This is a genomic window from Umezawaea sp. (genome assembly GCF_057122925.1).
Genome location: NZ_DBNGPQ010000165.1, coordinates 1 through 52,057 on the forward strand (window position 1 = coordinate 1; position 52,057 = coordinate 52,057).

Below are 52,057 nucleotides of genomic sequence, written 5' to 3' on the forward strand. Positions count from 1 at the left end.
CCGGCGGCCGTCTCGTGGTCGTGCCGTACGCGGTCAGCCGGGACGTGGAGGCGTTCCACGCGCTCGTGCGCGACGAGGGCGTGACGGTCCTGAGCCAGACCCCGTCGGCGTTCCGCCAGTTCGAGACCGCGGACGAGCGCGCAGGCGGCGACCTCGCGCTGCGGGCCGTCGTGTTCGGCGGCGAGGCCCTGCACCGGCCGTCGGTCCGCAGGTGGGCGGCCCGGCACGGGTACGCCGCGCCGCTGCTGGTGAACATGTACGGCATCACCGAGACCACCGTCCACGTCACCTACCTCGAACTCGACGCCTCCCACGTCGACGGCGACGTCAGCCCCATCGGCGTCCCCCTGCCGGACCTCGGCGTGCACGTGCTGGACCGCCACGGGATGCCCTGCCCCGTCGGCGTCACGGGCGAGCTGCACGTGGCGGGCGCGGGACTGGCGCGCGGCTACACCGGGCTCCCGGCGCTGACGGCCCAGCGGTTCGTGCCCGACCACCTGTCCGGCGTGCCCGGCGCCCGCCTGTACCGCAGCGGCGACCTGGCCCGGTGGAACGCCAGGGGCGGCCTGGAGTACCAGGGCCGCGCCGACACGCAGGTCAAGATCCGCGGCTACCGGATCGAGACCGGCGAGGTCGAGAACGTCCTGGCCACGCACCGGAGCGTCCTCGAAGCCGCCGTCACCCCGCACACCGACGCCGAGGGGCGGACCGACCTGGTCGCCTACCTCGTGCCAGGGACCGCGGCGGCCCCGCCGCCCGTGGACGAGGTGCGGGCGTGGCTCGGCGAGCGGCTGCCGGGCTACATGATCCCGCGGCACTTCGTGACGCTCGACGCGCTCCCCCTGACCCCGCAGGGCAAGGTGGACCGCCGCGCGCTGCCCGAGCCCGCCGCGAGCCGCCCGGTGCTGGAGCAGCGGTACGCCTCGCCCGTGGGAGACCTGGAGAACCTGTTCGCCGACATCTGGCGCCGGGTGCTGGGCGTGGACCGGGTGGGTCGGCACGACAACTTCTTCGACCTGGGCGGCGACTCGATCCGCAGCATCCAGATCCTCGGCCGGGTGCGCGACGCCGGGTTCACCGTGGGGCTCCAGGAGTTCCTCGACGCCCCCACGCTCGCCGACCTCGCCGCGACCGCCGCACCGTCCACTCCGGACGACACGCGCGCCACCCTCCCGTTCTCGCTCGTCGGCGACGCCGACCGCGCACTGCTGCCGGACGGGCTGGAGGACGCCTACCCGATGGCGGAGCTCCAGGTCGGCATGGTCTACGAGATGGAGCGCGACCGCGCCCGCAACGCCTACCACAACGTGGAGACGCTGCGGCTGGCCGGACGCTTCGACGAGACGTGCTTCCGCGCGGCGGTCGACCAGGTCGTGGCCCGGCACCCGGTGCTGCGCACGTCCTTCGACCTGGTCGGGTTCAGCGAGCCGATGCAGCTCGTGCACGCGACCGTCGAGGTGCCGTTCACGGTCGTCGACCTGCGCCGGGCGGACGACCGCCGCGCGGCGCTCGTCGAGCACGTCCGGCACGAGCAGGGCAACCGGTTCGACCTGTCGGAGGCCCCGCTGCTGCGGATGGCCGTGCACGTGCTGTCCGACACCGCCTTCCAGTGGACGATCACCGAGCACCACGCCGTCCTGGACGGGTGGAGCGTGGTCTCCACCCTCGCCGAGATCACCGACCGGTACCGCGAGCTGCTGGCGGGACGGCGGCCCGCCGTCGAGCCCCTGCGCTCCCTCTACCGCGACTTCGTCGCCGCCGAACGGGCGGCGCTGGCCTCGCCGGAGAGCCGGGACTTCTGGCGCGACCGCCTCGCCGAGGCACCCGACGGCCGGATCCGCCGGTGGGACGCCGCGCTCGCGGGCGAGCGGGTGGACGGGGAGCGGCACGTCCGCGACGAGGCCGCGGGCCACGGGTCGCTGACCACCCCGCTGTCCGCCGACCTGCTCCGCGGGCTGGAGGAGTTCGCCGTCCGGGCCTCGGTCCCGGTCAAGACGGTCGTGCTCGCCGCGCACCTCAAGGTGCTCGGCACCTACACCGGCTCGACCGACGTGCTGCTCGGCCTGACGTCCAACGGGCGGCTGGAGGAGACCGACGGCTCCGAGGCGCGGGGCCTGTTCCTCAACACCGTGCCGCTGCGGGTGCGGCTGCCCGAGGGCGGCTGGCAGGACCTCGCGCGGGCGGTCTTCCGCGCCGAGCGCGACCTGCTGCCGCACCGCCGCTACCCGCTGGCCGCGCTCCAGCGCGAACTCGGCGGCGACCGGCCGCTGTTCGAGTCGAACTTCACCTACAACAACTTCCACCGGATCGCCCGGCTCGCCACGGACGGCACGATCGACCAGGCGGGCGCCGACCCGGTGCTCCCCGGCGTGGCGCGCACGAACTTCCCGCTGGACGTGACCTTCAGCCACGAACCGGGCGCCGACGGCCTGCTCCTGGAGATCGACTACTCCCTGCGCGACCTCACCGCCGACCAGGTCGTGCGGCTGCGCGACAGCCACCTCCGCGCCCTGCGCGCCCTCGTCCTCGACGGCGGCGCGCACCACCGCGCGTCGTCCCTGCTCGGTGCCGAGGACGAGCGCCTGCTCGCCTCGTGGGAGGGCGCGGACGCCCCGGTGTCCGGGCTGCCCGTGCACGAGCTGTTCCGGCGGCGGGCGGCGTCGTGGCCCGACGCCGTCGCGGTCGAGTCGGGTGACGACCGGTTGACCTTCGCGGAGCTGGACGCGCGCAGCGACGACCTGGCCCGGCGGCTGGTCGCGGCCGGTGCGCGGCGCGGGGACCTGGTGGGTCTGCACCTGCGGCCCGGCGTCGTCGCGCTCGTCGCGGTGTGGGCGGTGTGGAAGGCCGGTGGCGCGTTCCTGCCGCTGGACCCGGAGCTGCCCGCCGCGCGGCTCGACGTGATGGTGGCCGACGCGGTGCCGTCGGTCGTGGTGTCGAGCGGGGCGACGCCGGAGTCCTGGCGGACCGTGTCCCCGGACCAGGACGGCGAGGTCCCGGACGTGGACCTGCCGGTGGTGGGTGCCCGCGACCTGGCGTACGTCATGTTCACGTCGGGATCGACCGGTCGGCCCAAGGGTGTCATGGTCGACCACGGCAACCTGGCGAACTTCGCGGAAGCCCTGCTCCTGCCCCGGATCCGCGGTGGCGGGATCACGGCCGGGCAGCGGGCCCGCGTGCTCACCGGCACGTCGGCGTTCATCTCCGACTTCTTCCTGGAGCAGGTGCTGCCGCTGCTGGACGGCCACCGGCTGCTGGTGCTGTCCGGTGCCGAGGGGCGCGACCCCCGGCACCTGGTCGAGCTGGCGCAGGACCCGGAGCGGGCGGTGGACGTCATCGACGCCACCACCTCGCAGGTGCACCTGATGGTGGAGGCGGGCCTGCTGGACGCCCCGCACCCGCCGAAGCTGATCGCCATCGGCGGCGAGGCGTGCCCGCCCGACCTGTGGGACGCGCTGCGCTCCCGTCCGGGTGTGGTGGTGCACAACACCTACGGCCCCGCCGAGAGCGCGGTCGACGCGACCTGCGCGCACCTGGACGAGCACTCCTCACCGGTGATCGGGCGCCCCTACGGCAACGTGCGGGTGCGCCTGGTCGACGAGGCACTGGATTCGGTGCCGCCGGGTGCGGTCGGCGAGATCGTCGTCGGCGGTCCCGGTGTGGGCCGCGGGTACGTGCGGCGACCCGGTGCGACGGCCGCGGTGTTCGTGCCCGACCCGTGGGGCGAGCCGGGAAGTCGGCTCTACCGCACGGGAGACCTCGGCCGGTACACCCCGGACGGGCAGATCGAGTTCCTCGGCCGCGGCGACCACCAGGTCAAGATCCTGGGGCAGCGCGTGGAGCTGGAGGAGGTCGAGGCGGTGCTGCGCGGCCACCCCGCGATCGAGGCGGCGGCGGTCGGCGTCCACCGCTTCGGCGCGGACGGACGGGTGGGCCTGGTCGCCCACCTGGTCGCGGCCGGCGGTGCCCCGGTGGACCACGACGACGTGCGCGGATACCTCGCGGACCGCCTCCCGGCCGCGGCCGTGCCCTCGGTGCTGGTGCCGATCGACGTGCTGCCGCTGACGGTCGGCGGCAAGCTCGACCGCGCGGCCCTGGTCGTGCCGGACGACGTGGAGACGGGCCTTCCCCACCGCGACCTGGTGGCTCCGCGGACCGAGACCGAGCGGCGGATCGCCGAGGTCTGGCTGGGGCTGCTGGGCGTCTCCCGAGTCGGCGTGCACGACGACTTCTTCGCACTGGGCGGGCACTCCCTGCTCGCCATCCGCCTCGCCATGCGGATCAGCGCCGACCTGGGCGCCGACCTGCCGCTGCACGAGGTGTTCGAGCGGCCGACCGTCGCCGGTCAGGCCGAGCTGATCGACGGGCGCGCGGCGGCCGGGGCGGTGGCCGGGATCCCCCGCGCCGAGGGCACCGAACTGCCCGCGTCGCACGCCCAGGAGCGCCAGTGGTTCCTCTGGCAGCTCGCGCCCGACGCCTCGACGTACCACGTCCCCTGGGGCTACGAGGTGCTCGGCGACCTCGACCTCGTCGTGCTGGACGCCGCCGTGGCCGCGCTGGTCGAGCGGCACGAGTCCCTCCGCACGACGCTGCACACCGACGCCGGGGGCCGGGTGCTGCAACGGATCGGCGCCGCGCGGTGGGGTGGCCTGGCTGTGCTGGACGCGGACGACGCCGCTCTGCCCGCGCTCGTCGAGCAGGCCGTGCGCGGGCCGTTCGACCTCGGTGCCGGACCGGTGCTGCGCGCGACCGCGTGGCGCCTCGCCCCGGACCGGCACGTCGTGCTGTTCGTGGCGCACCACATCGCCATCGACGAGTGGTCCTCCGACGTCTTCGAGCAGGAGCTGTGGGCGCTGTACCGGGCGGGCGGTGACCCGGCCCGTGCCGGGCTGGCCCCCCTGGACGTCCGGTACGCCGACTACGCGGTGTGGCACCGCGACCTGGTGGAGCGGCGGTCGGCCGACGACCTCGCCTACTGGCGGCGAACGCTCGGCGGCGCGCCGCCGCCCTGGCCGCACACCCTCGGGCGGAAGTCCGCCGCCGCCGGTGCCTCGCACCGCGTCCCGGCCGACGCGCTGGCCGGGCTGGACCGGGTCCGCGCGGAGGTCGGGGCGACCGACTTCATGGTCTACCTGGCCGTGTACTTCCTGCTGCTGGCCCGGCGTTCGGGCGAGCGCGACCTCACCGTGGGCGTGCCGGTCTCCGGGCGGACGCACGCCGACCTCGCGCCGGTGGTGGGCTTCTTCGTGAACACGCTGGCGCTGCGCGTGGTCGTCCACCCCGACGACGACTTCCCGACGCACCTGGAACGGGTGCGGGAGGTGGTGCTGGAGGCGTTCGCCCACCAGGAGGCACCGTTCGAGCAGGTCGTCCGGGCGGTGGCGCCGGACCGCGCCGAGAGCGCGAACCCGTTGTTCCACACCATGTTCTCCTTCACCACGGGCACCGGCACCACCGACCGGACGACCGACGACGGCCTGGTCCTGCGCGACCTGCCGATCGAGGGCAGCGGCAACCGGTTCGAGCTGGCACTGGGCGCCACCCGCACGGCGGACGGCCTCGACCTGACGCTCCAGCTCGACACCGCGCTGTTCGAGGCGCGGGAGGCCGGGCACCTGGTGTCCTCGTTCGCCGCGCTGCTGCGCGAGGTGGGCGGGTCGCCGCGGCGCGCGGTGTCGGAGTTCCTGCGCGCGGGCGACGAGGAGCGGCTCCGCCTGGCCGAGTGGACCGGGACCGCCGAACCAGCGGCCCGCACCACGCCCGTGCACGAGCTGTTCCGCGAGCGGGTGGGCCTGTGGCCGGACGCGGTCGCGGTCGAGTCGGGCGACGATCGGCTGACCTTCGCCGAACTGGACGCGCGCAGCGAGGTGCTGGCCCGGCGGCTGGTCGCCGCGGGTGTGCGTCGCGGTGATGTCGTCGGGTTGCACCTGCGGCCCGGTGTGGACGCGGTCGTGGCGGTGTGGGCGGCGTGGAAGGCCGGTGGCGCGTTCCTGCCGCTGGACCCGGAGCTGCCCGCCGTGCGGCTCGACGGGATGGCGCGGGACGCGGCCCCGGCCGTGGTCGTGTCGCTGGACCCGGCGGCCGTGCCCGGTGCGTGGCCGACGCTGCGCCCGACCGGTGCCGACGCACCGGACGTGGCCCTGCCGGTGGTGGGCGCTCGCGACCTGGCGTACGTGATGTTCACCTCCGGCTCGACCGGTCGTCCCAAGGGCGTGATGGTGGACCACGGCAACCTCGCCACCTACGCGGAAGTCCTGCTGCTGCCCCGGATGCGGCGCGCCGGGATCGCGGTGGGGCAGCGGGCCCGTGTGCTGACGGGCACGTCGGCGTTCATCTCCGACTTCTTCCTCACGCAGATCCTGCCGCTGCTGGACGGCCACCTGCTGCTGGTGGTCTCCGGTGCCGAGGGCCGCGACCCCAGGCACCTGGTCGAGCTGGCGCAGGACCCCGAGCGTTCGGTCGACGTCATCGACGTCGCCACCTCGCAGGTCCAGGTCATGGTGGAGGCGGGACTGCTGGACGCCCCGCACCCGCCGAAGATGATCACGTTCGGCGGCGAGGCGTGCCCGCCGGACCTGTGGCGGGCGTTCCGCGCGCACCCGGACGTCGTGGGGCACAACCAGTACGGACCCGCCGAGACGACGGTGGACGTGGCGTACGCGGACGCCGACGAGCACCCCTCGCCGGTGATCGGGCGGCCGTACGGCAACGCGCGGCTGTACCTCGTGGACGAGCACCTGCACCAGGTGCCGCCGGGCGCGGTCGGGGAGATCGTGATCGGCGGTCCCGGTGTGGGTCGCGGCTACGTGCGGCGGCCGGGCGCGACGGCGGCGGTGTTCGTGCCCGACCCGTGGGGTGAGCCGGGGAGCAGGCTCTACCGGACCGGTGACCTCGGCCGGTACACGGTCGGCGGGCAGGTCGAGTTCCTGGGGCGCAACGACCACCAGGTCAAGATCCAGGGCCAGCGCGTGGAGCCCGAGGAGGTCGAGGCGGTGCTCCGCGCCCACCCCGCGATCGACGCGGCGGCGGTCTCGGCCCACCGCGTCGGTGCCGACGGGCGGCTGCGGCTGGTCGCGCACCTGGTCGTGGCGGGGGCGGTGCTCGACCGGGAGGAGATCCGCGAGCACCTGCTCGGCGCGCTCCCGGCCGCGGCGGTCCCGACGGTGCTGGTGCGGGTCGACGCTCTGCCGATGACCGTGGGCGGCAAGCTCGACCGCAGGGCGCTGACCGTGCCGGACGACGTCGACACCCGACTGCCGCACCGGGACGTCGTGGCCCCGCGCACCGGGACCGAGCGGCGGATCGCCGCCGCGTGGCGGGCGGTGCTGGGCGTGGCGGACGTCGGCGTGCACGACGACTTCTTCGCGCTGGGCGGGCACTCCCTGCTCGCCATCCGCCTCACGATGGCGCTCAGCCGCGACTTCGCGGCACGGATCCCGCTGTCCCACCTGTACACGGCGCCCACCATCGCGGAACAGGCCGAGCGGATCGACGACCTGGCGCTGCGCGGCGACGCCGCCGAGACCCGCGCGGTCGTCCCGCTCGGCGGTGTCCGGGGTGCTCGCCCGCTCGTCCTCGTCCACCCCGTCGGCGGCACGCTGTTCAGCTACCTCGACCTGCTCGGCGAGGTGGCGACCGACTTCGAGGCGTTCGGGTTGCAGGGCCGCATCGGCGGCGAGGACTCCGGCGCGACCGACCTCGCCGGGCTGGCCGAGCGGTACGCCGACGAACTGGTGCCGGTGCTCGGGGACCGCGAACCGGTGGTCGCGGGCTGGTCGGCGGGCGGCGTCATCGCCCACGCCCTCGCCCGCGCGCTGGCCGACCGGGGGATCGCCGTCCACCGCCTGGTCCTCGTCGACTCCGACCCGCGGCGCACCGCCGACGTGGAGGCGGAACGACTGGACATCGCCACCCTCGACGCGCTCCGCGCCGACGTGCTGGAGCGCGGACCCGCGCCGCTGCTGGGCTTCGACGGCGCCGACCGGCTGTTCGTCACGCTCGGCGTGGACCCCTCGGCCGTCGCGGCGCTCGACGGGCCCACCGTCGCCGCGCTCATGGCCTTCTGGCGCGACGTGTTCACCGGGCTCGTGGACCACCGCCCCGCGGCGTTCGACGGCCCGACCGACCTCGTGCTGGCGTCCGGGGACGGCGCCGACCTCGTCGCCGCCGCGTGGCGCGACCTGACCGGGACGCTCTCGGTCACGCACGTCGACGGCGACCACTTCCAGCTCATGCGCCGCCCCTGGGTGAAGGCCGTCGCCGACACCCTGCGTGGCTCCACCGCACAGACAGGAGATTGACGTGCTGGTCCTCGGTATCAGCGGGCTCGACCGGACCGCTGCGCTCAAGAAGCGGTTGACACCCGGACTCGACTGGCGGGAGCAGCGCCTGGTGCAGGGCCTCGACTCGGCCGCCGCGCTGGTCGACGAGAACGGCGTCATCGCGGCGTCGGCGCAGGAACGCCACGACGGCGTCAAGGGCACCGGCGCGTTCCCCGTGGACGCCGTCGCCGCGTGCCTGCGCATGGCGGGCAAGACGCTGGACGACGTCGACCTCGTCGCGCACGGCTTCCGCTACGAGCCCTCGCCCGCCTTCGAGCTGGACGACAACCTCCGGCGCTGGTACCGGGAGGCCTACAGCGAGGAGGTCCAGCTCGACGTGCTGCGGGCGCACTACCCGGACCAGGACTGGGAGCGCAAGCTGGTCCGCGTCCCGCACCACCTCGCGCACGCCGCGAGCAGCTACCACCTGAGCGGGTTCCGCGACGCGGTGGTGCTCGTGGCCGACGGCATGGGCGAGGCCGAGTCGACCTCCCTGTTCAGCGGACGCGGCAGCACGCTGGAAACCCTGCGCACGTACCCGATCGCCAGCTCGCTCGGCATCCTCTACAGCGTCGTCACCCAGTACCTCGGGTTCCTGCCCGGCATGGACGAGTACAAGGTGATGGGGCTCGCGCCCTACGGCGACACCGGTGCCTTCCCGGACGTCGAACTGGTCGACCTGCGACCGGGCGGCGGCCTGGCGGTGCCGCTGCTGGCCCACGACCGCACGCCCGCGGAGCGCGAGACGCACAGCGGCGCGATCCGGCGCCTCGAAGAGCTGTTCGGGCCCGCGCGCCACCCCGACGCGCCGGTCACCCAGCGGCACATGGACATCGCCTCCGTGCTCCAGCGGGCGATCGAGGAAGCCCTGCTGTTCGTGCTGCGCGAGGGGATCGAGGGCGGCCCGCCCTCGACGAACCTCTGCCTGGCGGGCGGCGTCGCGCTCAACTGCACCGCCAACGGCCTGATCTCCCGCAGCGGCCTGTTCGAGAACGTCTTCATCCAGCCCGCCGCGGGCGACGACGGGACCGCGCTCGGCGCGGCCCTGCACGTGCTGCGCGAGCACGTCCCCGCCGACCCCCTGCCGATGGGGATGCCCTACTGGGGCGACGAGTTCGGCGACGCCGACGTCGAGGCGGCGCTGGGGACGCTCGGTCCCGGCCACCAGGTGCGCCACCTGCCCGGCGAGTCGCTGCTGAAGGAGGTGTCCGTCCTCATCGGATCGGGTTCCGTGGTCTCGTGGTTCCAGGGGCGCATGGAGTTCGGCCCGCGAGCGCTGGGCAACCGCAGCATCCTCGCCGACCCGACCGCGCCGAACATGCGCGAGCACCTCAACGCGGTGGTCAAGCAGCGCGAGGAGTTCCGGCCCTTCGCCCCCGCCGTGGTCGCGGAGCGGGCGGGCGAGTTCTTCGAGATCGAGGAGGGCCAGGAGAGCCGCTTCCGGCACATGCTGTTCGTCACGCAGGTGCGCGAGCCGTTCCGCGAGCTGCTGACCTCGATCACCCACGTCGACGGCTCCGCCAGGGTCCAGGTCGTCGAGCAGGAGTCCGCGCCGCGCTTCCACGCCCTGATCCGGCGCTTCGGCGACGACCACGGCACCCCGGTCCTGCTGAACACCTCGTTCAACCTGCGCGGGCAGCCGATCGTGCGCACACCCGCCGAAGCCGTCGAGACCTACGCCCGCTCCACCCTCGACGCCCTGGCGATCGGGGACTGGCTGGTCGTCCGCGAACCGGTGGCGGGGGGCTCGGATGACTGAGCGGCCCGACGGCCTGCGCGAGGCCGTCGCCGGGATCTGGTGCGCGATGCTCGGCGTCGACCACGTCAGCCCGGAGGACGACTTCTTCGAGGCGGGCGGCGACTCGGGGCTGGCGGTGGAGACCGCCATCAGCCTGCGCGCCCTCACCGGCACCGACCTCGACCTGGACCTGGTGTACCAGCACCCGGAGTTCGGCGGGCTGCTGTCGTTCCTGACCGACCCCCGACCCGAGGGGCAGGAGCGCCCGCTCACCCCGGCCGAGGAACGGCTGTGGTTCGCGGAGCGGCTGCACCCCGGCTCGCCGACCTACCACATCGCCGCGCTGTACCGGATTCCCGGACGCGTCGACGTGCCGCGCCTGCGGACCGCGCTCGACGCCCTCGTGGCCCGGCACGACTCCCTGCGCCGCGGCTTCGAGGCTCCCGGCCGGGCGGTCACCTCGCCCACCGCGACCGTCTCGTGCCGCTGGCTGGACGCCTGCGGCCTGCCGGAGGCGACCGTGCGGGACCTGATCGACGAGCACGCCCGCCAGCCGTTCGACCTGGCGAACCCGCCGCTGCTGCGCGCGCTGGCCGTCGACCGCGGCGACGAGGACGACCTGCTGCTGCTCACCGTGCACCACCTGGTGTGCGACGGGGCCTCGCTCGCGATCCTGGAGGACGACCTCGGGAAGCTCTACTCCGGGGTCGAACCCGACCCCCGGCCCGACGCGCTCCCCGAGACGGCCTCCCGGCTGTTCGACGAGGACGAGGCCCGCGCCTACTGGCGGCGCACCCTCGCGGGTGCCCCGCGCGGCATCGCGCTGCCGCACGACCTGCCGCGGACGGCCTCACCGGGCAGCGCGGGCGCCGTGCACGCGCTGGTCGCCCCGGACGACCTGCTGGCGGGCATGGCCGACCTGGCCGCCCAGGAGCGGCTCAGCCCGTTCATGACCTGGATCGTCGCCTACGTGGCGGGCCTGGTCCCGCTGACCGGCGAACGCGATGTCGTGATCGGCATCGCCGCCTCCTCGCGCACCCCGGAGCAGCGCGGCGAGATCGGGATGTTCGTCGACCCGGTGCCGCTGCGGCTGGCCCTCCCGGACGGCACCACCACCAGGGACCTCGCCCGCGCGGTCCGGCGCGCGACCGCCGAGGCGCTCGCCCACCGGGGCGTGCCGTTCCAGACGATCGTCGAGGACCTCGGTCCCGGCGGCGACCCGGCCCGCGCGCCGCTCGTGCAGGCCGGGCTCACCTACCTCGACGCCGCGGACAGCGCGCTGCGGCTGGACGACCTGGTGGCGCACCGCGAACTGCTGCCGACGGGCACGGCCAAGTACGAGCTGCTGTGGTCGGTGACCCGCCACGCGGACCGCACGACCACCGAGTTCGAGCACCTCACCGGGCTGTTCTCCGCGGAGCGGGCCGCGGACGTCCACACCGGACTCCTCGACGCCGCCCGCGCGGCGTTCTCCCGCCCGGACGCGCCCCTGCGCCTGCCGGGCCGCCCACCCGCCACCGCGGCCCGCACCGACCCGGAACGCGCCCCGACCCGCGCTCGGCGGCCCATCCCGGAGCTGGTCCGCCTGCGCGCCGCGCAACGGCCGGACGCACCGGCGCTGCGGCACCGCGGCGTCGAACTCACCTACCGGCAGCTCGACGAGCGGGCGGTCGCCATCGCCACCGGCCTGCGGGCCGCGGGCCTGCGCCGGGGTGGCGTGGTCGCGGTCCCGCTGCCGCGCGGGATCGACTCGGTGTGCGCCTACCTGGGCATCTTCTACGCGGGCTGCGCCTACCTGCCGCTCGACCCCGAGCAGCCGCCGGACCGCGTCCGCACGGCGCTGCTCGGCGTGGCCGACGCGGTGCTCGTCGCCGGACCGCACCCGTCGCTCCCGCCGGAGGTGCCGGTCCTCGAACTGGCCGACCTGCTGGCCGGCCGCGACGCCGACCCGGCCGTCCCGGTGCGGGTCGTCGGCGAGGACCCCGCGTACCTGATCTCCACCTCCGGCTCCACCGGGCGCCCCAAGACCGTCGTCGTCCCGCACCGGGGGATCAGCCGACTGGTGCCCGACGCCGACGGCATCGTCTACCACGCCGACGACCGGGTCGCGCACCTGTGCAACCCGGCGTTCGACGCCTCCATCCTGGAGCTGTGGGGCGCGCTGGGCTCCGGCGCCGTCCTGGTGGTCGGCGACAAGCAGGACGCCCTGTCACCCGCCCGGCTGCGCGCCTTCCTCGCCGAGGAGCGCATCAGCGTGCTCGGCCTGCCCACCGCGCTGCTCCACACCGTGATCGACTTCGAGCCCGACGCGATGAGCGGGGTCCGGCTGCTGATCTTCGGCGGGGAGAAGGCCGACGAGCAGCGCCTCGCGCGGCTGCTGGCGAACCAGCCGCCCGCGCGGGTCGTGAACGTCTACGGCCCCACCGAGAACACCACGGTCAGCACCCTCCAGCGGGTCACGCCCGCCGACCTCGACCCCGGTCCGCTGTCGATCGGCCGGGCCGTCTCCGGCTCGACCGCCCACGCGCTCGGGCTCCACGGCGAACCGGTCGCACCCGGCGTCGAGGGCGAGCTGTACGTCGGGGGAGAGGGCCTGGCCCTGGGCTACCACGGCAACCCGGCGCTCACGGCGGCCTCGTTCGTGCCCGACCCGTTCGGCCCGGCGGGCGGTCGCCTCTACCGCACCGGCGACCGGGTGCGCCCGCGGGGCGACGGCACCTTCCACTTCGTCGGCCGCACGGACGACCAGGTCAAGGTCCGCGGCTTCCGGGTCGAACTGGGCGAGATCGAACTGGCGCTGCGCTCGCTCCCGGACGTCACCGACGCGGTCGTGTTCGCCCGCGCCACGGCCGACAGCACCGAACTGCTGGCCTGCGTCACGGGCGGCGCGGCACTGGCCGACGCCGCCGGGATCGCCGACGGCCTGCGCGCGCGGCTGCCGGAGTACATGGTGCCTGCGATCGTCGTGACCGATCGCCTGCCCCTCAACGCGAACGGCAAGGTGGACCGCGCCGCCCTGCTCGCGTCCCTGCCGGACGACCTCCCGGCGTCCGGCGGCGACACCGGGGAGCCCCCGGCCGACGACCCGCTCGCGGAGGCCGTCACGGCGCTCTGGTGCGAATCGCTCGGCACGGCCACCGCCCGTCCCGACGACAGCTTCGTCGCGCTGGGCGGCCACTCCATCAAGGCGCTCAAGCTGCTCGCCCGCGTGGACGAGTCCTTCGGAGTGGTGGTGGACCTCGCCGACTTCCTGGCCGAACCCACCCTGCGCCGCCTCGTCGACTCGGTCTCGCGGGAGACCGAGAACGCACCCACCAGCTGAACCCCCGTCCGAACACCAGCGAGGAGAACCACCATGACCGAGTCGTCGACCACCACCGCCCCGGAGTACGACGTCGTCGTCAACGACGAGGAGCAGTACTCGATCTGGGCCGTGGGCCGGGCCGTTCCGGCCGGGTGGCGCACCGTCGGCGTGACCGGCAGCCGCGAGGCGTGCCTGGAGCACATCGAAGAGGTCTGGACCGACATGCGACCCAGGAGCCTCCGCGTGGCCATGGGCGAGCGCTGACCGACCATCCGGGCAGGCCCGCCGCCTGCCCACCGCGCCTGCGGCACCAAGGGGAATTCTCATGTGGACGCTATTGCGCACCAACCGGCGCTTCCGCAGGCTCTTCGTCTGCGGGGTGGTGACGAGCTTCGGCGAGACCGCCGTCTACCTCTCGCTCGCCATCTGGGTCAAGGACCTGACCGGGTCGAACGCCGCCGCGGGCGCGGTGTTCCTGGCCATCACGGTGCCGGGGCTCTTCGCGCCGCTGCTCGGCCACCTCGTCGACCGGGTCAGCCGCAAGCGGCTGATGGTCGGCATGTACAGCGGCATGGCGGTGCTGTTCCTCGCCCTGCTGGCGGTGCGGGGCGTCGAGCAGGTGTGGATCATCTACGTGGTCACCTTCTGCTACGGGGTGCTGTCCGCCAGCCCGGCGTCCCCGGCGCTGCTGAAGGACGTCCTGCCCTCCGCCGACGCGGCGGCGGCGCGGTCGCTGATCATCGCCGTCAGCCAGGGCGTGCGCATCGTGTCCCCGGCGCTCGGCGCGGCGGCCTACGTCGCGTTCGGCGGGCGCTCGCTGGCCGTGCTCGGCACCGGCACGTTCGTGGTCGCGGTGCTGCTGCTGGTCTCCATCAAGGTCGTGGAGTCCGAGCCCGAGCCCGCGGGGGAGCGGTTCCTCACCTCCGTCCTCGCCGGGTTCCGGTTCATCCGCGGCGTGCCGCTCCTGCTGCGCCTCTCGCTCACGACGCTGGGGTTCATGGCCGTCGTCGGCCTGCTGGAGACCGCCATCTTCGCGGCGAACCAGGGACTCGGCCAGCAGGCCGCGTTCCTGGGTGTGATCACCTCGTTCCAGGGCGGCGGGTCCGTCCTCGGTGGACTCATCGCGGGCACCGCGGTGAAGCGCTGGGGTGAGGTCAGGAGCACCAGCGCGGGGTACGTGCTGATCGCCGCGGGCCTGGGGCTGTGCCTCGTGCCGGGCGTCCCCTTCTTCCTGGTCGGCGTCGTCCTGTTCGGGCTCGGCCTGCCGTTCGTGATGGTCGCGCTGGGCACCGCCCTGCACCTCTACACGCCCTCGCGGATGCAGGGGCGGGCCAACGCGGCGGTCGGCAGCGTCACCGACGCCGTCCAGTCGGCGTCGATCGCCGCGGGCGCCGCGCTCATCGGGGTCCTGGGCCACCAGGTCATGTACGTCGTCATGACCGTCGCCGCCGTGCTGTGCGCGGTCTCGCTGTTCGTGGCCCGCGTCCCCGTGCCCGAGATCGCCACGTCGATCGCCGACGCCGACGACACCGGCAAACCCGACGTCGACGCCGAGATCTCCAAGTAGCCGAGAGGAGGAACCCCGTGCACCCCATCGCGTCCCGCGGTGCCGACCGGCGGGCGGGCGGCTGGATCGTCGGCCCGCCGCGCCCGCACGCGCCCGCCGTCCGGCTGTTCTGCCTGCCGTACGTGGGCGGAGCGGCCTCGGTCTACCACCTGTGGCGCGGTGCCCTCGGCGACGACGTCGAGGTCTGCCCCGTCGAGCTGCCCGGCCACCAGACCCGCCTGCGGGAGCAGGCCTTCGGCAGGCTGGACGACGTGGTCGACGCGCTCGCGTCGGCGATCAGCGACGAGCTGGACGTGCCGCACGCGCTCTTCGGCCACAGCCTGGGATCGCTCGTCGCGTTCGAGCTGGCGCGGGAACTCCGCCGCCGCGGCGCGGGCGAGCCGCTGGCGCTGTTCGTGTCCGGCGGGCCCGCGCCCCGGCTGCCGCGGGTGCACCCGCCGGTGCACGACGGGTCCGACGCCGACGTGGTCGCCCGGCTCCGGCTGCTCGGCGGGCTGCCGGACGAGGTCCTCGCCGAACCGGAGCTGCTGCGGCGCTTCCTGCCGACGATCCGGGCGGACTTCGCGGTGTTCGAGACCTACGCGTACACGCCCGAGCGTCCGCTGACGTGCCCGGTGGTGGCGTTCACCGGCAGCGAGGACACCGACGTTCCCCCCGCTCGGGTGGACCCCTGGGCGGAGGAGTCCACCGGCCGGTTCACCCACCACGTCCTGCCCGGCGGCCACTTCTTCGTCCACACGGCGCGCACCGCGCTGCTCGACCTGGTGCGCGGCGAGCTGGCCGCCCCCTCGCACCCCCGTGACCAGGACAGCCGCGGAGCTGTCGACCAGTGAGCGCTCGTCGCCGTTGAGGAGTCAGACCCATGCCGGAATACTCGATCACCCTCTCCCCGGAGGTCCCTCCGGGCATGGCGGAGGAGTTCGCGAAGCGCGTCTACTACGCCGCGTCCGAGATCCACGGGTTCACCCTCGTCCACGGGCGGGGCGGCGAGGTGCGGGAGATCGAGATCTCCACGGCGGGCGAGGTCGACCCGTCCGAGATCGGCCGCAAGCTGAACCTGGTGGTGCGGCGCGACGTGCTGCCCCAGGGCGCGGTGGAGGACAGCCCCGCGGTGTGGCAGTCGATGGCGATGCCGCGCGCCTCGCGGATCGGGTTCGCGGACCTGGAGGACAACGGGCTCGTGACCCGCATGGGCGACGGGGCCTACGCGGCGACCGGGGTGCTCGCCCGCCTGCTCTACCAGCTGGACCACCGCGTGCGCACGATGGCCGTGGAGGGGTTCGGGGCGGTCGACAACTGCTACCCGGCCCTCATCCCCACCTCCGTGCTGCACCGGGCGGGCTACTTCGACTCGTTCCCGCAGTTCCTGATGACCGCGGGCCGCTTCCGGTCCGACGCCGACGTGTACCAGGGGTTCGCGACCGAGTTCGAGGCGGCGGAGGACAGGACGGCGTTCCTGGACGGCCGGACCGAGCACATCGGGTACTGCCTGTCGCCCACGGTCTGCTACCACTCCTACCACCAGCTGGCCGGGCGGCAGGTGCCGGACGCGGGTGCGGTCCTGACCGCCACCGGCAAGATCTTCCGGTTCGAGTCGCGCTACCACCGCACGCTGGAACGGCTGTGGGACTTCACCATGCGGGAGATCGTGTTCTTCGGCAGCCGCAAGGCGGTGACCGACCTGCGGCAGAACGTCGTGACGGCCGTCTGCGCGCTGGTCGACGACCTCCGGCTCGCGGGTCACGTGGAGGTCGCGAACGACCCGTTCTTCACCAACGGCGCCGACGCCAAGCGGGCCATGGTCCAGCGGGCGCTGAGGATGAAGTACGAGCTCCAGATGCCCGTGGTCGACGGCCGCACCATCTCCGTCGGCTCGTTCAACCTGCACGGCACGAAGTTCGGCGAGGCCTTCGACATCACGACGCCCGGCGGCGCCCCCGCGTACTCCGGGTGCGTCGGCATCGGGTTGGAGCGGATCGCCTACGCCTTCCTGTGCCGCCACGGGATCGACCCGTCCGACTGGCCCGAGATCTGAAGCACCCGACCCACTCCTGGAGGACGACGACATGGCGCACCCAGCGCCCCGCAGATCACCCACGTCCACGCGGACGGCGGGCCTCGCGGGCAACAGCCTCACCGAACTGTTCGTCATGGCCCGCGCCAGCGGAGCGGTCGACCTGGCGGTCGGCACCCCCGGCTACCCCGCGACCTCCGAGAGCCTCGTCGAGGACGCCGCCGAGGCCATGCGCGCCGGGCGGAACCAGTACGAGCACCCCGCGGGGGTCGCCGAGCTGCGGCAGCGGATCGCCGACATGCTCGGCGACGGCGCGGACCCCGACCGCGAGATCACCGTCACCGCGGGCGCCACCGAGGCGCTCTACATCGCACTCCTGTCCACCCTGGACCCCGGTGACGAGGTCGTCCTGTTCTCGCCGGGCTACGAGCAGCTCGCCGCGTCGGCCGCGCTGGTCGGGGCCCGCCTCCGGTACGTGCGGCTGCACGGGCCCGAGTGGCGCTACGACCCGGCCGAGCTGGCCGCCGCGTTCTCCTCCCGCACCAGGGCCGTGCTGCTCAACACCCCGGCCAACCCCACCGGCCGCGTGCTGAGCCGCGAGGAGATGGAGGAGATCGCCGCGCTCTGCGAACGCTGGGACGCCACGGTGATCTGCGACGAGGTGTACCGCTCGTTCACCTTCGACGGCAGGCGGCACGTCTCGGCCACCGAGATCCCCGCGTTCACCGGCCGCAACGTCGTCATCGGCTCGCTGTCCAAGAGCCACGCGATCAGCGGCTGGCGGCTGGGGTTCCTGCGCAGCGACGCCAAGCGCAGCGAGACGTTCCGCCGCGTGCACGAGCTGACCACCAACGGCACGGCGGCACCGCTCCAGGCCGCCGCCGCGAGCGCCGCCCGGTCGGTCGACCTGGACGAGGTGTGCCGCGAGATGAGCCTGCGCCGCGACCTGGCGCAGGAGGTCTTCTCCGGCATGGGCATGAAGTTCACGCCCGTGGAGGGCGGCATCTTCCTGTTCGCCGACATCAGCCCGCTGACCGGCGGGCGCGTGGACTGCCGGGCGTTCGCCCACGACCTGCTGGACCGGGCAGGGGTGCTGCTCGCGCCCGGAGCGCCGTTCTTCGGAGACCCGGCGCAGGGGCGCGACCACGTGCGGATCGCGTTCAACCGGCGGGCCGAGACGCTGCGCGAGGCCGAACGCCGCATCACGGCGTGACGGCGGGACGACGGACGTGGTAGCGGAGAGGAGCACGCGAGTGGCACAGGAGCACGGTGTGGACGACCTGGGTCCGCTCCCGGCGTTCATGGAGCCGGGAAGCGGGGTCGTCCCGTTCGTCACGCCCGTGGGCGACGGGATGTGGCTGGTCCGCGACCACGCCCTCGGCAGGGCGGTGCTCGCGGACCAGCGGTTCAGCCGGGCCGAGGCGACGAAGCCGCACTCGCCGAGGTTCAACGACGCGCAGCCCGCGCCGGACGCCGTGATGAGCATGGACGGCGCGGACCACGCCCGGCTGCGCCGCGTCGTGAGCGGCGCGTTCACCACCCGCCGGGTCGCCGCCATGGCGCCCGCGGTCGAGCGCCTCGCCGACGAGCGCCTCGACGCGCTCGCCGCGGCCGGGCCGGGCGCCGACCTGATCGGGCTGCTCGCCACCCCGCTGCCGCTGTCCGTCCTCTGCTCGATGCTCGGCATCCCGGCCGAGGACGGCGACGTCTTCCGCGACTGGGTCGAGGTGCTGTTCGACATCTCCGCCAGCTCGCCGAGGGAGAAGTCCCGCCGCCGCCTCGAACTCGTCGACTACATGGCGGAGCTGGTGGCGCGCAAGCGCGACAGCGACGACGAGGACCTGCTCACCGACCTGATCGCGGCGCAGGACCAGGGCAGGCTGTCGCCGGGGGAGATGCTGACGCTGGGCCTGTCCCTGCTGATGGCGGGCTACGAGACCACCGTCGGCCAGATCGGCCTGTCGGTGCTCGCGCTGCTGTCGGACCCCGTCGTGCTCGACGACCTCCGCGCCCACCCCGAGAACCTGGACGGGCTGGTCGACGAGCTGCTGCGGCTCACCCCGTCCACCCCGCTCAGCTTCCCCCGCGTGGCGCTGGAACCGGTGCGGCTCGGGACCGTCGTCGTCCGCACCGGCGAGGCCGTTGTCGTCTCGCTGCTGCACGGGAACCGGGACGCCGCGGCGTGGGAGCGGCCGGAGGGCCTGTGCCCCAGCGGTCACGGCGCCGCGCACCTGACGTTCGGGCACGGCGTGCACCGCTGCCTCGGCGCGCCGCTGGCGAGGCTCCAGCTCCGGATCGTCCTGGAACGCCTGCTGCGCCGCTTCCCCGGACTGCGCGTCGCCACGGGGTCCGACGCCGTGGTCTGGAAGGAGGGGATGTCGATCCGCGGCCTCGCCCGCCTGCGGGTGGAGTGGTAGCGGGCCGGGGTTCCCGCACCGCACCTACGGAAGTCGAGTGAGGAGTCACGTGTCCGCCGAGAACACCCACCGCGTCCCGGAGCCCGAGCTGGAGGCCGTCGCCGTCATCGGCGTCGCGTGCCGCTTTCCCAGGGCGGACGGCCCCGCCGCCTTCTGGCGGCTGCTGGAGGACGGCGCGAGCGCCGTCGTCGACGCCCCGCCGGGCCGGTGGGAGGGCGTTCCCGGCCCCCGGCGAGGCGGTTTCCTCGACGCCGTCGGCGACTTCGACGCGGCGTTCTTCCGCGTCTCCCCGCGCGAGGCCGCGGCCATGGACCCCCAGCAGCGCCTCGTGCTCGAACTGGTCTGGGAGGCGCTGGAGGACGCGGGCGTGGTCCCGGAGTCGCTGCGCGGCAGCCGCACGGCGGTCCTCGTCGGCGCGCTGCGCGACGACTACGCGGCCCTGGTCCACCAGCACGGCGACCGGGCGGTCACCCAGCACACGATGACCGGCGTGAACCGCGGGATCATCGCCAACCGCGTCTCCTACCACCTGGGGCTGCACGGGCCGAGCCTCGCGGTCGACACCGCGCAGTCCTCCTCGCTGGCCGCGGTCCACCTGGCGTGCGCCAGCCTGCGCGGCGGCGAGTCGACCCTCGCCATCGCCGCGGGCGTGAACCTGAACCTGCTGCCCGGCAACGTGCTGGCCGAGCTGCGCTTCGGCGGGCTGTCACCGGACGGCACCACGTACGCGTTCGACTCCCGCGCCAACGGCTTCGTCCCCGGCGAGGGCGGCGGGGTCGTCGTCCTCAAACCGCTGAGCCTGGCGCTGGCCGACGGCGACCGCGTCCACGGCGTCATCCTCGGCACCGCGCTCAACAACGACGGCGCCACCGACGGCCTCACCGTGCCGAGCGCGTCCGCCCAGGAGGCGATGCTGCGGGAGGCCTACGGGAAGTCGGGCATCGCCGCCGACGAGGTGCAGTACGTCGAGCTGCACGGGACAGGGACCCCTGTCGGCGACCCGATCGAGGCCGCCGCGCTCGGCGCCGCGCTGGGCACCGGCCGCCCCGCCGACGCGCGGCTGCGGATCGGCTCGGTCAAGACCAACATCGGGCACCTGGAGAGCGCGGCGGGCATCGCCGGGCTGATCAAGGTGCTGCTGAGCATCCGCCACCGCAGGATCCCGTCCAGCCTCAACTTCGAGGCCCCCGCGCCGCGCATCTCCCTGGTGTGGCTGGGCCTGGAGGTGCAGCGGCGGCTGACCCCGTGGCCGCGCGAGGACCGCCCGCTGGTGGCGGGCGTCAGCTCGTTCGGCATGGGCGGCACCAACTGCCACGTCGTGGTGACCGAGCCGCCGCCGGTGGGGACGGCCGCGGTCGCGCCGGTCGAGGGCCACGACCGCGCGGCGCTGTCGTGGGTGGTGTCCGGGCACACCGACGCGGCGCTGCGCGCGCAGGCGTCGCGGCTGCGGGACTTCGCCGCCCGGCACCCCGAGCACGCGCCCACCGCCGTCGCCCGCGCCCTGGTCACCCGCCGGGCCGTGTTCGGCCACCGCGCGGTCGTCACCGCCGCGGACCGCGAGGGCCTGCTGAGCGGACTCGACGCCGTGGCCGCCGGGCTGCCGTCGGCCTCGGTCGTGACGGGCGCGGTCGCTCCGGGGAAGCTCGGCTTCCTGTTCACCGGGCAGGGGTCGCAGCGCGCCGCCATGGGCAGCGGGCTCTACGACGCCTTCCCCCGCTACGCCCGCGCGTTCGACGAGGTCGCCGCGGAACTGGACCCGCTGCTGCCCCGGCCGCTCGCGGACGTGATCGCCGAGGGCGGGGCCGACCTGGACCGCACCGGCTTCACCCAGCCCGCGCTGTTCGCCGTGGAGGTGGCGCTGTTCCGGCTGCTCGAATCGTGGGGGCTGCGCCCCGACTTCGTCGCCGGGCACTCGATCGGCGAGATCGGTGCCGCCCACGTCGCCGGGGTGCTCGCGCTGCCCGACGCGGCCCGCCTGGTGGCGGCCCGCTCCCGGCTCATGCAGGCCCTGCCGGAGGGCGGGGCCATGGTGGCGGTGCGGGCCACCGAGGCGCAGGCGCACGACCTGCTGCGCTCCGAGGAGGGGCGGCTGGCCGTCGCCGCCGTCAACGGTCCCGACTCCGTGGTGCTCTCCGGGGACGTGGAGGCCGCCCTCCGCGTGGCGGCGGCGTTCACCGCGCTCGGGCACCGGACCAGGCGGCTCGACGTGAGCCACGCCTTCCACTCGCCGCACGTGGACGCGGTGCTCGACGAGTTCCGCGCGGCGGTCGCCCCGCTCACCCTCGCGGCACCGGCGATCCCGGTCGTGTCCACGGTGACCGGTGAGGTCGCCACCGCCGACCGCCTCACCTCACCCGACCACTGGGTCGAGCAGGTCCGGCGGCCGGTGCGCTTCCTGGACGCGGTCCGCACCCTGGCGGCCGAGGGCGTCACGACCCTGCTGGAGCTGGGCCCGGACGGCGTCCTCTCGGCGCACGCGGCGGCGTGCCTGCCCGATCCCGGCGCGGTCGTGGCCACCCCGGTCCTGCGCGCGGACCGCCCCGACGTCGACACGGCCCTCACGGCGGTGGCGCACGCCCACGTGCGGGGCCACGGCGTCGACTGGGCCTCGGTGCTCGCCGACGACCCGGCCGCCGCGGACGTCGAGCTGCCCACCTACGCCTTCCAGCGCGCGCACCACTGGTTCGACGACCGCGAGCGGATCACCCCGGCCCTGCCGGGCCCCGCGGGCGAGCCGAGGCCCGTCGAACCGGCCGCGGACGTCGAGGAGCTGGTGAGCAGGCACGTCGCCGCCGTGCTCGGCAGCGCACCGGGCGAGCGGGTGCCGGCGCACACCGCGTTCACCGACCTGGGTTTCACCTCGCTGATGGCCACCGAGCTGCGCACCGCCCTCGCGCACGCCACCGGTCTGGCGCTGCCGAGCGGGCTCCTGTACTCCCACCCGACGCCCGCGGCGCTGACCGCGTTCCTCCGGTCCGAGGAGGACGGTGCGGTCGCGGCGAACACCTCGACCGCGGCGCGGGTCGGCGCCGACGAGCCGATCGCGATCGTGGGCATGGCGTGCCGCTTCCCCGGCGGGGTCTCGTCGCCGGAGGACCTGTGGCGCCTGGTCGCCGACGGCGTGGACGCGGTCGGCGAGTTCCCGGCCAACCGCGGCTGGGACACCGACCTGTACGACCCCGAGCCCGGCCTGCCGGGGCGCAGCACCGTGCGGCACGGCGGTTTCCTGCACGACGCGGGCGAGTTCGACGCGGAGTTCTTCGGGATCTCGCCGCGCGAGGCCGAGGCGATGGACCCGCAGCAGCGGCTGCTCCTGGAGACCGCGTGGGAGGCCGTCGAACGGGCGGGCGTCGACCCGAAGTCGTTGCGGGGCAGCGCCACCGGCGTCTTCGTCGGCGCCACGGCCCTGGAGTACGGGCCGAGGATGGCCGAGGCTCCCGAGTCGACCCACGGGCACGTGCTGACCGGGACGACCACCAGCGTCGCGTCCGGGCGCATCGCCTACCAGCTCGGGCTGACCGGGCCCGCGCTGACGGTCGACACGGCGTGCTCGTCGTCGCTGGTGGCGCTGCACCTGGCCGTGCGCTCGCTGCGCTCGGGCGAGAGCGACCTCGCGCTCGCGGGCGGTGCCACGGTGATGGCCACGCCCGGCATGTTCGTGGAGTTCTCGCGGCAGCGCGGACTGGCGGTCGACGGGCGGTGCAAGTCGTTCGGCGCGGGCGCGGACGGCACGGGCTGGTCCGAGGGCGTGGGCCTGGTCCTGGTCGAGCGGCTGTCGGACGCCACGCGGCTGGGCCACCCCGTGCTGGCCGTGGTGCGGGGCAGCGCGGTGAACCAGGACGGCGCGTCCAACGGCCTCACCGCGCCGCACGGCCCGTCGCAGGAGGCGGTGATCCGGTCCGCGCTGGCCGACGCGGGACTGGCCGCCTCGGACGTGGACGCCGTGGAGGCGCACGGCACCGGGACCGTGCTCGGGGACCCGATCGAGGCCGAGGCGCTGGCGGCGGTCTACGGCGGGAGCCGGTCCGACGGGCGCAGGCTGTTCGTCGGGTCGCTCAAGTCCAACATCGGCCACGCCCAGGCGGCGGCGGGCATCGGCGGCGTGATCAAGATGGTCGGCGCCGTCCGGACGGGAGTGCTGCCGCGCTCCCTGCACGCCGACGTGCCGACACCGCACGTCGACTGGGACACCAACGGTCTCGTCCTGCTGTCGAAGCAGCAGGACTGGCCCGAGTCGGGACGGCCGCGCCGCGCGGGGATCTCCTCGTTCGGGATCAGCGGCACCAACGCGCACCTGATCCTCGAACAGGCCCCGGAGTCCGAGCCCGCCGAGGCCGCGGCCGACGGCGGTCCGGGGGTGGCGGCGCCGTGGGTGCTGAGCGCGCGCGGCGAGGCCGCGCTGCGGGCGCAGGCCTCCCGGCTGCGCGTCCACCTCGACGAGTCCGGAGTGGACACCGCGGGCGTCGGGATCGCCCTGGCCACCGCTCGTTCGGTCTTCGAGCACCGCGCGGTGGTCCTCGGCGGTGACCTCCGCGCGGGCCTGGACGCGCTCGCGGCGGGCACCGCGGCGCCGAACCTGCACCGCGGCTCGGCGGTCGACGCCGGGCGCACCGCGTTCCTGTTCACCGGGCAGGGCGCCCAGCGCGCGGGCATGGGTCGCGGTCTCCACGCCGCCCACCCCGTGTTCGCCGCGGCCTTCGACGAGGTCTGCGCCGCCTTCGACGGCCTGTTGGACGAGCCGCTGCGCGACGTCGTGTTCGCGGCGGACGACAGCGGCCCGCTGCACCTCACCTCCTACACCCAGCCCGCCCTGTTCGCCCTGGAGACGGCGCTCGTCCGGCTCCTCGCGCACCACGGCACCGTCCCCGGTCTGGTGGCCGGGCACTCGATCGGCGAGATCGGCGCGGCCCACGCGGCGGGCGTGCTCTCGCTGCCCGACGCCGCGCGGCTCGTCGCGGCACGGGGCCGGTTGATGATGTCGGCGCCCCCCGGCGGCGCGATGATCGCGATCGAGGCCGAGCCGGACGAGGTGCGGGAGTCGCTGTCTGACCTGGTCTCGCTCGCCGCCGTCAACGGTCCCCGCTCGGTGGTCGTGTCCGGCGACGCGGCCGAGGCCGAGCGCGTCGCCGCCCGGTGGCGCGCGGCGGGCCGCCGGGTGCGCCGCCTGACCGTGAGCCACGCCTTCCACTCCCCGCACATGGACGCGGTCCTGGACGACTTCCGGGCGGTCGCGGCGGACGTCGACCTCCACGCGCCCCGGATCCCGGTCGTCTCGACCGTCACGGGCGAGCGGGCCACGGCCGAGCAGTTGGCCTCGCCCGACCACTGGGTGCGGCAGGTCCGCGACACCGTCCTGTTCGCCGACGCGACCCGCGCGCTGGCCGCGCTGGGCGCCACGGTGTTCCTGGAGGTCGGCCCCGACGCCGTCCTGACCCCGCTGGCGGCGGCCGTCCTGCCGGACACCGCCACGGTCGTGCCGCTGCTGCGGGCGGGCCGCGACGAGGTCGCGACCCTCGGCGCGGGCCTCGCCGAGGCCTACGTCAACGGCGCCCCGCTGGACGCGGGCTCGTTCTTCCCCGGCGCGACCCCCGCTCCGCTGCCCACGTACGCCTTCCAGCGGCGGCACTTCTGGCAGGCCCCCGCGGCGCGGGCCGACGCCCGCTCCCTGGGGCTCGTGCCCGCCGACCACCCGCTGCTGGCGGGCGAGGTGGACCGGGCCGACCAGCGGGACACCCTGTTCACCGGCCGGGTCACGCCGTCGGCCCGGTCGTGGCTGGCCGACCACGTGATCACCGACCGCGTCCTCGTGCCCGCCACGGTGTTCCTCGAACTGGCCGTGGCCGCGGGCGAGCGGCTCGGCGTCCCGAGGGTGGACGAGCTGACGCTGGAGGTACCCCTGGAACCGCTGGGGGACACCGCGCTCCAGCTCCAGGTGGCCGCCCCGGACGCCGAGGGCCACCGCGCCTTCACCGTCCACGCCCGGCCGGAGGGGGCCCCGTGGACCCGCCACGCCGCCGGTGTCCTCGCCCCCGCCGCCGAACCGGGTGACGAGCCGACCGCGTGGCCGCCGGAGGACGCGACGGCCGTGCCCGTCGCCGACGCCTACGAGCGCCTCGCCGACCTCGGCTACCGCTACGGACCCGCCTTCCGGGGGCTGCACGCCGTCCGGCGGGCGGGCACGTCGACGTTCGCCGAGATCCGGCTGCCCGAGCCGCCGAGGGGTGGCGAACGGTACCGGGTGCACCCGGCGCTGCTGGACGCCGCGCTGCACGCGCTCGTCCTGGACGCCGCGGGTGCCGACGACGAGATCCTCCTGCCGTTCAGCTGGCGCGACGTCACCCTGCACCCCAGCGGTGCCACCGAGCTCCTGGTCCGCGCCACGCCGAACGACGACGGCACCACCGCCCTCGTGCTGACCGAACCCGACGGAACCCCCGTGGCGACGGTCGGGTCGCTGACCCTGCGCCCGGTGGCCAGGCGGCGGCTCGCGGCGCCCGCCACGGACGCGCTGTTCACCGTGGACTGGCCGGTCGTCCCGATCCCGGTCGCGGACCCGTCCCCGACAGTCGACGTCGTGCCGGGCGACACCCTCCCCGGTGTCCTGCGCACCGTCCAGGAGTGGCTGGCCACCGACCGCCCGGCCGACGCCCGGCTGCTCGTGGTCACGCGGAACGCCGTCGCGGTGCGCCCGACCGACGACGTGGACCTCGACACCGCCGGGGTCTGGGGCCTCGTGCGCACCGTCCAGTCCGAGCACCCCGGCCGGGTGCTGCTGGCCGACCTCGACGCGGACGCGGCGACCGACCTCCTGCCCTCCGTCGTGGCCACGGGCGAGCCGCTGGTGGCCGTGCGCGCGGGGGAGTTCCACGTCCCCCGGCTCGCCAGGCGCCGGTCGACCACCACGACGGCCCGCCGCCTCGACCAGGGGGGCACGGTGCTGGTCACCGGCGGCACCGGTGGTCTCGGAGCCCTCGTCGCCCGGCACCTGGTGACCGAGCACGGCGTGCGGCACCTGCTGCTCGTCAGCCGCCGCGGCCCGGACGCGCCGGACGCGGACGCCCTCGCCGCCGACCTGACCGCGCTGGGCGCCGAGGTCACGATCGCCGCCGCCGACGTCGCGGACCGCGACGCGCTGGCCGCGGTGCTCGCCGTCGTCGGGCCCCCGCTGACGGCCGTGGTGCACGCCGCGGGCGTCCTGGCGGACGCGACCGTGGAGAACCTGACCCCGGCCCGCCTGGCGGAGGTGCTGCGGCCCAAGGCCGACGCCGCGCGCGTGCTGCACGAGCTGACCGAGGGGACGGACCTCGCGGCGTTCGTGCTGTTCTCCTCCGTCTCCGGCATCATCGGCACCGCGGGCCAGGCCAACTACGCCGCCGCGAACGCGGTGCTGGACGCCCTCGCCCACCACCGCGCGTCCCGCGGCCTGGCGGGCACCTCGCTGGCGTGGGGCCTGTGGGACGAGGGCATGGGGAGCGGGCTGACCGACGCCGACCTGGCCCGGTGGCGGCGGACCGGCGTCCGGCCGCTGACGGCCGCCCGCGGCCTCGCGCTGTTCGACGCGGCCCTCGCGGCGGGCGACCCCCTGGTGGTGCCCGCGGCGCTGGAGCCGTCGAGCCCCCTCCTCCGGGCCCGTCCCCGACCGGCCGCCCGCCCCCGGCCCACCTCGGACTGGGCGGGCCGCGTCGCCGCGCTGCCCGAGGCGAAGCGGGCCGCCGCCGTCCTGGACCTGGTCCGCGCCGAGGCCGCCGCGGTGCTCGGCCACGAGGGACCCGTGGACGCGCGGCGCACGTTCAACGACCTCGGCTTCGACTCGCTGGCGGGCATGGACCTGCGCTCCCGGCTCGGCACGGCCACCGGCCTGCGGCTCACCGCCTCGGTGACCTTCGACCACCCCACGCCCGACCGGCTCGCCGCGCACCTGCTGGCCGAGGTGGCGGGCGCGAAGCCGACGGCGCGGCGCGCGGCGCGGGTCGGCGCCGACGAGCCGATCGCGATCGTGGGCATGGCGTGCCGCTTCCCCGGCGGGGTCTCGTCGCCGCGGGACCTGTGGCGCCTGGTCGCCGACGGCGTTGACGCCGTCGGCGGGTTCCCGACGAACCGGGGCTGGGCCGAGGACCTGTACGACCCGGACCCGGAGCGGACCGGCACCTCGACCACGCGCGACGGCGGCTTCCTGCACGACGCGGACCTGTTCGACCGCGAGTTCTTCGGCCTGTCCCCGCGCGAGGCGACCGCGACCGACCCGCAGCAGCGCCTGCTGCTGGAGACCGCCTGGGAGACCTTCGAGAGCGCGGGCATCGACCCGGAATCGGTGCGGGGCAGCAACACCGGCGTGTTCACCGGCGCCATGTACGACGACTACGCGTCCCGGCTCGCCGACACCCCCGAGGAGTTCGAGGGGTTCCTGCTGGCGGGCAACCTCTCCAGCGTCCTCTCCGGACGGTTGTCCTACACCTACGGGCTGCGGGGTCCCGCGCTGACGGTCGACACGGCGTGCTCGTCGTCGCTGGTGGCGCTGCACCTGGCCGTGCGCTCGCTGCGCTCCGGTGAGTGCGACCTCGCGTTCGCGGGCGGGGTCACCGTGATGAGCAGCCCGCACACCTTCGTCGAGTTCTCCCGGCAGCGCGGGCTGGCGGCGGACGGGCGGTGCAAGTCGTTCGGCGCCGGCGCGGACGGCACCGGGTGGTCCGAGGGCGTGGGCCTGCTGCTGGTGGAACGGCTCTCGGACGCCCGGCGGCACGGGCACCGGGTGCTGGCCGTGGTGCGGGGCAGCGCGGTGAACCAGGACGGCGCGTCCAACGGCCTGACGGCGCCGCACGGCCCGTCGCAGGAGGCGGTGATCCGGTCCGCGCTGGCCGACTCGGGGCTGACCCCCGCGGACGTCGACGCCGTGGAGGCGCACGGCACCGGGACCGTGCTGGGCGACCCGATCGAGGCCGGGGCGCTGGCGGCGGTCTACGGCGCGGGCCGGGGCGAGGCCGACCGGCTGTTCGTCGGGTCGCTCAAGTCCAACATCGGTCACGCCCAGGCCGCGGCGGGCGTCGGCGGCGTGATCAAGATGATCGGCGCGCTGCGGGCGGGCGTGCTGCCGCGCTCGCTGCACGCCGACGTGCCCTCGCCCCACGTCGACTGGGACACCAGCGGACTGTCCCTGCTGACGCGGCGGCGCGACTGGCCGGACCAGGGCAGGCCGAGGCGCGCGGGCGTCTCGTCGTTCGGGATCAGCGGCACCAACGCGCACGTCATCCTCGAACAGGTCCCGGACGCCGAACCGCCGTCGCCCCCGAGCGGCGGCGTCGTGCCGTGGATCGTGACCGGCCGGACCGACCAGGCGGTGCGCGAGCAGGCCGCTCGGCTCGCCCGGCACGTCGAGGACCACCCCGAGCTGTCGGCAGCCGACGTCGGCTACTCGCTCGCCACCGGCCGCGCGCTGCTCGACCGCGGTGCCGCGGTGGTCGGCGCGGACCGGGACACCCTGCTGCGCGGTCTGTCCGCCATCGCCGCGGGCTCAGCGGCACCGGGGGTCGTGCTCGGCCACCGGGCCGCGGCGCCGGGGAAGACGGCGTTCCTGTTCACCGGCCAGGGCAGCCAGCGGCCCGGCATGGGCGCGGGCCTGCACGCGGCGCACCCGGTGTTCGCGGCGGCGCTCGACGAGGTGTGCGGCCACCTGGACCCGCTCCTGCCCCGTCCGCTCAAGGAGGTGCTGTTCGCCGAGGCCGACTCGCCCGAGGCGAAGCTCCTGGACGACACGGTGTTCACCCAGGCCGCGCTGTTCGCCGTGGAGACGGCGCTGCACCGGCTGCTGCGGCACTGGGGGGCCGCACCCGACTACGTGCTCGGCCACTCCGTCGGCGAGGTCTCGGCGGCGTGCGCGGCCGGCGTGCTCGACCTGCCCGACGCCTGCGTCCTGGTCGCCGAGCGCGGCAGGCTGATGCAGGCGGCCCGCCGCGGCGGCGCGATGATCGCCATCGAGGCCGGTGAGGACGACGTGCGCGCCACGCTCGCGCCGTACGGCGACCGGCTCGGCGTCGCGGCCGTCAACGGCCCGAGGGCCGTGGTGGTCTCCGGTGACGCCGAGGCGGCCGACGAGGTCGCGGCCCGGTGGCGGGCCGACGGCGTCCGCACCACCCGGCTGCCCGTGTCGCACGCCTTCCACTCGGCCCACATGGACGGGGTGCTCGACGAGTTCCGCGCCGTCGTGCGCACCCTGACCTTCCACCCCCCGCGCGTCCCGGTCGTGTCCAACCTGACCGGCGACCTCGCCGACGAGGAGCAGGTGATCTCGCCCGAGTACTGGGTGCGCCACGTCCGCGAGGCCGTGCGCTTCGCCGACGGCGTGCGCTGCCTGGAGCGGGAGGGCGTCACGGACTTCGTGGAACTCGGCCCGGACGCCGTCCTGACCGCGCTGGCGCGGACCTGCCTGGCCGAGCCGACCGGGGAACTGGTCCCGACGCTGCGCCGCCGCCGCGACGAGGCCGAGTCCGTCGCACGGGCCGTGGCCCTGCTGCGGCTGCGCGGCGCCGCACCGGACTGGCGGGCCGTGTTCCCCGGCGCGCGCCGGGTCGACCTGCCCACCTACGCGTTCCAGCGCGAGCGGTACTGGCTCTCGGCCGCGGGCGGGCCGGTCGACGCGAGCGGTCTCGGCCTGACCGGCACGGGGCACCCCGTGCTGGGCGCGGTGGTGGGCCTGGCCGACCGGGACGTCCACGTGTTCACGGGTCGGCTCGCCACGGGCACGCACCCGTGGCTGGCCGACCACGTGGTGGCGGGCGTCCCCCTGGTCCCGGCGAGCGCCGTCGTGGAGATGGCCGTGAGCGCGGGCGAGCACCTCGGGGTGCCGCGGATCGGGGAGCTGACGCTGTCGGCGCCGCTGGTCCTGTCGTCGGACGCGCTCCAGCTCCAGCTCACCGTCGGCGAGGCGGGCCAGGCGGGGGACCGCGGCTTCACCCTGCGCGCCCGGTCCGACGGCGGGCCGTGGACGGCGCACGCCGAGGGCGTGCTGACCCCCGCCGCCGATGACGGCGAGGGCCTGGCCCCGTGGCCGCCCGCCGCCGCCGAGGTGGCCGTGGACGACTTCTACGGCACCCTGCCCGGCTTCGACTACGGTCCCGCCTTCCGGGGGCTGCGCCGGGTGTGGCGCGGGGACGGCGAGCTGTTCGCCGAGGTCGACCTGCCCGAGCCCGCGCGGTCGGAGGCCCGCCGCTACGCGCTGCACCCCGCCCTGCTGGACGCCGCGCTGCACCCGCTGCTGCTCGACGCCGACGCGCCGCGCGTGCCGTTCACGTGGCGCGGGGTGGGCCTGCACCCCGCTGGCGCGTCCTCGCTCCGCGTCCGGCTCCGGACGACCGGGGAGCTGACGTCGATCACGGTCGCCGACGGAACCGGTGCGCCGGTCGCCACCGTGGAATCCCTGCTCCTGCGCCCGTTCGAGCGCGGTGCCGTGCGGTCGGGCGGGCTGCACCGGGTCGCGTGGACCCCGCTGCCCGCCACCCTCCGCGCGGCGGGGGGGACTCCGGTGATCACCGGGGACCCGGCGGAGTTCCTCGCCGCGGTGGACCCCGTTCCCGAGACCGCGGTCCTCCAGGCCCGCTCCACCGGACCGGACGTCCCCTCGGCGGCCCGCGCGGTGCTGGGCCGGACCCTGCGCGCCCTGCGGACGTGGCTGGCCGACGAGCGGTTCGCCCGCTCGACGCTCGTCGTCGCCACGCGCGGCGCCGTCGCGACCGGCGGCGAGGGCGTCACGGACCCGGCCGCCGCGGCGGTGTGGGGACTCGTGCGCACCGCCCAGACCGAGCACCCCGGCCGGGTCGTGCTGGCCGACCTGGACTCCGACACCGTGCCGTCGGGACTGGTGGAGCTCGGTGAACCGCAGCTCGCCGTGCGCGACGGCCGGGCACTGGTGCCCCGGCTGGCCGCGGCGGGACCGCCCGCGCCCGCCACGGCCCGGTGGGACCGGGGCACCGTCCTGGTCACCGGGGCGACCGGGGCGCTCGGCACGCACCTCGTCCGCCACCTGGTGACCGAGCACGGGGCGCGCAGGCTCCTCCTCGTCTCCCGGCGCGGCGCCGGGCGCGACCTGGTGGGCGAACTCGCGGCCCTCGGCGTGGACGTCACCACCGCCGCCTGCGACGCGGGCGACCGGGACGCGCTCGCGGCGGTGCTGGCGGCCGTGCCCGCCGAACACCCGCTGACCGCGGTCGTGCACGTCGCGGGCGTGGCCGACGACGCGGTCCTCGCGGACGTGACCGAGGAACGCCTCGACGGGGTCCTCACGGCCAAGCTCGACGCCGCCTGGCACCTGCACGAGCTGACCAGGGACCTGGACCTGTCCGCGTTCGTCCTCTACTCGTCCGTCGCGGGCCTGCTCGGCACCGCCGGGCAGGCGGCGTACGCGGCGGCCAACACCTCCCTGGACGCCCTCGCCGAGCACCGCGCGGCGCTCGGCCTGCCCGCGCGGTCCCTCGCGTGGGGCCTGTGGGAGACGGCCAGCGCGCTGAGCGGGCACCTCGCCGAGACCGACCTGCGGCGCCTGGCCAGGACCGGCCTGCGCCCGCTGGCCACGGCCGACGCGCTGGCCCTGTTCGACGCGGCGATGTCCGCGACCGAGCCGGTGCTGGCCGTGACCCGCCTGGACCTCGACGGCCTGCGCGACCCCGTGCCGCCCCTGCTGTCCGGCCTCGCGCCGCGGACCGCCGCGCGGCCGAGCGCGACGCCCGCCCCCGGCGCGGCCCGGCTCGCCGCGCTGCCGGACAGCGAGGTCGACCGGGTGCTGACCGACCTCGTGCGCGGGCACGTGGCCACCGTCCTGGGCCACAGCGACCCCACCGCCGTCGGCACCGACCGCCCGTTCCGGGACCTGGGCCTCGACTCGCTCACGTCCGTCGAACTGCGCAACCTGCTGACCAGGAGCACCGGCCTGCGGCTGTCCGCGAGCCTGGTCTTCGACCACCCCACGCCCGCCGCCCTCGTGCGGCACCTGCGCGAGCTGGTCGAGGCCGAGCGCGCCCCGGCCGACGAACCGGTCACGGCGCGGCTCGGCGGCCTCACCGAGGCGGTGCGCACGGCCGCCGAGGACCCCGTCGCGTTCGCCCGCATCACGGCGGAGCTGCGGGCGCTGCTCGACGTCGCCGAGGAGGCGGCGGGCCGTCGGGCCGAGCAGGACACCGGGGCCCCACTGGACTCCGCGAGCGACGAGGAGCTGTTCGCGCTGATCAACGACTTCACCTAGCGGTCCCACCCCCACCCGAACCGGACGAGCAGCACGACGGCGGAGAGCTGAGAGCACGTGGCAAACGAAGAGGAACTGCGGACCTACCTGAAGAAGGCCGTCGCCGACGCGCAGGACTACCGCAAGCGGCTCCGCGAGGCCGAGGAGAGGGACCGCGAGCCGATCGCGATCATCGGCATGGCCTGCCGCTACCCCGGCGGTGTCGCGTCTCCGGAGGACCTGTGGCGGCTCGTCGCCGACGGGGTGGACGCGGTCGGCCCGTTCCCGGACAACCGCGGCTGGGACCTGTCGGCGCTCTACGACCCGGACCCGGACAACCACGGGACGTCCTACGCCCGCGAGGGCGGCTTCCTGCACGACGCCGCGAACTTCGACGCCGACCTGTTCGGCGTCTCCCCGCGCGAGGCGCACGCGATCGACCCGCAGCAGCGGCTGCTCCTGGAGGTCGCCTGGGAGGCGTTCGAACGCGCGGGCCTCGACCCGACGTCGGTCCGGGGCAGCCGGACGGGCGTGTTCGTCGGCGCCATGTACGACGACTACGCGTCCCGGCTCGTCCCCGCGCCGCGCGAGTACGAGGGGTACCTGAGCACGGGCAGCGCGGGCAGCGTCGCGTCCGGGCGGCTCGCCTACACGTTCGACCTGACCGGTCCGGCCGTCACGGTCGACACGGCCTGCTCGTCGTCGCTGGTCGCCCTGCACCTGGCCGCCCAGTCGCTGCGGCGCGGCGAGTGCTCGCTCGCCCTCGCGGGCGGCGTGGCGGTCATGGCGACGCCCACCTCGTTCATCGAGTTCAGCAGGCAGCGCGGCCTGGCCGCCGACGGCCGCTGCAAGGCGTTCGGCGAGGCCGCCGACGGCACCGGCTGGGCCGAGGGCGCCGGGCTGCTGCTCGTGGAGCGGCTCTCGGACGCGGTGCGCAACGGCCACGAGGTCCTGGCGGTCATCCGCGGCTCGGCGGTCAACCAGGACGGCGCCAGCAACGGCCTGACCGCGCCCAGCGCCGCCGCCCAGGAACAGCTCATCGAACGCGCCCTCGCCGACGCCGGGGTCTCGGCCGCGCAGGTCGACGTCGTGGAGGCGCACGGCACCGGCACCAAGCTCGGCGACCCCATCGAGGCGCAGGCGCTGCTCGCCACCTACGGGCGGGCGCACACGCCGGAGCGCCCCCTCCTGCTGGGCTCGCTGAAGTCCAACATCGGTCACGCGCAAGCCGCCGCGGGGGTCGGCGGCGTGATCAAGATGGTCGAGGCGCTGCGCCGCGGCGTCCTGCCCGCGACCCTGCACGTCGACCGGCCCACGCCCTACGTGGACTGGTCCGACCGGAGGGTGGCGCTGCTGACCGAGCGGATCGCGTGGCCCGAGGCCGAGCACCCGAGGCGCGCGGCGGTGTCGTCGTTCGGCATCAGCGGCACCAACGCCCACCTCGTCGTCGAGGCCGCCCCGGCCGTGGAGACCGCCGTGCGGGCGGCGGGCGGGCAGCCGCTGACCGCCGTGCCGCTGCTGCTCTCCGCGAGCAGCGCGCCCGCGCTCCGCGCCCAGGCGGACGCGCTGCTGGGCCACCTGGCAGGCGCCCCGACCGCGGACCTGCCCTCGCTCGGCTTCTCCCTCGCCACCACCAGGGGCGCGCTGAAGCACCGCGCGGTGCTGCTCGCCGCCGACCGCGCCGAGTTCGAGGCCGGGCTGCACGCCATCGCCGCGGACGGCACGTCGTCGCGGCTGGTCAGGGGGATCGCGGGCGAGGGACGCACGGCGTTGTTGTTCGCCGGGCAGGGCGCCCAGCGCCCCGGCACGGGCCAGGAGCTGTACCGGACGTTCCCGGCGTACGCCGAGGCCTTCGACGCCGTGTGCGACGCCCTGCGCCCGCACCTCGACCGCCCGCTGCGCGACGTGGTCTTCGCGACCGACCCCACCCTGCTCGGCCGCACCGACTGGACCCAGCCCGCCCTCTTCGCCTGCGAGGTCGCCCTGTTCGGGCTGCTGGAGTCGTGGGGCGTGCGACCGGACGCCGTCCTCGGCCACTCGGTCGGCGCCCTGGCGGCGGCCCACGTGGCGGGTGTCCTCACGCTGACCGACGCCGCCGCGCTCGTGGCCGCCCGCGGTCGGGTGATGGCCCGGCTGCCGGAGGGCGGCGCCATGGTGGCGCTGCGCGCGACCGAGGTCCAGGCCGCCGCGCTCGTGGCGGGCCACGAGCACGAACTCGCCGTGGCCGCCGTCAACGCGCCGGAGTCGACCGTCCTCTCCGGCGACCGCGAGGCGCTCACCGCCGTCGTGGAGGCGTTCCGGGCGGCGGGCGGCACGGCGACGTGGCTGCGCGTCAGCCACGCCTTCCACTCCCCGCTGGTGGACCCGGTGCTCGCGGAGCTGCGCGACGTGGCCGCGCGCACCACCCCCGGCGAACCGCGGATCACCCTGGTGTCCGACCTGACCGGCAAGCCGGTGGAACCGGGCCAGCTCGCCGACCCCGACTACTGGGTGCGCCACGCGCGCGGCACGACCCGCTTCCAGGACGCCGTGCACAGCCTGGTGGACCTGGGCTGCACCCGGTTCCAGGAGCTGGGTCCCGGCGGCGACCTCACGGCGCTGGCCACCGAGTGCCTGGCCGAGGCGATCCCGACCAGCGCACCGGTCCCGTCGCTGCGGCCGAACCGGCCGGAGCCCGAGACGCTGCTGGCGGCGGTCGCCCACCTGCACGTCACCGGACAGGCGGTCGACTGGGCCGCCGTCTTCGCCGACCGGGGCGCCCACCGCGTCCCGCTGCCGACCTACGCCTTCCAGCGCGAGCGCTACTGGCTGACCGCGCCCGCGCCGTCGGGCCTGCCGACCGCCGACCTGCGCGCGGCGGGCCTCACCCCGTCCGAGCACCCGCTGCTCGGCGCGCTCGTCGAACTGCCCGACTCGGACGGCCTGCTGCTGAGCGGCCGGCTGTCGCTGGCCGACCACCCGTGGCTGGCCGACCACCGCGTCGCCGGGACGGTCCTGGTGCCGGGGACCGCCCTGCTGTCGATGGCCGCGTGGGCGGCCGAGCGGGCGGGCTGCGACGTCGTCGAGGAACTCGTGCTGGAGGCCCCGTTCGCGGTGCCCGACGACGCGGAGTTCCAGGTGCGGGTCTCCGTTGCCGCCCCCGACGCCGCCGGGGTGCGGCCCGTCGCCGTGCACGCCCGCCGGGACGACGGCGAAGCGGGCGGGTGGACCCGGTACGCCCACGGCACGCTCGCGCGCGGCCCCGCCGAACCCCCGGCCGACCTGCGCGCGTGGCCGCCCCCGGACGCGGAACCCGTGCCCGCCGACGGCCTCTACGCCGACCTGGCCGCCAGGGGCCTGGAGTACGGACCGGCGTTCCGGGCCGTCCGCGCCCTGTGGCGGCGCGGCGAGGAGGTCTTCGCCGAGGTGGCGCTGTCCGACGGCAGGCTCCACCCGACCGACTACCCCGTGCACCCGGCCCTGCTCGACGCCGCCCTGCACGCCGCCGCGCTGGGAACCGCCGAGACCCTGCTGCCCTACACCTGGTCCGGCGCGCGGACCCTGGCTCCCGCGGGCTCCCGCCTGCGCGTTCGCCTCGCCCCCGCGGGGGCCCGTTCGGTCTCGGTCGACGCGGCCGACGTCGACGGCAACCCGGTGGTCTCGATCCGCTCCCTCGCGCTGCTGCCCCGCGCCGACGGGACCGGCGCCGACGGCCTGCTCTTCCCGTCCTGGACCGCGCTGCCCGACCTTCCCGCGCCGGTCGCGACCGACCGGTGGGCGCTCGTCGCCCCGCCCGGCGACGACCTCGCCGACACGGGCGCGACCGTCCACCACGACCTCGCGGCCCTCGTCGACGGCCTGGCGGGCGGCGAGGCCCCGGACTGGGTCCTCCTGTCCTGCCCGAGGACCGTGGACGACCCGGCCGCCGCCGTGCGCGAGGTGCTCCACGAGGTCCTGGCCTGCGCCGACGTGCTCACCACCGACGACAGGCTCGCCCGCGCGCGACTGGTGGTGTGCACCCGCGGCGCCGTGGCCGTGGACGGCGAGCAGGACCCGGCCGGGCTGGCCCACCGCGCCGCCTGGGGCTTCGTGCGCGCGCTCCAGGCCGAGCACCCCGACCGGTTCGTCCTCCTCGACTCCGACGGCGACCCGGCGTCCCGCCGCGCCCTCGCCGCGGCCCTCGCGACGGGGGAGCCGCAGCTCGCGCTGCGCGTGGGCACCGCCCACCGGCCGACGCTCACCGACGTGGAGCCCGACGCGGTGCTGACCCCGCCCGCGGGGGAGCGGCACTGGCGCCTGGACTTCGTGGGCAGGCAGACGTTCGACAACGTGGCGCTGGCCCCGTGGCCGGAGGCGGGCGGACCCCTCGGCCCCGGTCAGGTCCGGGTGCGGCTGCGAGCCGCGGGCCTCAACTTCCGCGACGTCCTGCTGGCCCTCGGGGTGATCCCCCCGTCGGTCGACCCGGACGCCACCAGCACCGGCCAGGGCGGAGAGGGGGCGGGTGTCGTCGTCGAGACGGGCCCCGGCGTCGTCGGACTCCGGCCCGGCGACCGGGTGATGGGCCTGTTCGCGGGCATCGGACCGGTCTCGCTCACCGACCACCGGCTGCTGGCCCGCGTGCCGGACGGCTGGACGTTCGAGCAGGCCGCCGCGGTCCCGGTGGCCTACCTGACGGCGTACCACGGCCTGGTGACCCTGGCGGGCCTGCGCGCGGGCCAGTCGGTCCTGGTGCACGCCGGGACCGGCGGCGTCGGCACGGCCGCCGTCCGGCTCGCCCGCCACCTGGGTGCCGAGGTCTTCGCCACGGCGGGCCCGGCGAAGTGGGACGCCCTGAGGGCCGCGGGCCTGACCGAGGACCGCATCGCCTCGTCCCGCACGCTCGACTTCGAGCGGAGCTTCCTCGCGGCCACCGGCGGCCGGGGCGTGGACGTGGTGCTCAACTGCCTGGCCGGGGAGTTCATCGACGCCTCCCTGCGCCTGCTGCCGCGCGGCGGCCACTTCCTGGAGATGGGCAAGACCGAGCGCCGCGACCCCGACGCGGTCGCGGCGGCGCACCCCGGCGTGTCCTACCGCGCCTACGACGTGCGCGAATCCGGTCTCGACCGGACGCGGGAGATGTTCGCCTCCCTGGTGGACCTCTTCGACCGGGGTGTCCTCGCCCCGCCGCCGGTGTCGGTCTGGGACGTCCGGCGGGCGCCGCGCGCGTTCCGCCACCTCGGCGAGGCCCGGCACATCGGCAAGGTCGTGCTGACCCTCCCGCAGGAGGACGAGGCGTGGGACACCACCCGCGCCGTGCTGATCACCGGCGGCCACGGCCAGCTCGGCCGCCTCGTCGCCCGGCACCTCGTCGTCGAGCACGGCGTGCGGCAGGTGCTGCTGATGGGCAGGCACCTCCCGGAGCCGGGCGGTGCGGCGGCCGGGGCCGTCGCCGACCTGGTGGGCCTCGGGGCGGACGTCCGCACCCTCGCCTGCGACGCCGCCGACCGCGCCGAGCTGGACGCGGTGCTGGCCGACCTGGCCCGCGACGGCGTCCGGATCGGCGGGGTCGTGCACGCGGCGGGCGTGCTGGACGACGGCGTGCTCGCGTCCACCACCCCGGACAAGCTGGACCGCGTGCTGCGGCCCAAGGTGGACGCGGCCCTCAACCTGCACGCGGCCACCCGCGACCTCGGGGCGTTCGTCCTGTTCTCCTCGCTCGCCGGGACCCTGGGCACGGCCGGGCAGGCGGGCTACGCCGCGGGCAACGCGTTCCTGGACGCCCTCGCCGAGCTGCGGCGCTCGACCGGGCAGCCGGGGATCTCCGTGGTCTGGGGCCTGTGGCAGGGCTCCGACGGCATGGGGTCCGACCTGGCCGCCACCGACCTCGCCCGGATGGCGCGCACGGGCGTGGCCCCGCTGTCCGACGAGCGCGGCCTGGCCCTGCTCGACGCGGCGGTGCGCCGCGACGCGCCGACCGCCGTCGCCGCCGAGTGGGTTCTCGACGGTCTGGGGGACACCGTGCCGGGCCACCTGCGCGACCTGGTCCGGACCCCCGCCCCGACCTCGTCCGCCCCGGCCGCGGGCCCGACGCTCCTGGACACCATCCGGCACGAGACGGCCGTCGTCCTTGGCCACGCGTCCGGCCAGGCGGTCGACCCGCGCGAGCTGTTCGACCGGATGGGCCTCGACTCCCTCGCGGCGGTGGAGCTGCGCAACCGGATCGCCACCGCGACCGGCGTCCGCCTGCCCGCCACGTTCATCTACGACTGGCCGACCCCGGCACACCTGGCCGACCGCCTCGGTGAGCCCACCGGCCCCGCACCCGAGGACGGGACGCCATGACCCTGACCGACATCTCCCCGGTGCGCTCGCCGCACCCCCGGCGCGACCCCGCGGTCCGGCTCGCGTGCTTCCCGCACGCGGGCGCCTCCGCCGACGCCTTCACGGCGCTGGCCCGCGCCCTGCCCGAGGACGTCGAGGTCCTCGCGTTCCAGTACCCCGGCCGCCGCGAGCGCCGGTCCGAGGCCTGCGCCGCGGACGTCGCGGACCTCGCGGGCGAGGCCGCCCGCCTCCTCGCGCCCTACACCGACCGGCCGCTGTCCCTGCTCGGGCACAGCATGGGGGCGCTCGTCGCGTTCGAGACCACCCGGCTGCTCGAAGAACGGGGCTCGGTCGCCCGGCTGTTCGTCTCGGCCGCCCGGCCGCCGAGCGAGGACTGGGAGGAGCAGGACCTCGACGCGGTGGACGACGCGCGCGTGGTCGCCGAGCTGAGGCGGCTGGGCGGCGTGCCGGAAGCGCTGCTGCGGGAGGAGGACGTGGTCGCGGAGATCCTCCGGCTCCTGCGCGCCGACCACCGGGCTCTGCGGCGCTACCGCTGCCCGCCCGACGCGCTGGTGAAGGCGCCCATCACCGTGCTGCTCGCCGACGCCGACCCGAAGAACACCCCGGAGCAGGTGCGGGGCTGGGCCGGGCACACCGCCCTGGACTGCGACACCGAGGTGCTGTCCGGCGGCCACTTCGCCCTCACCTCCGGCGATCCCGCCGTGACCCGGCTCCTCGCGGGCCGCGTGCACCCGAGGACCCCGGCCGACCTGGTGCGCGAGATCTACCTGGCCGGGACCACCGGCGGCACCCCGGCCCTGCCCACCGACCTGACCGCGCTGGAGGAACGGGCGCGCGCCGTCCTGACGCCAGCCGCGGTCGGCTACGTCCTCGGCGACGCCGGGACCGGCGAGACCGGCCGGGCCAACCGCCGCGCCTTCACCCGGCGGCAGCTCGTGCCCCGGATGCTGCGCGGGGCCGCCCGGCGCGACCTCGGGGTGTCGCTGTTCGGCCTGCGGCTGCCCGCGCCGGTGCTGCTCGCGCCGATCGCGGCCCAGACCGTCGTGCACGCCGAGGGTGAGCTGGCCACGGCCGGGGCCGCCGCGGAGGTGGGCGTTCCGCTCGTCCTGTCCACCGGCTCGTCGCACAGCCTGGAGGACGTGGCGGCCGCGGCCGGTGCGGGGCCGAGGTGGTTCCAGCTCTACTGGCCGTCGGACCGCGAGGTGGCGGCGTCCCTGGTGCGCCGCGCCGAGCGGAGCGGCTACACGGCCATCGTCCTCACGGTCGACGCGCCGACGTTCGGCTACCGGCCCACCGACCTCGACAACGGCCACCTGCCGTTCCTGCACGGCCACGGGATCGCGAACTTCACCTCCGACCCCGCGTTCCGGGCGGGCCTGCCCGCCGACCACGACGGGGCGGCCGTGGTCGGGCACTGGGCGCGCGTCTTCGCCAACCCCGCCCTCGACTGGGACGACCTGCCCTGGCTGCGCACCGTCACCTCGCTGCCGATCCTCCTCAAGGGCGTCCTGCACCCCGAGGACGCCCGCCGCGCCCTCGACCTCGGCGCGGTGGACGGGCTGGTCGTCTCCAACCACGGCGGGCGCCAGCTCGACGGGACCGTCGCCGCGCTGGACGCGCTGCCCGCCGTCCGCGCGGCCGTCGGCGACGACGTGCCGGTCCTCGTCGACTCCGGCGTCCGCACCGGGAGCGACGTCCTGAAGGCGTTGGCGCTCGGCGCGGACGCGGTCCTCTACGGCAGGCCGTACCTGTACGGGCTCGCGCTGGACGGCCAGGCCGGTGTCGCACACGTCCTGCGCTGCCTGCTGGCCGACCTCGACCTGGCCCTCGCGCTCGCCGGGTGCCCGAGCACCGCCGACGTCACCGCCGACCTGCTCGCCCCGCCGTCCTGGGGGTGAACGTCCACACGGGAGGGAATGACCAGGTCAGCGCTACCGCTGCTGGAATTGTCGGTGCGTCGGGCTACCGTGCGGTCGACATCGATCCACTGTGGTGGGAGGGCTCGTGCGTCGGCTGGAGTACGTCGGGGGAAGTTCGGAGAAGTTCTGGGAGGCGTCCTGTGAGGACACCGCCGTGACGGTCCGCTGGGGGCGGCTCGGCACGACGGGGCAGACCAAGCGCAAGGAGTTCGCCGACGTCGCCGCGGCCGAGGCGTTCCTGTCCGCCCAGGCGGCGGGCAAGCTCCGCAAGGGCTACCGCGAGATCGGCGCGCCCACCGCCGTCGAGCCGACAGCCGCCTCGACCGCAGCCGTGCCCAGCAGCGCTGAACCGGCGGTGGCAGCGCCGGTCGTGCCGGCTTCCGCCAAACCCGCAGCCGCCTCGACCTCAGCCGCGTCCACCGCCGCTGAACCCTCGGTGGCAGCGCCGGTCGTGCCGGCTTCCGCGGATCCCGCAGCAGCCCCGCCCGCAGCCGCGTCCACCGCCGCTGAACCGTCAGCCGCCCCACCGTCAGCCGTGCCCACCGCCGCCGAACCGCCGGCGGCAGCGCCGGTCGTGCCGGCTTCCGGGGATCCCGCAGCCGCCCCACCGTCAGCCGCGTCCACCGCCGCTGAGCCGGCAGCCACCTCCACCCGCCCCTCCTCGGCGCCGGAGGCCACCGACTGGCCGGACGAGGACGTGTTCGCCCCCGGCACCCAGGTGCGGGCCGCCTACCCGCGCCGGGACGAGGGCAGGGCGAAGTTCAAGGCCGACCCGGCCGCCGCGGGCGCCTCCGCCGCGCTGCTCGATCAGTACCGGCACTCGGTGGGCCCGCTGGTCGAGAGGTCCGAGCCGGAGTTCGCCGACGCGATGGCCCGGTACCTCGCAGGCGCCGCCGACCCGCTGGGTGCCGCGACCGCCGCCGCCGCCCTCGCCGCGGTCGTCGGCTACCAGGAGCGCCGCCAGTTGGCGAAGCTGGCGTCGGAGTGGGTCCTGGGCCACGGGCCCGCGTTCGCGGCCGTCGCCACCGTGCTCGTGACCGAGATCGCGGTCGACGCCGACCGAGCCACGCCGAGGGCGAAGTTCCTGCGCCGCACACGCCCCGGCGACCGGCTGCCGTGGGGGGCGGCCGTCGACGAGGTGCGCGGCGACGTCCGGCGCGCGCTCGCCTCGGCGGGCGACGAGGACTACGCCGCGGCGGTCGCCGAGGTCGGCGCGCTGTCCACCAACGATTCCGGGGCCTGCGTCGCGGCGTTCCTGCTGCCGACCGAACCCGCGCTGGTGGAGCGGGCGGTCGCCGCCACCGAAAGCACCTCGGGCTGGATCACGGCGGCCTGCACGCTGGCCGCGGTCAGCGCACCGGGGCAGCTCGCGAACCTGTCGCGGTACACCGCGCACCGGGCCGTCGACCGCGACGGTCGGGTGGTGCCGACGCTGCTGCGCACCCTCGGCCCCGGCGCGGCGCCCGCGTTCGCCGAGTGGCTGGAGGGCGCCGACACGGACCTGACCCGCAAGCTGCTGGCCGCGCTGGTCGAGATGCCGACGGACGACGCGTTCACCCGACTGCTGGTCCGGGCAGAGGTGCCGCACGTCCGCTCCGCGCTCCAGGAGGCGGCGCGCCGCTACCCGCGTCGCGCGGTCCGCCTGCTCGCCGAGGCCGCCGTGGCGGACCAGCCGTGGTCACCCGCCGCGCGAGACCTGCTGCGCGGCCTCCTCGTCGCCGTCCCCGCCCTGGTGGACGCCGTCGTCCCCGGTCTGGCGCCCGCCGAGCGCGAGGCGGCGCGGGCGCTGCTCGTGGGGGTCGAACGGCTGCCCGACGCACCCGTCGACCTGCTACCCGACGTCCTGCGCACCCCACCGTGGACGCGGCCCCGGCCCGCACCGCCGGTCGTGGTGCCCGACCTGCCGGTCACGGACACCGCGCGGATCGCCTGGCTGCCGGGCGAGGAGCGGGCCGCGGCGGCCGAGCGCGCCGTCAACCTGCTCTACCACAGCCCCACCACCGACTGGGCGGCCGACGTGGCGCAGCACGCGCAGCGCGGCACCATCACGCACTCCACCCTCCTGCACGCTCCACTGGAACTCGTCGAGCCGCTGATCGCCGAGTACCGGCCGTCCTCCACCTGGCGCCTGGAGTCGTGGGGCTCGGCGCTGCTGGAGCGGTTCGGTCTCGCCGCGCTGCCCGCGCTGCTGAGCCTCGCCACCTCCGCCGACGCCCTGCACGTGCTCCAGCCCGTGCTGGAGGAGCGGGTCGCGCGGGCGATGGTCGCCGCGCTGGACAAGAAGACCCTGCGCCCGCAGGCGTTGTCCTGGCTCACCCGGCACGGCGCCGCCGCCCTGCCGTTCCTGCTGCCCACCGCCCTCGGCACCGTCGGCCGCGAGCGCGCCGCGGCGGAGAACGTGGTGCGGCTCATCGCCGCGGACGTGGGGGAGGCCGCGGTGCTCCGCGCCACGTCGCCCCTCGGCGCGGACGCGGTGCGCACGGTCCTCGCGACGGACCCGCTGCTCCTGCTGCCGAAGAAGCTGCCGGTGGCCGGAGCGTGGGTCGACGTGGCGACGCTGCCGCAGGTCCGGTTGCGCGGTCAGCCGTTCGCGCTGTCCGCCGACGCGGTGCGCGACCTGGTGACGATGCTCGTGCTGTCCCGGCCCGGCGAGCCGTACGGCGGGGTCGAGCCGGTCGTCGAGGCGTGCGAGCCCGCGTCGCTCGCCCGGTTCGTCTGGGAGCTGTTCGAGCAGTGGCGCGCGGCCGGGATGCCGCCCAAGGACGGCTGGGCGTTGAGCGCGCTGGGCGTGCTCGGCGACGACGACACGGTCCGCGCGCTCGCGCCGGTGATCCGCTCCTGGCCGGGGGAGGGCGGCCACGCGCGCGCCGTGACCGGTCTGGACGTGCTGGCCGACATCGGCACCGACGTCGCGCTCATGCACCTCAACGGCATCGCGCAGAAGGTGAAGTTCGCCGGGCTGCGCGAGCGGGCGCGGGAGAAGATCGCCTACGTCGCGGCGAGGCTGGGCCTGTCGCCGGAGCGGTTGGCCGACCGCCTCGTCCCGGACCTCGGCCTGTCGCAGGACGGTTCGCTGGTGCTGGACTACGGTCCGCGCCGGTTCGTCGTGGGGTTCGACGAGCGGCTGAAGCCGTTCGTGTCCGATGAGGACGGTACGCCGCGCAAGGCGCTGCCGAAGCCGGGCGTGAAGGACGACGAGGAGTTGGCGACCGCCGCGTACCAGCGGTTCACCGGTCTGAAGAAGGACGTGCGCACGCTCGCGGCCGACCAGCTCACCAGGCTGGAGCGCGCGATGGCGAGCGGCCGCACGTGGTCAGGCGCGGAGTTCACCGAGTTCCTCGCGGGCCACCCGCTGCTGGTGCACCTGGTGCGGCGGCTGGTGTGGGTGGTGCTGGACGGCTCGGGCGCCGTGGTCGGGTCGTTCCGGGTCGCGGAGGACCGCTCGCTGTCCACCGTGGACGACGACGTGTACGTGCTGCCGGAGGACGCCGTGGTGGGCGTGGCGCACCCGGTGCACCTCGGCGAGTCGGTGGCCGCGTGGTCGGAGGTGTTCGCTGACTACGAGATCCTGCAACCGTTCCCGCAACTCGGCCGCCCGGTCCACGAGTTCACCGAGGAGGAGCTGGCCGCGACGAGGCTGGCCAGGTTCGAGGGCGTGGTGCTGCCCACCACCCGCGTGCTGCTGCTGGTGCGCCTGGGCTGGGAGCGCAGCGCGCCGATGGACGGCGGCGTCGAAGCCGGCCTGTTCAAGCACCTCACGGACGGCCTCCACGCCATCGTGGAACTGGATCCCGGCCTGGTCGTGGGCGATCTGGACGCACTGGGCGACCAAACCCTGCACCGGGTGTACCTCGGCCGCAACACCGAGGGCCACCGCTGGCACGCCAACCAGAGCGACACCACGTTCGCCGCACTGGACGCCGTGTCCGCGAGCGAACTGCTGGCCGACCTGACGGAACTGGTGGAGGGAGCCACACCGTGACCACGCAGGCTCGTCCGTGACTGCCTGCCGGCACGGGCGGCCTCCGGATGGTGTCGGCAAGGCACGACCTGCCACACCGACACCATCCCGCCGCCGTCCCGCCTGACCGACGCACCACCCCACCCGACGCACCACCCCACCTGGCGCACCACCCCACCTGGCGCACCACCCCGCCCTACGCGCCAGACCGCCCGACGCACCCGATGCACCACCCACTTGGCGCACCACCCGCCCGACGCACCAACCCACTTGGCGCGTCAGCGCACCCGGCGCACCACCCCGCCCGACGTGCCACGCGTCGCCCGGCGCACCACCCCGCCCGCCAGACCACCCCACCCGCCGCACCAGCCCACCCGACTCTCACCGCTGCGGCTATCCCACAGCGGAATCCTGTCCTCCTCCACCGGCTCCCTGAGCCCACCACCCCGCCGCATCCCCCTCACCCGTGATGGTGGGCAGGAACAACACCTGGTCCACCTGACCGAGCAACGTCTCGTCGATCGGGAAGAAGCGGTAGGTCGGGCTCTTCCGGGGCACGCTCCGCTGTTGCAGGGGCAGCAGCTCAGGCGCGGACAGGAGGTGGATGCCCGGCGACAGGGCCTCGTGGAGCGCGCCTTCGACGGTGTCCGGCGGGGGTGCGGGGAGGTCGAGGTGGGTGGCTTCGCCGAGGGCGCAGGCGATCACGCGGTAGTCCTCGCCCATGCGGTCGGCCAGGAGGGCACCCGCGGGTTGCCAGCGCAGCGTCGTCGTGTCGAACGGCGTCGAGGTGGAGCCGGTGCGCAGGTGCTGGTTGTGCGCGAACGCGAAGGTCGGGCCGCGGTCGGCCAGCACCTGGAGGTTCTCGGCCATCATCGTGTCGCGGATGGCGGCGAGGCGTTGCCAGCGGTTCTCGGTGTCCCGCGCCATGGCCGCGTGGTAGGCGAGCAGGCCCGCGGCGGTGCGGGCCGCGAGTTGGACGTCCTCGATGGTGTGGGGGCTGGTGTCGTCGCGCAGGCGCGGGAGGTCGCCCGCGAGGGTCCAGCGCAGGTCGTCGGTGAGCGCGCGCAGCGCGTGGACGCGCGGGTCGGCGCCGATCGACCGGGCGGGGTCGCGGGCCGCGGCCGGTTCCTCCCAGAGTTCGTCGGCGCCGAGCAGCCGGTCGACGGTCTCCCACGCCGGGAGGTCGAAGTAGCCGCTCAGGAAGTCGTGCAGCACCTGGAGCGCCGATCGCGGACTGGGGGCCGCGGCCATCTCGACGGGTGCGTCGAAACCGGTGAACCGCAGGTGCTCGGCGCGCGGGCGGTGCCGGTTGCGCTCGCGCACCCAGCGGACCAGCGCCCGGTTGGCGGGCGACGCGCCGAAGTCGTGGGTGAAGCCGGTCGCCATGACCTCGTCCTCGTCGCCCTCGCCGCCCCTGACGTAGGCGTCGACGACGCGGGCGTGCCAGGCGCTGGTCTCCAGGGCGACCGTGGTGAAGCCCGCCCGGTCGACGAGCGCGGCGAAGACGGCGTTGCGGAGACGGCCGAACTCGTCCTCGCCGTGCGTGGGCTCGCCGAGTCCGATCAGCCTCGGCCGGTGCGGCAGGTGGGCGACCTGCGCGGCGATGGTCTCGCCGATCGTCTGGCGGTCGTCGCCGCCCGCGCTGATCAGTGGTGTGGGGATGCCGCCGGTCATCATCGGTCCTTCCGGTCTGCGATTGACCAGCTCAACCGTATCGTTGAACATTCGTGTGAACCTTCGAGCCGCTTTCCGCAGGTGGGCTCCGACAAACCTTCAACCGGGGGAGCAATGCGACCGATCGACCTCGCGCGAGGCCACGGGCTGTCGAGCCAGGCGGTGCGCAACTACGAGGAGTCGGGCCTGCTGCCGCCCGCCGACCGCACCGACTCGGGCCACCGCCGCTACACCCGGCGTCACGCACAGGCCCTGGCCGCGTTCCTGGCCTTGGCGCCCGGTCACGGCCACGCGACGGCTTCCGCGATCATGGTCGCGGTCAACGAGGGCAGGCAGGACGACGCGCTCGACCTGATCGACCGCAGCCACGCGGGCCTCGTCTCGGCACGCGCCACCGTCGACGCGGTGGAAACCACGCTGCGAGACCTCACCGTCCAGTCGTGGGACGGCGGCCCGATCTCGATCGGCCCCCTGGCCCACCGCCTCGGCCTGCAACCCGCGACGGTCCGCCGCTGGGAACGGGAAGGCCTGCTGCGCACCACCCGCGACCACCAGGGCCACCGGGTCTACGCCCCGGCCGACGTCCGCGACGCCCACCTGGTCGGCCAACTCCGCCGAGCGGGCCACACCATCGCCGACATCCGCCTGCTGCTCGACGAACTCCGCGACACCCGCGACCCGGCCAGGATCACCCGAGCCCTCGCCGACCGCCGCCGCGCCCTCGACACCCGCTCCCGAGCGATGCTGGCAGGCGCCGCGGCCCTGCACCGCTACCTGGACACCGTGGACCCATGACCCGATCGCCCCCGCCCCGAGTTCGGTCGCCCGCGGTGCCACCGCACCGCCACCACCCGGCTCGCCGCGCAGGTGCCGGTGCACTTCTCCGCCTTACCTGCTCCAGTTCGTCGGCGACTCCCTGCTGGCCGCGCCGTACGAGCAGCGCCGGGCCCAGCTCGACGACCTGGCTCCCGCTCCCGGCGGGCGGGTGATGGTCCCGTCGTTCTACCCGGAGAGCGCGGGGCCGACCGCCTGAAAGATGCGGCCGGTGAACAGCGACACCGAGCTGAGGAAGATCGTGCGGGGGTGGAGCTTCCGCACGAGGAAGCCAGTGGCCGATGAGGATCGCGAGTGCCAGCGGGTAAACGGTGGGCCATGGTGCGGTGGTGGAAGTGACGCCGAGGTCGTCGACCAGGGTGGGAAGGGCCACTCCAGCAGGATCTGCCGTCGGCGCCGGGGTGCGCTGTCGGCTGCCGGAGCCGATGCGCTCAGGTTTGTGCTGCCGGTCATGTCGACAGCCTCACGTCGTCACGACACTGCGCCCGGCCGCAGCAACGTCGAGGTGGCCGGGCGGGCGCAGGCCGGAGCGTGGGTCAGTTGTGGATGAGGCGGTTGACCCGGACCAGGAAGTCCTTGCCGAGGTCGCTGGTGGGGTCGCCCATCAGTTCGGCGATGACGTGCATCGCCAGGTCCCGGCGTTTCGGGGAGCGTTCGGCGATGGCCTTGCCGAGCGCGGCGGGCATCTGTTCGGCGGTGAGGTCGGTGCAGTAGACGGGGCTGCCCGGCTGCTGGCGCCACGAGTCGGTGATGGTGCCGGCGTCGAAGCCGTCGAAGCCCGTCTGCTCGACCAGCGACATGCCCAGGGCCCGGTCGTCGTCATCGTCCGCGGCGACGGGGATCGCGATCCGGCCGGGGGTGCCGCTCGGGTTCGCGTAGGCGACGAAGGACTGTGCCGTGATGGCGTTCCACGCCTTGACGACGCGCCGGCCGAGGTGCTCCTCGACCCAGCGGCTTTCCACCTGCCCGCGATCGAGGGCCGCGATGTGCCCGTCGCGGGTCGGGTAGTAGTTCGAGGTGTCGATGACGACGGCGTCAGCGGGCAGGTCGGTCAGCAGCGGCTTGAGGTCGGGCACCCGGATGAGGGGGACCGAGGTGATGAGGACGTCCACGTCCGCGGCGACGTCGGCCGCCTGCACCGCCTGGGCGCCGGTGGCGAGGACGTCGGCGGGGATCGTCTCGGGACCGCGCGAGTTCGCGATCTCGACGTGGTGGCCGTGGGCGCTCAGCCGCTGGGCCAGCACGCTGCCGATGCTGCCGGCTCCCATGATGCCGATCTTCATGAAGTTCTCCTCCTGGGTGATGTGCTGCGGGTCGTTCATGCGCGCCTCGGGCGCGGCACGCAAAACGGTCGTCTCGTACCTGCGGCGATCACCTGGGTCCGGTCACTGCTCGGTGCCGGTGATGCGTGGGTCGAGTCCGTACTGGTGGGGCACGTCGAGGTTCGTGCGCAAGGTCGTGCCCGGGTACTCGGTGGGGTATCGGTGGGGTAGGTGCCGCGTTGCTGAGCTGCTTGTCCGTCGTGGTCACCGGGCCACCGTCTCGCTGACCGCTGCCTCGGTGGCCGTCTCGCCACCAACCGGTGCGGTCGGGACCGGACCGTCGGCGGCCGGATCCGGTGTCCGACGGATGAAGAAGGCGCCCACCAGCACGAGCAGGCCGATGGCCCCGGCGGTCAGGAAGGCGGCGTGTCCGGCGGACGTGGCCTGGGCGGTGCTGAGCACGCCGGCGTCGCGGGCACCGGAACCGATGGTGTAGGCGGAGACGAACACCGCACCGAAGGCGGCACCGGCGAGCTGCTGGGCCGTGGCGAAGGCCGAGGCGCCGTGGGGGTAGAGCTCGGGGCGCAGGCCGCCCATCGCACTCGTCGTGAGCGTGGCCCACATCGCGGCCTGCGCGCTGGTGAACACCAGCCACGCGACGATCAGCGTGACCACGCTCGTGCTCTCGTCGACCCGGCTGAAGAACCACAGGACGGCCAGCCAGACGAGTGCAGCGGGGATCATCAACGGGCGTGGGCCGAAGCGGTCGTGCACCCGGCCGCTCGCAGCCGCCACGATCGAGATCGCCGCCCCGCCCGGGATCAGGAAGAGCCCGAGTTGCAGGGTGCTCAGCCCGGTGACGTGGGTCAGCACCAGCGGGAGCACGACCAGCAGGCCGATGCCGTTGCCCGCGACGAAGAGCATCACCACCAGAGGTGCGGTGAACGACCCTCGTAGGAAGATCCGCATGTCCAGGAACGCGCTGTCGCGACGTTGCAGGGGAATCTGCCGCAGGACGAACGCCACCAGGCCCACCAGCCCCACCGCGACCGGCAGGTAGGGAGGGATCGGGGTGTGCCCGGAGGACGCCTCGCCGATCAGGGAGAGTCCGTAGACCAGGCCGCCGAACCCGAGCGCGGACAGCAGCAGCGACGGCACGTCCAGGGCCACCGGCTCCGGGGTGGTGGTGTTGCGCAACTTCCACGCGCCCAGAGCCAGGGCGGCAACCGCGATCGGCAGCACCAGGATGAACAGCCAGCGCCAGCTCAGTGTGGAGAGCACGAGACCCGACAGTGCCGGCCCGACCGCCGGTGCCACGGCCGGGACGGCCGTGGTGATCGCCATCATCTGACCGCGGCGACCGGCCGGGACCAGGCGCATGGTCGTGGTCATCAACAGGGGCAGGAAGACGGCGGTGCCGGAGGCCTGGACGATCCGGCCGGTCACCAGGACGCCGAACGTCGGGGCGATCGCGGCGAGCGCCGTCCCGGCGATGAACAGCGACAGCGCGACCAGGAAGACCGTTCGCACGGGGAACCGTCGCATCACGAAACTGCTGGCCGGGATCAGCACGGCCATGGTCAGCAGGAATCCGGTCGTGACCCACTGCCCGGTGCTCGGGGTGACCCCGAAGTCGGCGATCAGCGTCGGGAGCGCGACTCCCAGGAGCAGTTCGTTGAGGAAGACGATGAATGTCGAGACGATCAGGATCCCGATGATCAAGGCGACGCCCGGAGGGAGCCGGTCGCCGGAGTGGACCGCCGGTTCCGGCGCGGCGAGGTCGAATTCCGCGGGGTTGCTCATGTGCGTGCTCGCTGTCTCGGGAGGTCGGAAGGGAAAGATCGATCGGTGCGACGTCCGCGAACCGTCGGCGGGCGCGGGAGCCAGGTCTGGGCCGGGCAAGTCGACGCACGAAGGACGACTGGGCTGGGGGCGGCCAGGTGTGGGTGATCGCGGACCCGCAATCGCCCGAGAGCGGCACTGCGGGTCCGGGACATGCGACCATCGTGCAACCTTCACATCATGTGAATGTCAATTCCGAGCGACGAGGGGTCACTCACACCCCGTCAACCTTGACATCGCTGTAACGTTGCGCGGGTGCTGGGGAGGTGGTCATGAAGATCGGTGAGCTGGCGAAACGCACCGAGGTCCCGACGCGCATGCTGCGCTACTACGAAGAGCAGGGGCTCATCACGCCGCGGCGGCAGCAGAACGGCTACCGAGAGTACGACGAGTACTTGGTGGACCGGGTGAAGAAGATCCGCGGCCTGCTCGACTCCGGCATCCCCACGCGCATCATCGGCGACATGCTGCCGTGCCTCAACCAGCCCCAGGAGATCGTTGTCGCCGATCCCGACCCTGAGCTGCGCGCGATGCTCGTGCGTGAGCGCGACCGGATGACCGACCGCATCGCCCTGCTGGAGCACCACTGCCACGCCCTCACCCAGTACATCGCGGCCATGGACCGCTCCCTCGCCACCACGACCGAGACCCCCCAACCGCGATGAACCTCGACCCTAGGGTGGCCGAATGACCTTGCTCGATCTCGACCCGGACCAGCTGCTCTCCACCACGCGGGCGGTCCGCAAGCGCCTCGACTTCACCCGTCCGGTGCCCGACGACGCGATCCGCGAGTGCGTGGCGATGGCCCTGCAGGCGCCGTCGGGCTCGAACATCGTGACCATGCGGTTCGTCGTGATCCGCGACGAGGCGAAACGCCGGGCGGTCGGAGACGTCTACCGCGAGGTGTACGCCGGGTACAAGGCCTCCCCGGGATATCCCGGCAAGCCCACCGGTGACGACGCCCGCGACGCCGTGCAGCAGCGGGTGGCAAGCTCCGCCGACCACCTGGGCGAGCACATGGGCGACGCACCGGTACTGGTGCTGGCCTGCAACGAAGGCCCCAACCGGCAGTGGGCGGTCGCCGGCATGAGCAACGTCATCCCGGCCACGTGGAGCTTCATGCTGGCCGCCCGCGCCCGCGCGCTGGGCACCGCGTGGACGTCGATGCACCTCGCCCGCGAACGCGACGTGGCCGACATCCTGGGACTCGACTACGAAACGGTCGCGCAGGCCGTGCTCACGCCGGTCGCGTACACGAAGGGCACGGATTTCCGCCCGGCCGGGCGCCCCGACCCGGACGAGGTCATCCGCTGGATCTGAGGCCTGTCCCGTAGGTCACCACCTGGCAGGCCTCGCGGCACGCACACGCCGGCGGCTTGCACGCCAGGAGCTGAGAAAGCCGGACGGGGGTAGGTGCTCTCCGGCTGGCCGAGGCCACCGGTAGCCGGCGGACCGGCTACCGCTCGTCCGCCGCGTCCGGGTCACGCGGCGCCCGGTAGGTGCGTCCGCTCAGGTCGGGCAGGGTGACCGTGTGGTGGCCGTGGACCCGGACGCGGGGGCGCACGTACGGCGGGAGCCGGGCGACGTCGGCGTCCAGCACCGGACAGCCCTGCCCGCGCAGCCCGGCCAGAGCCCGGACCCGGAGGTCGTGCGGGCCATGGCGCACACCGTTGTCGATCTTCTGTCGTGCGTCGTAGAGG

Annotated in this window: 19 protein-coding genes and 2 pseudogenes; 17 read left to right on the forward strand and 4 right to left on the reverse strand. The window is 75.1% G+C overall.

What is annotated here, in order from left to right; translation table 11 throughout:
- Positions 1–14: 14 nt before the first annotated feature.
- The 14 genes and pseudogenes from AC156L_RS36940 to AC156L_RS37005 all read left to right on the forward strand — a co-directional run bounded on the left by AC156L_RS36940 (position 15) and on the right by AC156L_RS37005 (position 44,766).
- Positions 15–8,297 (forward strand): amino acid adenylation domain-containing protein, encoded by an 8,283-nt coding sequence (locus AC156L_RS36940; RefSeq protein ID WP_484407696.1) that lies wholly within the window; start codon positions 15–17, stop codon positions 8,295–8,297.
- A gap of 1 nt (position 8,298) precedes the next feature.
- Positions 8,299–10,077 (forward strand): carbamoyltransferase family protein, encoded by a 1,779-nt coding sequence (locus tag AC156L_RS36945; protein ID WP_330877203.1) that lies wholly within the window; start codon positions 8,299–8,301, stop codon positions 10,075–10,077.
- Positions 10,070–13,378 (forward strand): non-ribosomal peptide synthetase, encoded by a 3,309-nt coding sequence (locus AC156L_RS36950; protein WP_330877202.1) that lies wholly within the window; start codon positions 10,070–10,072, stop codon positions 13,376–13,378. Before AC156L_RS36945 ends, AC156L_RS36950 begins: the two co-directional genes overlap by 8 nt.
- A gap of 33 nt (positions 13,379–13,411) precedes the next feature.
- Positions 13,412–13,624 (forward strand): MbtH family protein, encoded by a 213-nt coding sequence (locus tag AC156L_RS36955; protein WP_330877201.1) that lies wholly within the window; start codon positions 13,412–13,414, stop codon positions 13,622–13,624.
- A 61-nt stretch (positions 13,625–13,685) separates the two neighbouring features.
- Entirely contained in the window at positions 13,686–14,927 is a 1,242-nt protein-coding gene (locus AC156L_RS36960) for an MFS transporter (RefSeq protein ID WP_330877200.1), read from the forward strand.
- A gap of 17 nt (positions 14,928–14,944) precedes the next feature.
- The gene (locus AC156L_RS36965) at positions 14,945–15,760 is read left to right on the forward strand and encodes a thioesterase II family protein (protein ID WP_330877199.1); all 816 of its coding nucleotides are present in this window, start codon (positions 14,945–14,947) and stop codon (positions 15,758–15,760) included.
- 29 nt (positions 15,761–15,789) lie between these two features.
- Positions 15,790–16,962: a class-II aminoacyl-tRNA synthetase family protein gene (locus AC156L_RS36970; RefSeq protein ID WP_330877198.1), complete on the forward strand. Its 1,173-nt coding sequence runs from the start codon at positions 15,790–15,792 to the stop codon at positions 16,960–16,962.
- 31 nt (positions 16,963–16,993) lie between these two features.
- Entirely contained in the window at positions 16,994–18,154 is a 1,161-nt protein-coding gene (locus AC156L_RS36975; protein ID WP_330877197.1) for a pyridoxal phosphate-dependent aminotransferase, read from the forward strand.
- Between the two features lie 40 nt (positions 18,155–18,194).
- On the forward strand, positions 18,195–19,358 hold the full coding sequence (locus AC156L_RS36980) for a cytochrome P450 (RefSeq protein WP_330877196.1): 1,164 nt from the start codon (positions 18,195–18,197) through the stop codon (positions 19,356–19,358).
- Positions 19,359–19,407: 49 nt separating this feature from the next.
- Positions 19,408–32,586 carry an SDR family NAD(P)-dependent oxidoreductase gene (locus tag AC156L_RS36985; RefSeq protein ID WP_484407697.1) on the forward strand — a complete coding sequence of 4,393 codons (13,179 nt, stop codon included), beginning with the start codon at positions 19,408–19,410 and terminating at the stop codon, positions 32,584–32,586.
- Between the two features lie 60 nt (positions 32,587–32,646).
- Positions 32,647–38,865: pseudogene (locus AC156L_RS36990) on the forward strand (SDR family NAD(P)-dependent oxidoreductase); the annotation flags it as partial.
- Positions 38,862–39,563: pseudogene (locus AC156L_RS36995) on the forward strand (thioesterase II family protein); the annotation flags it as partial. The pseudogenes AC156L_RS36990 and AC156L_RS36995, both read left to right, overlap by 4 nt.
- 51 nt (positions 39,564–39,614) lie before the next feature.
- Positions 39,615–40,763, forward strand: coding sequence for an alpha-hydroxy-acid oxidizing protein (locus AC156L_RS37000; RefSeq protein ID WP_414719937.1), 1,149 nt, complete (start codon positions 39,615–39,617; stop codon positions 40,761–40,763).
- Positions 40,764–40,869: 106 nt separating this feature from the next.
- Positions 40,870–44,766: a DUF4132 domain-containing protein gene (locus tag AC156L_RS37005; RefSeq protein ID WP_330877192.1), complete on the forward strand. Its 3,897-nt coding sequence runs from the start codon at positions 40,870–40,872 to the stop codon at positions 44,764–44,766.
- A gap of 372 nt (positions 44,767–45,138) precedes the next feature.
- Here AC156L_RS37005 and AC156L_RS37010 read toward each other — a convergent pair whose 3' ends face one another.
- Positions 45,139–46,419 (reverse strand): erythromycin esterase family protein, encoded by a 1,281-nt coding sequence (locus AC156L_RS37010; RefSeq protein WP_330877191.1) that lies wholly within the window; start codon positions 46,417–46,419, stop codon positions 45,139–45,141.
- 114 nt (positions 46,420–46,533) lie between these two features.
- Here AC156L_RS37010 and AC156L_RS37015 point away from each other — a divergent pair, with 114 nt between their 5' ends.
- Positions 46,534–47,214, forward strand: coding sequence for a MerR family transcriptional regulator (locus AC156L_RS37015; RefSeq protein WP_330877190.1), 681 nt, complete (start codon positions 46,534–46,536; stop codon positions 47,212–47,214).
- A 575-nt stretch (positions 47,215–47,789) separates the two neighbouring features.
- Here AC156L_RS37015 and AC156L_RS37020 read toward each other — a convergent pair.
- Together AC156L_RS37020 and AC156L_RS37025 are read right to left on the reverse strand one after the other, a co-directional pair.
- On the reverse strand, positions 47,790–48,575 hold the full coding sequence (locus tag AC156L_RS37020) for an NADPH-dependent F420 reductase (RefSeq protein WP_484407699.1): 786 nt from the start codon (positions 48,573–48,575) through the stop codon (positions 47,790–47,792).
- 204 nt (positions 48,576–48,779) lie between these two features.
- Positions 48,780–50,318 carry an MFS transporter gene (locus AC156L_RS37025; RefSeq protein WP_330877188.1) on the reverse strand — a complete coding sequence of 513 codons (1,539 nt, stop codon included), beginning with the start codon at positions 50,316–50,318 and terminating at the stop codon, positions 48,780–48,782.
- Positions 50,319–50,629: 311 nt separating this feature from the next.
- Between AC156L_RS37025 and AC156L_RS37030 the strand changes: the two genes are divergently transcribed.
- Together AC156L_RS37030 and AC156L_RS37035 are read left to right on the forward strand one after the other, a co-directional pair.
- A complete protein-coding gene (locus AC156L_RS37030) occupies positions 50,630–51,022 on the forward strand; it encodes a MerR family transcriptional regulator (protein WP_330877187.1) in 393 nt (130 codons plus the stop codon).
- 22 nt (positions 51,023–51,044) lie between these two features.
- Positions 51,045–51,677, forward strand: coding sequence for a nitroreductase family protein (locus AC156L_RS37035; RefSeq protein ID WP_330877186.1), 633 nt, complete (start codon positions 51,045–51,047; stop codon positions 51,675–51,677).
- Between the two features lie 136 nt (positions 51,678–51,813).
- Here AC156L_RS37035 and AC156L_RS37040 read toward each other — a convergent pair.
- The coding region (locus AC156L_RS37040; protein WP_484407701.1) for a hypothetical protein at positions 51,814–52,057 on the reverse strand (244 nt) is incomplete at its 5' end.

What these genes read in the sequence shown, in the direction of transcription:
- AC156L_RS36950 (WP_330877202.1), top strand. Translation starts at nt 10,070, where the DNA reads ATGACTGAGCGGCCCGACGGCCTGCGCGAGGCCGTCGCCGGGATCTGG.
- AC156L_RS36955 (WP_330877201.1), top strand. Translation starts at nt 13,412, where the DNA reads ATGACCGAGTCGTCGACCACCACCGCCCCGGAGTACGACGTCGTCGTC.
- AC156L_RS36960 (WP_330877200.1), top strand. Translation starts at nt 13,686, where the DNA reads ATGTGGACGCTATTGCGCACCAACCGGCGCTTCCGCAGGCTCTTCGTC.
- AC156L_RS36970 (WP_330877198.1), top strand. Translation starts at nt 15,790, where the DNA reads ATGCCGGAATACTCGATCACCCTCTCCCCGGAGGTCCCTCCGGGCATG.
- AC156L_RS36975 (WP_330877197.1), top strand. Translation starts at nt 16,994, where the DNA reads ATGGCGCACCCAGCGCCCCGCAGATCACCCACGTCCACGCGGACGGCG.
- AC156L_RS37010 (WP_330877191.1), bottom strand. Translation starts at nt 46,419, where the DNA reads ATGACCGGCGGCATCCCCACACCACTGATCAGCGCGGGCGGCGACGAC.
- AC156L_RS37015 (WP_330877190.1), top strand. Translation starts at nt 46,534, where the DNA reads ATGCGACCGATCGACCTCGCGCGAGGCCACGGGCTGTCGAGCCAGGCG.
- AC156L_RS37020 (WP_484407699.1), bottom strand. Translation starts at nt 48,575, where the DNA reads ATGAACGACCCGCAGCACATCACCCAGGAGGAGAACTTCATGAAGATC.
- AC156L_RS37025 (WP_330877188.1), bottom strand. Translation starts at nt 50,318, where the DNA reads ATGAGCAACCCCGCGGAATTCGACCTCGCCGCGCCGGAACCGGCGGTC.
- AC156L_RS37030 (WP_330877187.1), top strand. Translation starts at nt 50,630, where the DNA reads ATGAAGATCGGTGAGCTGGCGAAACGCACCGAGGTCCCGACGCGCATG.
- AC156L_RS37035 (WP_330877186.1), top strand. Translation starts at nt 51,045, where the DNA reads ATGACCTTGCTCGATCTCGACCCGGACCAGCTGCTCTCCACCACGCGG.